At 69.4% G+C, this 57,671-nt stretch carries 46 protein-coding genes, 1 pseudogene and 2 riboswitches (2 of these 49 only partly in view); of the genes and pseudogenes, 34 read left to right on the top strand and 13 right to left on the bottom strand.

Annotation, left to right across the window (positions count from 1 at the left end; genetic code table 11):
- The 3 genes in view from ACIBGM_RS20000 to ACIBGM_RS20010 are tightly spaced (at most 4 nt apart) and all read left to right on the top strand, a layout consistent with a single transcriptional unit that may run on beyond the window.
- On the top strand, positions 1–1,667 hold the 3' portion of the coding sequence (locus ACIBGM_RS20000; RefSeq protein ID WP_396386390.1) for a hypothetical protein. 94 nt of this gene lie to the left of the window's left edge; only the last 1,667 of its 1,761 coding nucleotides appear in the window; its start codon lies off the left edge, out of view; its stop codon occupies positions 1,665–1,667.
- Positions 1,664–2,602: a carbohydrate ABC transporter permease gene (locus tag ACIBGM_RS20005; RefSeq protein ID WP_396386391.1), complete on the top strand. Its 939-nt coding sequence runs from the start codon at positions 1,664–1,666 to the stop codon at positions 2,600–2,602. The genes ACIBGM_RS20000 and ACIBGM_RS20005 overlap by 4 nt, the downstream gene beginning before the upstream one ends.
- Positions 2,603–2,606: 4 nt before the next feature.
- Positions 2,607–3,614: an ABC transporter permease subunit gene (locus ACIBGM_RS20010; protein WP_360535655.1), complete on the top strand. Its 1,008-nt coding sequence runs from the start codon at positions 2,607–2,609 to the stop codon at positions 3,612–3,614.
- Positions 3,615–3,632: 18 nt separating this feature from the next.
- On the opposite strand, the gene ACIBGM_RS20015 is transcribed toward ACIBGM_RS20010, so the two are convergent.
- Positions 3,633–4,898, bottom strand: a complete 1,266-nt coding sequence (locus ACIBGM_RS20015; protein WP_396386392.1) for a polysaccharide biosynthesis protein — start codon at positions 4,896–4,898, stop codon at positions 3,633–3,635.
- Between the two features lie 43 nt (positions 4,899–4,941).
- Between ACIBGM_RS20015 and ACIBGM_RS20020 the strand changes: the two genes are divergently transcribed.
- Both ACIBGM_RS20020 and ACIBGM_RS20025 read left to right on the top strand, forming a co-directional pair.
- The gene (locus ACIBGM_RS20020; RefSeq protein WP_396386393.1) at positions 4,942–6,612 is read left to right on the top strand and encodes a hypothetical protein; all 1,671 of its coding nucleotides are present in this window, start codon (positions 4,942–4,944) and stop codon (positions 6,610–6,612) included.
- Positions 6,613–6,658: 46 nt separating this feature from the next.
- Positions 6,659–6,757, top strand: a pseudogene (locus ACIBGM_RS20025) (DUF2613 family protein); the annotation flags it as partial.
- Here ACIBGM_RS20025 and ACIBGM_RS20030 read toward each other — a convergent pair.
- The gene (locus tag ACIBGM_RS20030; RefSeq protein WP_396386394.1) at positions 6,711–7,895 is read right to left on the bottom strand and encodes a glycosyltransferase family 4 protein; all 1,185 of its coding nucleotides are present in this window, start codon (positions 7,893–7,895) and stop codon (positions 6,711–6,713) included. The pseudogene ACIBGM_RS20025 and the gene ACIBGM_RS20030 overlap by 47 nt on opposite strands.
- A 132-nt stretch (positions 7,896–8,027) precedes the next feature.
- Here ACIBGM_RS20030 and ACIBGM_RS20035 point away from each other — a divergent pair, with 132 nt between their 5' ends.
- Both ACIBGM_RS20035 and ACIBGM_RS20040 read left to right on the top strand, forming a co-directional pair.
- Positions 8,028–8,774: a class I SAM-dependent methyltransferase gene (locus tag ACIBGM_RS20035; protein ID WP_396386506.1), complete on the top strand. Its 747-nt coding sequence runs from the start codon at positions 8,028–8,030 to the stop codon at positions 8,772–8,774.
- A complete protein-coding gene (locus ACIBGM_RS20040) occupies positions 8,771–12,844 on the top strand; it encodes an alpha-(1->3)-arabinofuranosyltransferase (RefSeq protein WP_396386395.1) in 4,074 nt (1,357 codons plus the stop codon). Before ACIBGM_RS20035 ends, ACIBGM_RS20040 begins: the two co-directional genes overlap by 4 nt.
- Here the strand turns inward: ACIBGM_RS20040 and ACIBGM_RS20045 are convergent.
- On the bottom strand, positions 12,733–13,953 hold the full coding sequence (locus tag ACIBGM_RS20045; protein WP_396386396.1) for an acyltransferase family protein: 1,221 nt from the start codon (positions 13,951–13,953) through the stop codon (positions 12,733–12,735). The genes ACIBGM_RS20040 and ACIBGM_RS20045 overlap by 112 nt on opposite strands.
- Positions 13,950–15,710 (bottom strand): hypothetical protein, encoded by a 1,761-nt coding sequence (locus tag ACIBGM_RS20050; RefSeq protein WP_396386397.1) that lies wholly within the window; start codon positions 15,708–15,710, stop codon positions 13,950–13,952. Before ACIBGM_RS20050 ends, ACIBGM_RS20045 begins: the two co-directional genes overlap by 4 nt.
- A gap of 124 nt (positions 15,711–15,834) precedes the next feature.
- On the opposite strand from ACIBGM_RS20050, the gene ACIBGM_RS20055 reads away from it, so the two are divergent.
- Positions 15,835–16,914, top strand: coding sequence for a DUF3068 domain-containing protein (locus tag ACIBGM_RS20055; RefSeq protein ID WP_396386398.1), 1,080 nt, complete (start codon positions 15,835–15,837; stop codon positions 16,912–16,914).
- Here ACIBGM_RS20055 and ACIBGM_RS20060 read toward each other — a convergent pair.
- The gene (locus ACIBGM_RS20060; protein ID WP_396386399.1) at positions 16,873–17,664 is read right to left on the bottom strand and encodes a class I SAM-dependent methyltransferase; all 792 of its coding nucleotides are present in this window, start codon (positions 17,662–17,664) and stop codon (positions 16,873–16,875) included. The genes ACIBGM_RS20055 and ACIBGM_RS20060 overlap by 42 nt on opposite strands.
- 47 nt (positions 17,665–17,711) lie before the next feature.
- On the opposite strand from ACIBGM_RS20060, the gene ACIBGM_RS20065 reads away from it, so the two are divergent.
- From ACIBGM_RS20065 to ACIBGM_RS20105, 9 genes are all read left to right on the top strand, one after another.
- Entirely contained in the window at positions 17,712–18,602 is an 891-nt protein-coding gene (locus tag ACIBGM_RS20065; protein ID WP_396386400.1) for a phosphotransferase family protein, read from the top strand.
- 250 nt (positions 18,603–18,852) lie between these two features.
- Positions 18,853–20,331, top strand: a complete 1,479-nt coding sequence (gene rpsA / locus ACIBGM_RS20070) for a 30S ribosomal protein S1 (protein ID WP_360535636.1) — start codon at positions 18,853–18,855, stop codon at positions 20,329–20,331.
- Between the two features lie 95 nt (positions 20,332–20,426).
- Positions 20,427–21,023, top strand: a complete 597-nt coding sequence (gene coaE, locus ACIBGM_RS20075) for a dephospho-CoA kinase (protein ID WP_396386401.1) — start codon at positions 20,427–20,429, stop codon at positions 21,021–21,023.
- A gap of 163 nt (positions 21,024–21,186) precedes the next feature.
- On the top strand, positions 21,187–22,392 hold the full coding sequence (locus ACIBGM_RS20080) for a PrsW family intramembrane metalloprotease (RefSeq protein WP_396386402.1): 1,206 nt from the start codon (positions 21,187–21,189) through the stop codon (positions 22,390–22,392).
- On the top strand, positions 22,389–23,432 hold the full coding sequence (locus ACIBGM_RS20085) for a hypothetical protein (RefSeq protein WP_396386403.1): 1,044 nt from the start codon (positions 22,389–22,391) through the stop codon (positions 23,430–23,432). The genes ACIBGM_RS20080 and ACIBGM_RS20085 overlap by 4 nt, the downstream gene beginning before the upstream one ends.
- Positions 23,429–24,307 (top strand): hypothetical protein, encoded by an 879-nt coding sequence (locus ACIBGM_RS20090; protein WP_396386404.1) that lies wholly within the window; start codon positions 23,429–23,431, stop codon positions 24,305–24,307. Before ACIBGM_RS20085 ends, ACIBGM_RS20090 begins: the two co-directional genes overlap by 4 nt.
- A gap of 34 nt (positions 24,308–24,341) precedes the next feature.
- Positions 24,342–25,142: a hypothetical protein gene (locus tag ACIBGM_RS20095; protein ID WP_360535626.1), complete on the top strand. Its 801-nt coding sequence runs from the start codon at positions 24,342–24,344 to the stop codon at positions 25,140–25,142.
- Positions 25,143–25,200: 58 nt separating this feature from the next.
- A complete protein-coding gene (uvrB, locus tag ACIBGM_RS20100) occupies positions 25,201–27,306 on the top strand; it encodes an excinuclease ABC subunit UvrB (RefSeq protein WP_360535623.1) in 2,106 nt (701 codons plus the stop codon).
- A 13-nt stretch (positions 27,307–27,319) separates the two neighbouring features.
- Positions 27,320–28,018: a hypothetical protein gene (locus ACIBGM_RS20105; protein ID WP_360535621.1), complete on the top strand. Its 699-nt coding sequence runs from the start codon at positions 27,320–27,322 to the stop codon at positions 28,016–28,018.
- Between the two features lie 361 nt (positions 28,019–28,379).
- Here ACIBGM_RS20105 and ACIBGM_RS20110 read toward each other — a convergent pair whose 3' ends face one another.
- Complete coding sequence (locus ACIBGM_RS20110) at positions 28,380–29,309, bottom strand: carbon-nitrogen hydrolase family protein (protein WP_396386405.1); 930 nt, start codon at positions 29,307–29,309, stop codon at positions 28,380–28,382.
- A 62-nt stretch (positions 29,310–29,371) separates the two neighbouring features.
- Here ACIBGM_RS20110 and ACIBGM_RS20115 point away from each other — a divergent pair, with 62 nt between their 5' ends.
- Entirely contained in the window at positions 29,372–29,716 is a 345-nt protein-coding gene (locus ACIBGM_RS20115) for an MmcQ/YjbR family DNA-binding protein (RefSeq protein ID WP_396386406.1), read from the top strand.
- 354 nt (positions 29,717–30,070) lie between these two features.
- The gene (locus ACIBGM_RS20120) at positions 30,071–31,198 is read left to right on the top strand and encodes a TerC family protein (RefSeq protein ID WP_360535615.1); all 1,128 of its coding nucleotides are present in this window, start codon (positions 30,071–30,073) and stop codon (positions 31,196–31,198) included.
- A gap of 102 nt (positions 31,199–31,300) precedes the next feature.
- On the opposite strand, the gene ACIBGM_RS20125 is transcribed toward ACIBGM_RS20120, so the two are convergent.
- Genes ACIBGM_RS20125 through ACIBGM_RS20135 form a run of 3 tightly spaced genes read right to left on the bottom strand, consistent with a single transcriptional unit; the run spans position 31,301 to position 34,046 of the window.
- Positions 31,301–32,167, bottom strand: a complete 867-nt coding sequence (locus ACIBGM_RS20125) for an NlpC/P60 family protein (RefSeq protein ID WP_360536091.1) — start codon at positions 32,165–32,167, stop codon at positions 31,301–31,303.
- Positions 32,164–33,246, bottom strand: coding sequence for a mandelate racemase/muconate lactonizing enzyme family protein (locus ACIBGM_RS20130; RefSeq protein WP_396386407.1), 1,083 nt, complete (start codon positions 33,244–33,246; stop codon positions 32,164–32,166). Before ACIBGM_RS20130 ends, ACIBGM_RS20125 begins: the two co-directional genes overlap by 4 nt.
- Positions 33,243–34,046: a serine hydrolase gene (locus ACIBGM_RS20135; protein WP_396386408.1), complete on the bottom strand. Its 804-nt coding sequence runs from the start codon at positions 34,044–34,046 to the stop codon at positions 33,243–33,245. The genes ACIBGM_RS20130 and ACIBGM_RS20135 overlap by 4 nt, the downstream gene beginning before the upstream one ends.
- Before the next feature lie 42 nt (positions 34,047–34,088).
- Here ACIBGM_RS20135 and ACIBGM_RS20140 point away from each other — a divergent pair, with 42 nt between their 5' ends.
- From ACIBGM_RS20140 to ACIBGM_RS20150, 3 genes are read left to right on the top strand one after another with little or no spacing between them, the layout of a single operon-like run.
- The gene (locus tag ACIBGM_RS20140; RefSeq protein ID WP_396386409.1) at positions 34,089–35,042 is read left to right on the top strand and encodes a cobalamin biosynthesis protein; all 954 of its coding nucleotides are present in this window, start codon (positions 34,089–34,091) and stop codon (positions 35,040–35,042) included.
- A complete protein-coding gene (locus ACIBGM_RS20145; RefSeq protein WP_360536083.1) occupies positions 35,027–35,713 on the top strand; it encodes a histidine phosphatase family protein in 687 nt (228 codons plus the stop codon). Before ACIBGM_RS20140 ends, ACIBGM_RS20145 begins: the two co-directional genes overlap by 16 nt.
- Positions 35,704–36,675, top strand: coding sequence for a DUF3500 domain-containing protein (locus ACIBGM_RS20150; protein WP_396386410.1), 972 nt, complete (start codon positions 35,704–35,706; stop codon positions 36,673–36,675). Before ACIBGM_RS20145 ends, ACIBGM_RS20150 begins: the two co-directional genes overlap by 10 nt.
- A gap of 307 nt (positions 36,676–36,982) precedes the next feature.
- On the opposite strand, the gene ACIBGM_RS20155 is transcribed toward ACIBGM_RS20150, so the two are convergent.
- The 3 genes from ACIBGM_RS20155 to ACIBGM_RS20165 form a co-directional block, all read right to left on the bottom strand.
- Positions 36,983–37,309 carry a hypothetical protein gene (locus ACIBGM_RS20155; RefSeq protein WP_360536079.1) on the bottom strand — a complete coding sequence of 109 codons (327 nt, stop codon included), beginning with the start codon at positions 37,307–37,309 and terminating at the stop codon, positions 36,983–36,985.
- A gap of 94 nt (positions 37,310–37,403) precedes the next feature.
- Positions 37,404–37,685 carry a nickel-binding protein gene (locus ACIBGM_RS20160; RefSeq protein ID WP_396386411.1) on the bottom strand — a complete coding sequence of 94 codons (282 nt, stop codon included), beginning with the start codon at positions 37,683–37,685 and terminating at the stop codon, positions 37,404–37,406.
- Positions 37,686–37,772: 87 nt separating this feature from the next.
- Positions 37,773–40,514 carry a LuxR C-terminal-related transcriptional regulator gene (locus ACIBGM_RS20165; protein ID WP_396386412.1) on the bottom strand — a complete coding sequence of 914 codons (2,742 nt, stop codon included), beginning with the start codon at positions 40,512–40,514 and terminating at the stop codon, positions 37,773–37,775.
- A gap of 76 nt (positions 40,515–40,590) precedes the next feature.
- Positions 40,591–40,723: riboswitch (cobalamin riboswitch) on the top strand.
- 33 nt (positions 40,724–40,756) lie between these two features.
- Between ACIBGM_RS20165 and cobN the strand changes: the two genes are divergently transcribed.
- Both cobN and surE read left to right on the top strand, forming a co-directional pair.
- Complete coding sequence (cobN, locus tag ACIBGM_RS20170; protein ID WP_396386413.1) at positions 40,757–44,476, top strand: cobaltochelatase subunit CobN; 3,720 nt, start codon at positions 40,757–40,759, stop codon at positions 44,474–44,476.
- A gap of 12 nt (positions 44,477–44,488) precedes the next feature.
- On the top strand, positions 44,489–45,262 hold the full coding sequence (gene surE, locus ACIBGM_RS20175) for a 5'/3'-nucleotidase SurE (RefSeq protein ID WP_396386414.1): 774 nt from the start codon (positions 44,489–44,491) through the stop codon (positions 45,260–45,262).
- Between the two features lie 2 nt (positions 45,263–45,264).
- Here the strand turns inward: surE and ACIBGM_RS20180 are convergent, their stop codons facing one another.
- Positions 45,265–45,435: a hypothetical protein gene (locus ACIBGM_RS20180; RefSeq protein ID WP_396386415.1), complete on the bottom strand. Its 171-nt coding sequence runs from the start codon at positions 45,433–45,435 to the stop codon at positions 45,265–45,267.
- On the opposite strand from ACIBGM_RS20180, the gene ACIBGM_RS20185 reads away from it, so the two are divergent.
- The 10 genes from ACIBGM_RS20185 to ACIBGM_RS20230 form a co-directional block, all read left to right on the top strand.
- Positions 45,367–45,741, top strand: a complete 375-nt coding sequence (locus ACIBGM_RS20185) for an alpha/beta fold hydrolase (RefSeq protein WP_396386507.1) — start codon at positions 45,367–45,369, stop codon at positions 45,739–45,741. The two genes, ACIBGM_RS20180 and ACIBGM_RS20185, sit on opposite strands and share 69 nt — an antisense overlap.
- A 679-nt stretch (positions 45,742–46,420) precedes the next feature.
- Entirely contained in the window at positions 46,421–48,010 is a 1,590-nt protein-coding gene (locus ACIBGM_RS20190; RefSeq protein WP_396386416.1) for a DUF222 domain-containing protein, read from the top strand.
- A gap of 1,032 nt (positions 48,011–49,042) precedes the next feature.
- A riboswitch (cobalamin riboswitch) is annotated at positions 49,043–49,119 on the top strand.
- Between the two features lie 94 nt (positions 49,120–49,213).
- Entirely contained in the window at positions 49,214–51,265 is a 2,052-nt protein-coding gene (locus tag ACIBGM_RS20195) for a putative cobaltochelatase (RefSeq protein ID WP_396386417.1), read from the top strand.
- Positions 51,265–51,879 carry a cob(I)yrinic acid a,c-diamide adenosyltransferase gene (gene cobO / locus ACIBGM_RS20200; protein WP_360536063.1) on the top strand — a complete coding sequence of 205 codons (615 nt, stop codon included), beginning with the start codon at positions 51,265–51,267 and terminating at the stop codon, positions 51,877–51,879. The genes ACIBGM_RS20195 and cobO overlap by 1 nt, the downstream gene beginning before the upstream one ends.
- The gene (locus tag ACIBGM_RS20205; protein WP_396386418.1) at positions 51,873–53,348 is read left to right on the top strand and encodes a cobyrinate a,c-diamide synthase; all 1,476 of its coding nucleotides are present in this window, start codon (positions 51,873–51,875) and stop codon (positions 53,346–53,348) included. Before cobO ends, ACIBGM_RS20205 begins: the two co-directional genes overlap by 7 nt.
- Entirely contained in the window at positions 53,345–54,709 is a 1,365-nt protein-coding gene (bluB, locus tag ACIBGM_RS20210) for a 5,6-dimethylbenzimidazole synthase (protein WP_396386419.1), read from the top strand. The genes ACIBGM_RS20205 and bluB overlap by 4 nt, the downstream gene beginning before the upstream one ends.
- Positions 54,706–55,320: a hypothetical protein gene (locus tag ACIBGM_RS20215; protein ID WP_396386420.1), complete on the top strand. Its 615-nt coding sequence runs from the start codon at positions 54,706–54,708 to the stop codon at positions 55,318–55,320. The genes bluB and ACIBGM_RS20215 overlap by 4 nt, the downstream gene beginning before the upstream one ends.
- 138 nt (positions 55,321–55,458) lie before the next feature.
- On the top strand, positions 55,459–56,538 hold the full coding sequence (locus tag ACIBGM_RS20220; RefSeq protein ID WP_360536055.1) for a hypothetical protein: 1,080 nt from the start codon (positions 55,459–55,461) through the stop codon (positions 56,536–56,538).
- Positions 56,539–56,540: 2 nt separating this feature from the next.
- Complete coding sequence (locus ACIBGM_RS20225; RefSeq protein ID WP_360536054.1) at positions 56,541–57,485, top strand: ABC transporter ATP-binding protein; 945 nt, start codon at positions 56,541–56,543, stop codon at positions 57,483–57,485.
- Positions 57,472–57,671, top strand: the start of a protein-coding gene (locus ACIBGM_RS20230) for an ABC transporter permease (RefSeq protein WP_360536052.1). It continues 667 nt past the right edge of the window; the window shows 200 of its 867 coding nt (coding positions 1–200); the start codon lies at positions 57,472–57,474; its stop codon lies off the right edge, out of view. Before ACIBGM_RS20225 ends, ACIBGM_RS20230 begins: the two co-directional genes overlap by 14 nt.

Below are 57,671 nucleotides of genomic sequence, written 5' to 3' on the forward strand. Positions count from 1 at the left end.
TGCTCAGTGGCTGCAGCAGTTCGGGGAACGCGAGTGGCGCCGCCGGCGCTGCCACCGGCCCGGCTGCCGCTCCCAGCGTCACGCTCGGCCCGAAACTGGCGGGGGTGCTGTACCCGGACGGGTACGTCGGCCCGGTGGCCCGTGAGCACAAGCCGATCACCACCGAGAAGGTCACGTTCAAGATCGTCGTCAAGCAGGACGTCACCATCGGCGACTGGAAGACCAACGCGTTCACCAAGTGGCTGGAGCAGAAGACAGGAATCCACATCGAGTGGAACCAGGTCGGCGGCACCGACGACGACGTGATGACCAAGGTGAACGCGATGATCGCGGCCGGCGACATCCCGGACGCCTTCATGGGCATCGACTTCAGCCGTTCGCAGCTGTTCCTGTACGGCTCGCAGGGCCTGTTCGCCGACGTCAACCAGTACATCGACGGGTACGCGCTGAACCTGCAGCAGGCGATGAAGGACTACCCGGACGCGCGCAAGCTGGTGCAGGCGCCGGACAAGAAGATCTACTCGTTCCCGAACTTCAACGACTGCTACCACTGCCGGGCCAGTGCCGGCCGGTCGTTCCTGAACACCCAGTGGATCAAGCAGGTCGGCCTGGCGATGCCGAAGACCACCGACGAGTTCCTCGAGGTGATGCGCGCGTTCAAGAAGGCGGACCTGGCCGGCAACGGCCGGACCATCCCGTTCGCCGGCTACAAGGACGCCAAGATCGATCCGTACTTCATGAACGCGTTCCTCTACAACCCGGGCGACCCGTGGCTGGTCCTGAACGACGGCAAGGTCGACGTGACCTTCAACAAGGACGAGTGGCGCGAGGGCCTGAAGTACATGAACACCCTGTACGGCGAGGGCCTGATCAACCGCGACGTGTTCACCGCCGACGAGGACCAGTTGCAGCGGTACGGCAACGCCCCGGGCAAGCCGCTGATCGGGGGCGCCCGGGTGAACTACTGGGGCAACTTCGTCGACATCGACCAGAAGGACCCGAACGCCCGGTGGCGCGAGTACGAGGCGTGCCCGCCGCTGGAGGGACCGAACAAGGTCCGGTACGCGGCCTGGGACTACCTGAACATCGGCGTCGAGGTGTCCCAGCTGGTGATCACCAAGAAGTGCGCCAAGCCGGAGCTCCTGGTCCAGTGGGCGGACGCGCAGATGGAGCTCGAGGCGATCCTGCGCGGGTACGCCGGCCCGCAGTTCGCCTGGGCGAAGAAGGGTGAGCTGGGCATCAACGGCAAGCAGGCGGTCTACGGCTACGCCGCTACCTGGAACACCTCGAAGAACATCAGCTGGAGCCAGGACAACCCGATGTACCGCTCCCAGGACTTCCGGCTGAGCGAGCGGGTGGACCCGAAGGACCTCACCTTCGAGAAGCCGCTCTACGAGCAGACCAAGCAGAGCTACTTCCCCTACAAGCAGCCGCAGGACCTGCAGTTCCCGCCGGTCACCCTGGACCAGGATCAGGCCGCGCAGGAGGCGGAGCTGAAGACCAACCTGAAGGGCGAGGTGGAGCAGTCGTTCGCCAAGTTCCTCACCGGGCAGCTCGACCCCAACGACGACGCCGCGTGGAACGACTACAAGGACCGGGTCGAGAAGATCGGCGTGAAGCCGTACCTCGAGCTGCAGCAGGCCGCCTACGAGGCCTACAACTCATGACCACCACCCCCACGCTGCCGCCGGACGAGACGCGGAGGGCGGTCGGGGCGCCGATCCAGGACACCCGGGGCGACAAGATCGCCCTGGCCTGCATCTACACCGCGCTCGGCCTGTTCTGCCTGGCCGTGCTGTACCCGATCGTCTACGTCCTCAGCGCCTCGGTCAGCAACACCAAGCGGGTGGCCGCCGGCGAGGTCTGGCTGTGGCCGGTCGGCTTCACCCTCGATGCCTACAAGGCGATCTTCGACTACGACGCGATCGTCAGCAGCTTCGGCAACTCCGTGTACTACGCGGTGGTCGGAGCCGTCGTGGCCACGGTCCTCACCCTGCTGGCGGCGTACCCGCTGTCCCGGAAGGGGCTGCCGGGCAAGGGTTTCGTCATGGCCGCCTTCGTGTTCACGATGATGTTCAGCGGCGGCATGATCCCGACGTATCTGGTGGTGGACCAGCTGGGCCTGCTGAACACCCGGTGGGCGATGATCCTGCCGACCGCGCTGGCGGTCTGGAACGTGATCATCACCAGGACCTATTTCATGGTGACGATTCCGGAGGAGCTGGTCGAGGCCGGCAAGGTGGACGGCTGCAGCGACTTCGGGTTCTTCTGGCGCGTCGTGCTGCCGCTGAGCAAGCCCATCATCGCGGTGAACCTGCTGTTCTACGCGGTCGGGCAGTGGAACTCGTTCTTCAACGCGCTGATCTACCTGACCAACGAGCACCTGTTCCCGTTGCAGGTGGTGCTGCGGCAGATCCTGATCCAGACCAAGGTCGACCCGGCCCAGATGCCCGACACCAGCAAGCTGGCGCAGCTGAAGGAGTTGCAGCAGCAGCTGAAGTACTCGCTGATCGTGATCGGCATGATTCCGCCGTTGCTGGTCTACCCCTTCGTGCAGAAGCACTTCGTCAAGGGGGCCATGATCGGCTCGCTGAAGGGGTGACGAGATGACGACGACCGAAACGCGTCCCGCCGCCAAGTCGCCGGCCCGGCGGCAGGTTGCCGGCGGCCGCCGGCACGGCCGGATCAAGGAGCCGAAACCCTCGGTCCGGCTCGGCATCCGGATGCGCCGGAACTGGCAGCTGTACGCGATGCTGGCGCTGCCGCTGATCTGGCTGGCGATCTTCGCCTACTGGCCGATGTACGGCGTGATCATCGCGTTCAAGGACTACAACGTGGTGTCCGGGATCTGGGGCAGCCCGTGGGCCGGGTTCAAGTACTTCGACCGGTTCATCGAGTCGTACCAGTTCTGGAAGCTGATCAAGAACACCGTGTTCCTGCACGTGTACGAGCTGGTCGCGACGTTCCCGTTGCCGATCATCCTCGCGCTCTGCCTGAACACGGTCCGGAAGAAGTGGTTCAGCCGGTCGGCGCAGCTGATCACCTACGCGCCGCACTTCATCTCGACGGTGGTGGTCGTCGGCCTGATCGTCGTACTGACGAACCCGAACACCGGCGTGAGCAACCAGCTGCTCGGCCTGTTCGGCATCGGGCCGGTCGACCTGATGGGTGACTCCGGGATGTTCCGGCACCTGTACGTGTGGTCGGGCGCCTGGCAGACGATGGGGTTCTCGGCGATCATCTACCTGGCCGCGCTGACCAGTGTGCCGCCGGAGCTGCACGAGGCGGCGATCGTGGACGGCGCCTCGCGGTTGCGGCGGGTGTGGCACATCGACCTGCCGGCGATCGTGCCGGTCGCGGTCATCCTGCTGATCCTGAACATCGGCTCGATCCTGTCGGTCGGGTTCGAGAAGGTGCTGCTGATGCAGAACAGCCTGAACCTCGACACCGCCGAAGTGATCGACACCTACGTGTACAAGATCGGCCTGGCCTCGGCGGTGCCGCAGTTCAGCTACGCGACGGCGATCGGGTTGTTCCGATCGGTGATCGGGCTGGTGCTGCTGGTGCTGGCGAACACCTTCGCCCGCCGCTTCGCCAAGTCGAGCCTTTGGTGATGGTGAGCCTTTGGTGAGCTATTTGCCGTCGGTGGTCTGGCGGTGCAGTCCGGCCGCCAGCACCACCGACAGCAGTACGGCGCAGGCGCTGGTCATCGCGACCAGCGCCTTCACCCCGGCCATGCCGGTGGCGAGGTCGGTGCCGAGGACGATCCCGGCGCCGATCGCGAGCACGACCAGGCCGATCCAGATCACCAGAGCGGCTCGCTTCTCCTGCTGTGCGATCGCGGCGTAGACGACCAGCTGCAGTACGGCGTACGCCGAGCCGGAGATCGCGAACAGCCAGGTGTACGGACCGAGTGACGCGTAGTCCTCCTTGCCGCCGATCACGGTCACGACCAGGTCCGGCAACAGCAGCGCGCCGAGCACCGTGCACACTCCCAGCCCGGCAACGGCTTGGATCGCCCGGCGCAGGCGGACCGTGTCGCCGGGGGAACTGGCGAGTGACGGGAACACGATGACGATCACGAACTGCGGCAGGAACAGGCACGCCTTCGCCACGATCACACCGGCCGCGTAGTACCCGCTGTGCCGGCCGTCCAGCAGTGCACGGGCAAACAGCACGTCCGCGTTGGCAATGGCGAAGAACGCGAGCAGCGTGTGCGTGCCGTGCACCGTCTCCCGCAGTACGTCCTTGACCAGCGCCGACGTACCGCCATGGGACCCACGCAGCAGGAAGCCTCCCAGCAGAGCCGGTACGGCGGCTCCCAGCGCAAGACCGATCATGGCTGCATCGAGGGACGGGTGGACGAGGAGCGCGCCGCCACCGAGCAGCAGCCGCCCGACGCCGACCGACGTATAGACGCCCGCGAGCTCGGTCCAACGTTGACTGCCTTGGAGTACGCCGAGCTGCGAACCCATCAGCGTTAGACAGCCGAGAGTGGGAGCGAGCAGCATGATCGCGACCACGGAGTCGATGTGAAGCAGCCAGACGAACAGCGGCGTGGCCAGCAGGCAGACGATCGTCAGTCCGAGCGCGGCCCGCCGGCCTGCCTTCAGCATCGCGTCGGCCAGTGCCTCGGCGCCCTCCCCGGTGTGTGTGGCCAGCTGGCGGGCGCCGGTGGCCTGCAGCCCGAGTGACGCGACGTTGCCGATCAGCAGCAGTCCGAGCAGTGCGGTGATGGCGCCGAACTGCTCCGGCACCAGCCGGTGGACGCAAATCAGGGTGAAACCGTAGGCGGCGACGTTCATGATGGCCATGCCGACGGCGACGACCGTCGCGCTGCGCAGGAAAGCGAGTCGCGGTGCCTTGGGCTCTTGCTCAGGGGTGGTCTCAGCGCTCATGCTCTACTGCCTTGTGAGAGAGCTACAGAGGGGAGAGGTGGTCATGTCAGAACGTGCCGTGCGCGTTCTGTCCTGGTTGTGGCCTGTCCTGCTCACCCTGTTGATCACTGCTCCGCTACTCGCTCCGGGCTACGTGGTCGGCTACGACATGGTGTTCGTACCGGACCTCACGGTACGACTTGACCTGTTCGGTGTCACAACGGCCATGCCCCGCGCGGTCCCGTCGGACGTGCTCGTCGCCGTACTGGACGAGGTGGTCGGTGGGCAGGTGCTGAACAAGATCGTGCTGGTCGCGATTCCCCTCCTGTCCGGGCTTGGCATGACCGCGCTGTGGCGGGAGCTCCGGCTCGGCGCCGCGTTGCCCGGTGCCGCGGCCGTGACCCTCTTCGTCTGGAACCCGTTCGTCGCCGAGCGCCTCCGCCTCGGCGCCTGGGCCCTCCTCCTCGGGTACGCCGCCTTGCCGTGGCTCGTGCGGTCCGCACTGCGACTGCGGAAGGGGAAGGGGTGGCCTGGCTTCATCCTCGCCTCGGCAGGCTGCGCGCTGACCGCGTCCGGGGGCATCGTCGGCCTGCTGGTCGCCGGGCTCATCCTGCTGTGGCCGGGGCGTCGCGTGGTCTGGCCGCTCGGCGCGGCGGTCTTGCTGAACGCTCCCTGGCTGGTGGCAGGTCTGGCGCACGGCGGTAGTGCCACAGCCGACCCTGCCTCGGTGACAGCCTTTGCGGCTCGCAACGAGGGCTACGGGGGAGCGCTGCCAACGCTGCTCACACTGGGCGGCGTCTGGAACGCAGACGTTGTCCCTGGCAACAGAGGCGACCTGCTGCCGGTCATCTTCGCGTTCATCATCCTGCTCCTGTCGATCGCAGGCGTCGTGCTCTGGTGGCGACAGGACCGCATCGTCGGCGCACTGGTCGTGGCTGCAGGCGTCTCCTTGCTGGTGGGCATGGCCGGCGTCGTCGCGCCGGGTGCCTTTGCAGACGTCGTTGCCAACGTCCCCGGAGCCGGTCTGTTCCGCGATGGTCAGCGCTACCTGGGTCCGCTGGTGTTGCTCGAGTCGATCGGCTTCGGTGTGGCGATCCATGCGTTGCTGCAGCGCGTCCCACTGCACCGGGTTGTCGGAGTGACCGCCGTACTGCTGCCGATCGCGGCGCTGCCCGCGCTGGCGGGCGGGGGCGGGCTCAAGGTGTCGCACTACCCGGCGGAGTGGGCGCGGGCGCAGCAGGCGCTGGACGGACCGTTCATCCCGTGGCCGTTCGAGTCCTACCGCGCACCGGTCTGGAACGACCGCCGTCCGGTGCTGGACCCGATGCCGCGGTACTTCGACCAACCTGCAGTCGTCCCCGACGAGCTCATCGTCTCCGGCCACCGCCTGGCCGGTGAGGACGCCCGCGCTGCCGCAGTGGCGACAGCAGTCCGTACGGCGATGCGCGACGGGACCGACCCGACACCGGCGCTCCTGCAGCAGGGCGTCGGCTGGCTCGTCTACGACCGGGACGCCGGCGGGGCGCCGCCGCGCGATTCGATCCCCGGACTGACCGAGGTCTACTCGGCGATGACCGTGAGCGTTTACCAGCTGGCCGGGACGCCCGTCCCACAACACGATCCGCCGTGGCGCACAGCCGTCGTACTGGCCGCCTGGGCGATCGCCGGAGCAACCCTGGCGGCTGCGCTGGCCGGTCTGGTGAACCGTCGATCCATGGTCTGGCGGAGTCGCTGAGCGGTTGTTACTCTTCGGTTCACTTATCGAGGAGGGGACACGCTTCATGGGATCACTGATCGGTGCGGCCATTGCCGTCTTCGCGGGCCTGGCAGTGGCTACGACCACGGTTGTCGGGGTCGTGCAGTCGGTGCAGGAAGACCCGCAGCCGCCGGCGGGACAGACGCAGGGGCAGGCTGACGTTCCGGTCGTGGGGTACGGCTCGAAGTAGTCAGCAGCCGATCGAAGGCCAGTGCGGTCGCACTCCAGGTGAAGTTGCCCGCACTGGCTGCCGCTCCCTCCGACAGCCGCTGCCGGAGCTGCGCGTTCTGCAGCAGCTCGATGATCGCCGCGGTGAACTCATTGGGCTCGTCCACCAGCACGCCCGACTCTCCGTCGTGCACCGACTCGGTCGGACCACCCGCACTCCGGTAGGCCACCGTCGGCACGCCGTGCCCGGCGGCCTCGCCGACCACCAGGCCCCAGCCCTCCTTGAGGCTTGGCAGCGCCTGGACCCACGCCTCGTCGTACGCCGCGTGTTTGTCGTCCTCGCTGACGTGACCGAGGAACTCGACGGCGTCCTGCAGTCCGCGCTCGGCGACGTACGCCTTCAGCGAGTCCTCCCACCAGCCCGAGCCAACCACGACCAGTCGTGCATCGGGCAGCACCTTACGGGCTTCCGCGATGGCGTCGACGGCGTGCTCGACCTGCTTGTGCGGCACCAGCCGGCCGACGCACACCACCGTCGGTACTGCGGCCTTGGGTCGCTGCCGTGGTGGCGCCGGATCGGTGCCGTTGTGGATCACGTCGATGCTCTGCACGCCAAGGCCCGCCAGCTCGTCGCGGGAGGCCGACGACACGGTGACGTAGCGGCAGTCGTCGTACAGGCGGGGTGCGGCGACCGACTCGAGCCACCAGCCCAGCCGGCCGCGCCAGCCCGGATACACGACCTGCCACTGCTCCTGGTGGACGTGGTGGACGAGGACGACGACGCCGGTACGACGTACGAGACGGGTAAAGAATGGGAGTCCGTTCTGCACGTCGATCACGTGGTCCGGGCGGCGGAGCCAGGCGTGCAGCATGCCCCGGAGGTACACCGTGACCTTGGTGCCGCGGTACAGGTACCGCACATCGTGGCGTCGCGACTCCCGTGGACTGCCCGGGTAGGCCGCGCACAGCACGGTCACTCGCCAGCCCAATGCCGCAAGGCCTCTCGCCACCTCCTCGACGTACCTCTCGGAACCCCCACCCTCCGGGTTGGTCGTGTCCCGCCAGTTCAGCAACAGCACGCTCTGCGCACGCACTCTGATAGCCCCACCCTCCGGCCTTTGCCCCCACCGTCAACCTCCCCCGAGCTAATGGGGCGGGACGTTACCAAGGAGTAACGATGTCCGCCAGACCTCGCGAGATCCGTTAATGTCCCGCCTGTGCCAGTGATGACGAACCCCACAGCGAGCAGCGCGTGGACAGCCGACCTCGGTCGCGCCGTCCGGCTGTTCCGGGCGTTCGGTGTCGAGCAGACGGATCCGGATCTCTTCTACGGAACGCTGGCCGCAGATTCCGTCGGGCAGCTCAGCCAGTACGTCGACCTGCGCGACTCGCTGATGCTGGACGTCGGTGGTGGTCCCGGGTACTTCGCCGACGCGTTCCGGAAGGCTGGAGCGACGTACTACGCGATCGACTCCGACCTGGGTGAGCTGAGCGGGCGCGGTGAGCCCGAGCCGGGCACTGTGCTCGGCAGCGGTATGGCATTGCCGGTCGCCGACGGGTCGGTCGACGTCTGCTTCTCGTCGAACGTGCTGGAGCACGTGCCCGACCCGTGGCTGATGGCCGACGAGATGGTCCGGGTCACCAAGCCGGGCGGCACGGTCTTCCTGTCGTACACCGGCTGGTGGGGACCGCACGGCGGCCACGAGACCGCGCCGTGGCACTTCCTCGGCGGACATCGAGCCGCCCGTCGCTACGAGCGGATCCAGGGCCACCCGCCGAAGAACCGCTTCGGTGAGTCGCTCTACCCGATCACCGTCGCCGGCGGCCTGCGCTGGGCCCGCGCCTGCAGGGAAGCGGACCTGGTCGCCGCAGTGCCGCGGTACCACCCGCGCTGGGCGTACGGCGTCCTGAAGCTGCCCGGAGTGCGTGAAGTAGTGACCTGGAACCTCGTCCTGGTGCTCCGGCGGCGATGAAGAGGCTGAAGGCAGGCAGCACTGAGCAGGTGGTCTGGCGGGCGCGACTCGTCCTGGGCTGCCTGGTTCTGATTGCCCTGTGCTTCCACCAGGCGCCCGGCAAGATCGTCCCGGACACCAAGCTCGACCTCACCGCCGGTCCTGGCGGCTTCCTGGCTCGCTCGCTGCACCTGTGGGACCCGCAGGGCGCCTTCGGACAGCTGCAGAACCAGGCGTACGGCTACCTGCTGCCGATGGGGCCGTTCCACTGGCTGCTGGACTCGCTGTCGGTGCCCGACTGGGTGACGCAGCGACTGTGGTGGTCCGTCGTTCTCTGCGTCGCGTTCCTCGGCGTGTGGAAGCTCTGCAACGCCTTCGATTACGGCGTGCCCTGGACTCGCTTCGCCGCCGCGCTGCTGTACGCACTGAGCCCGCGCATGCTCGGCGAAGTCTCGATCACCTCGATCGAGGTGTGGCCGATGGCGATGGCGCCATGGGTGCTGCTGCCGCTGGTGACACCGCGGGCGCGCTCGGGCTGGTGGCGGGTCGGCTGGTCCGCAGTGGCGTTCGCGCTGGTCGGCGGAGTGAACGCGGTCGCGACAGGTGCGACGCTCGTACTGCCTGCGCTCTGGTTGATCACCCGGCGCCTGGATCGGTCGACGTTGAAGGTCGCGGTCGGCTGGCTGGGCTGTGTGGCCGCCGTGTCGGTCTGGTGGCTCGTTCCGCTCGTGCTGCTCGGCCGGTACAGCCCGCCGTTCCTGGACTGGATCGAGGACGCCGCCGTGACGACCGGCACGGCGAGCGTCTTCGAGTCCTTCCGCGGTACGTCGCAGTGGCTCAACTTCCTGACCGGCTCGGGTGGACCGAGCTGGCCGGCCGGCTGGCTCTACGTCACCCAGCCGATGCTGATCCTCACGACCGCGATCATCGCGCTGCTGGGCCTCGTCGGCCTGGCGATGGGGTCGCTGAAGCACCGCGGCTTCCTGAAGCTCTCGTTCGTCGTCGGACTCGTGCTGGTGACACTCGGCCACGCCGGCGCCGCCGGCTCGCCACTGGCGCCGCAGCTGCACGATCTCCTCGACGGACCGCTCGCCGCACTCCGCAACACGCACAAGTTCGAGCTCGTCGTCCGGCTGCCGCTGGCCCTCGCAGCCGCACACGCGATGAGCAAGCTGGCGGTGTGGGCGACCGCTCGCGGACTGCACCGCCGGGTCGTGCCGGTGTTGGTCGGATGCGTGATCGTGTCGGTCGCAGCGCCGGCGATCTTCGGTCAGCTGCCCAGACGCGAGGGGTACGACGCGATCCCCGCACACTGGCGTCAAGCCGCGACCTGGCTCGACAGCCAGACGACGAGCGGCAGCGTCCTCGTCGTACCGGCGGCGTCGTTTGCCGACTTCACCTGGGGGTCGACCAAGGACGAGCCGTTCCAGGCGTTGCTGAAGCGACCGATGGCCGTGCGGGACGCCGTACCGCTGGGGTCTGCCGGTGCGACGCGGTGGCTGGACGAGGTGGAGCGGCGACTCGGCACGGGCGTCGGCGACCAGACCCTGCGGCAGGCACTGACCCGTGCCGGGGTTCGGTACGTCGTCGTACGCAACGATCTCCGGTACGACGCCCAGGTGACGCCGACTGTCGCCGTCCACGAGAGCCTGGACGAGTCCGGCCTCAAACGGGTGGCGCACTTCGGCCCGGCGACGGGCAGCACCATCGAGCAGCCCGGCGTGACGCTGGACGGACACACCCGACTGCCATATCCGGCTGTGGAGATCTACGACGTCGGCGACACGAGTGCAGCCCGGCTGATCCCGCAGTCGCAGCTCGTGGAGGTCCGTGGCGCCGCCGAAGACGTGCCCACCGCACTGACCGCGCTTGGTGGCGACCGCGACGCCGTGACCACGTCCGACGCGGCTGGGAAGCTGACTGGACTGCCGCTGATCCAGACCGACGGCATGCAGCGCCGCGAGGTGTCTGTCGGTCGTCCGGCGGAGAACTACTCGCCTGTCCTCACCGCGTCGGAGGCCGGTCGCCAAGGTCGCCGCACCCTCGGGTACGACGTCAGCCCGGCAGCACCGAGTACGACGCGCACGTGGGCCGGCGGCTTGGTCGACGTACGGGCATCGTCGTCGGCGGCAGACGCGACCGCCACGCTGCGCACCGGGCCCGGCAACGGACCTGCCGCGGCCGTCGACGGGGATCCGTCGAGTCGCTGGATCTCCGGCACCTTCGGGCGCAGCAGTGGGGAGTGGCTGGAGCTGACGTTCGCGTCGCCGCGGGAGGTGGACGGGCTGAAGGTCCAGTTCTCGCTGGCACCGCCGACCACCGAGCCGGTCCGGACACTCCAGGTGGAGACCGACGCGGGCTCGCTGACTTCGGTGGTGACCGGGTCGCGTGAACCGCAGAACATCCCGGTGCCGCAAGGCAAGACCCAGCGACTGCGGCTCAGTGTCGGCATCACAGACGGCAAGAACCCGAACGGGGTCTCCATCGCGGAGGTGAGCCTGCCCGGGATGCTCCCGGTCAGCCGGCTGGAGGTGCCGTCCGAGAGCCGTCAGCCGAGCGCTCTGGTGTTCAGGAACCAGCAGATCGGCCGGTCCGCCTGTCTGCACGTGGCCACGCGCCCGCTGTGCCGGCAGAGCGTCGCCAAGGACTCCGAGGAGCCGACAGGTATCCAGCGGAGCGTGGAGCTGCCGAAGGGCGCGTCGTACCAGCTGCGCGGGACCGCACTGCCCAAGGATGGTGCGGCGCTGGAAGGCCTGCTGGCCGTTCCAGGAGCCATCATGGCCTCTGCCTCGTCGCGTGCCGTCACGGCGCCGGAGGGGAGGCCAGGTGCCGCAGTGGACCGTGACCTCGGCACGGGTTGGGTCGCGGACGCTTCGGACGCTCGGCCGTCGCTGACCTTGAAGTTGCCGGTGGCACGGAAGCTGAGCGGTCTGCAGTTCCTCACCGATCCCTACCTGACCGCGTCGCAGCCTTCCGAGGTGATGATCCGGGTGGACGGCGGCCCGTCGGCCCTGGCCAAGGTCGACGGGGAGGGCTATCTGCGGTTCGCCGCTCGGACCGCTCGGACCATCCAGCTGACCTTCACCAGCACCAGACCGCTGGTCGACTTCGACTCCGCGACCGGCTTTGCGAACAACGCACCGGTGGGCGTGGCAGAGGTCCGGGTGCTCGGCGCCGACGACCTGCGGAAGGAGCTCGACCTCGACGCCCAGACCGGCGCGTTCTGCGGTTACGGGCCTGGTGTGCGAGTGGACGGCGTACCTGCGGACACGCAGGTGAAGGCGACCGTGCGGGACGTGCTGCAACAGCGACCGGTGACCTTTACGACGTGCGGCAAGGACAGCACGGTCGCACTGCCGGCCGGCCGGCACGACGTCGACGTGCTCGCCGGCGGTGGCTTCGTGCCGATCGAGACGACCTGGTCCCGGGCGGGCTTCGGCAACGTGTCGAAGTCGCCCGTGCAGGCCGTGGACGTGTGGCGAGCCGACCCGGCCGAGCTGACCGTCGAGGTGCCGGCTGCCGAGGAGCCGTCGGTGCTGACCATCGCGCAGAACTACAACGAGGGCTGGGTGGCGTACGACGGCAGTGGGCGCAAGCTCACGCCCATCCGGGTCGGCGGCTGGCAGCAGGGCTGGGTGTTGCCGGAAGGGCTCGAGCAGGTCGTCACTGCACGGTTCATGCCCGACCGCACCTACCGGGCCGGCCTGCTGGTCGGACTGCTCGCACTGCTGTCGGTGCTCGCGATGGCGGCGTTCTTCCGGCGCCGGTCTCGGCACTCCGGGCACCGGCTGCGTGAAGGTCGCTACATCGGGCCGTGGGCGGCTGGGGCGGTCGGGCTCGTCGCAGGCGCGTTCATCTCCGGCTGGATCGGCGTGGTGGCTGTCCTCGTCGCAGCAGCCTGCACATGGTTCCTGTCCGGCCGGCGAGTGATCGCTGTCGCTGCCGGTGTGGTCCTGGTCGGGACGCTGATCGCTGCGGTTCAGCCCTGGCCGGACGGGGGAGCGGGAGTCACTTCCGCAGTCGTCCAGGCGTCGGTCTTGGTCGGCTGTGCGCTGGTGCTGTTGTCCCGGCCGACCGGTGAGACGTCGTAGCCCTTGTCACGCCGGCCGAGTCGCATGATCGGGCGTTCCATCCCGTAGTAGCTCGCGGCCGCGACGGCAGCGGACACCACCAATGTCGGGAAGAACAGCAGCGCGAACTTCCCGCTGAACAAGGTGTAGTCGCTGACCTGCTCCACGACGCTCAGCACGATCACGTGGTACGCGAAGACGCCGTACGAGATGTCGCCGGCGATGTGACCGACCCGGCCGCCCAGGACCCGGGCAGTCCGCGCTGTCGGGTTCAGTGCCGGGAAAAGGACGCAGGCCGCGACCCCTGTGTAGAGGATGCTCTTCACGAAGGCCTGGCCGGGTGTTGGGGCCGACAGGTTGTACGGGCCGGCCATCGGGGACGCGGCGATCACCAGTAGCGCGACAGCGACGCCCCAGATCGTGCCGGGGATCTTGGTGAGGGTGTCCAACGCGGACGGCCCGAGCCGCCCGCTGCTGCGCGCGACCTGCCACAGCGCGAACCCCATGCCGACTGCGAACCAGCCGACGTACCCGGGCAGCCAGAGGCCCGCACGCGCGTGGTCGGTCGTGTTGACCCCGGCCATCCACACCGGACCGAGCAGGGTGAACGCACCCAGTACGGCGAGCCGCCAGCGGACACTGCGTCGAGTGGGACGCTCGTACCCGGTCAGGAACTTCGCCAGCACCGGCAGCAGCAGGTAGAACGCGACCTCGGTCGCCAGGCTCCACATCTGCGTGAGCCCGTCGGCCGCGATGCCGTCGAAGTAGATCTGGGTGAGCGTGGCGTGCTGGAGGTACGTCGTCCACGCCACGCCGTCCTTGTGCGGTACGACGAGTGCAGCGAGCAGCACGGCGACCCAGAGCGCCGGCAGGATCCGGAGTGCGCGGTTGCGCAGGTACGGCAAGGTCAGCGGCGGCAGCGTGCCCTCGAACCACGCCACCACGTGCGGCCGGTACAGCAGGAACCCGGAGATCGCGAAGAAGATCGCGACCCCGACATCGAGCCGCGCGAGCAGCCCGGCGAACGGGCCGTTCAGCGAGGCGCCGCTGTGAAACCCGACGTGCGTCGTCAGCACCGCGAGCGCCCCGATCGCACGCAGCCCGTCCAGCGCCGGGAATCTCTGTCTCATCTGGGCAGTCCGATCTCGAGGTTCTCCACGCACAGGTTCGTCGCGGGATCGGAGGAGCGTAGCCGAACCTTCGTGGCGGTGATCCGCCGCGACGGACCGAAGTACATGCTGCCGACCCCCGCGGTCCACTGCGCGGCCGGCAGCGCCGCTACGGTGCCCGTGGCGTCGATCAGCTCGACGGTCACGGCGTTCTCCCGGTTCGAGAAGTACGCCGCCTTGACGAACCAGCTCGCGGTCGCGATCTCGTTCTGCGTCGGCGTCAACGGGATGGTGAGCGGTTCGGTGCCGCGGACCAGCAGGTTGCAGAACGGGTTGCTGCGCGATGCCGGGTCGGCGCGCGACCACACCACGAACTGGGCAGGCCGAAGCTTCCCGGTGTCATCCACCAGCAATGGCTCGCTGCCCGGCTGCTGCAACCGGAACGGGATCCGCGCCATCCGCAGCACCTGCGACAACCGGTTGTCCTTCATGAGCGCGGTGCCGATCGGATGCGGCATGGGTGTGTCCCACAGGTTCACGTTCGGGCCGGCCCGGTCGAGGTCGGCGGTGACGTTCGCAAAGTACGGCTTCGCCGGATTCGCCGCCCATGTCCTGGCAAAGCCGGCATCGGACACCACGACTCCGACCAGCAACGCGCCCAACGCCAGGACCGGCACGAGACGGGGGAGTCGCAGTGCCTTGGCGCTCAGGACGACGGCCAGCGTCAACGGGATCGAGAGATCGGACCAGTAGTGGTAGTGCACCGTGAAGACAGTCCCGAAGACCGAGAACCGCCCGTAGGACACGAGCACCACAGTGACGAGCACATAGCCGAGAACGGCCGCCCACAGCAGCAGCGCTCGCCGGTCGTGCCGCCAGGCAGCCAGCAGGAGTACGGCGGCCATCAGCCCGCCAACCACGAGCGCCCCGACGCCCGGATCGGCGAAGCTGAACGGCTGCCCGCTCTCGGCCCACGTCCAGGGCCCACCGGCCAGTGCGGACAACGGCACCTTGAAGCCGCGTGCGGTGAGCTCCAGCAACTGCCCGGCGGGGATCCGGCCGCGGGACGGGCTGCCGTGGGTTAGGTAGAGGGTGCCGAAGGCAACCACGGCTGCGGTGAGCGCGGCTGCGAACGGCCAGGTACGGCGGAGCCAGCGACGGATCGGCTCCTCGCGGAGATAGAGCGCGAGGGCGACGACCGTGAGCAGGATCAGCGCGGATTTCTCCCAGCAGGCAAGGGAGATGAGCAGGGCCAGTGGGCCGTAGACGAGGGCCCGGCGGCGGCCGTCGTACCAGTCGATGGTTGCGTGTAGCAACAGCAAGCCGAAGACGTGCGCGGACAGGTTGTTCACACCGCTCGACAGCGACATGAACGACGGCATGCTCAGTGGCGTGATCGCGTAGATCAGGGTGCCGGCGACGACCCACCAGGTCGGGCCGAGGATCCGGAGCAGCAGGCGGCCGAGCAGGAAGATCGCGACGGCCTGCATCAGCACCCGCCAGGCGACGGTCAGGTCGTGGTTCAGCGGCGCGACCTCGGCGAAGACCGCGTAGACGAAGCGCAGGCCCGGCGCGATGTGGTCGTTGACCGGCGTGAGCAACTCGGCGGGCGCGAACCCGCGGCTGCCCTGGACCAGGAACTCGAGGTCGTCGCTCAGCCACGAACCCCGGCGCGCGAGCAGCCCGAGGACCGCCGCCTGGACGACGGCGATCGCGACGACGACGGCCTTGAGCACCGATGTCTCGGGCGCTGTCGGCAGGCCGGTGATCCCCCTCATGCGGCGCGACTATATGACAGTTCGAAATTCCCTCGCGCACCATCTGTTCAAGTTGGCTACCCGCTGGTAGCGTCCCGCGGACAGACCGGGAGGGGAAGCAGTGGGGACTCGTAGTCGAGCGACGATGATCGGGCTCGGGGTGTTCTTCGTGGGCGTGGCCGCGCTGGCCAGGTTCTACGCGTATCCGGCGCTCGCGGTGGCGCCGGCGGACCAGGTCGCGCACACGGTGTCGGCCGGGCCGGACGCGACCATCTTCAGCATCGCGGAGCTGAAGGAGAAGTCGGGCGTCGAGTTGGAGGCCCGCCGGACCGTCCGCGGTGACGTGGTCGCCGCCGACAAGATCAGCAAGGCGCTGGACCGCAAGGTCGTTGTGTTCGACACCGCCGTGGTGACGGACGACTCCAAGGACTACCAGTTCCCCGACGACGCCTCGAAGACCGCGGAGCTGCCGCTGAGCTTCGTGCAGGAGCGGGTCGTGCTGGACGCGCACACCGGTGAGGCGGTGCCCTGGAACCCGTCGGGTGACGACAACAGCGGCGAGTACATCGCCACCACGATCGAGAAGGCCGACCGGCTCCGGCCGGACCCGAACAGCCCGCTGTTCAAGGGGCACGAGGGCCTGGTGCTGAAGTTCCCGTTCGGCACCGAGAAGACGACCTACCAGTTCTGGGACAGCACGCTGCGCAAGGCGTTCCCGATCCACTACAAGAAGACCGACACGCTCAAGGGCCTGAAGGTGTACGTCTTCGAGCAGGACGTGCCCAAGCAGGAGGTCGCGCTGGCGAAGCCGCTGCTGGTGCCGGGCAACCTGGTCGATGAGCCGGGCCGCGACTCGGTCGAGGTGCAGCGCACGTACAAGAACACCCGGACGCTGTGGGTCGAGCCGATCACCGGCGCGATCATCAAGGGCCGCGAGCAGCAGCAGGCCACCATCGCCTACAACGGCGAGGACAAGCTGACCGCGACCCAGGTGTCGATCGAGTACGACGACGCGACCGTGACGAAGAACGTGGAGGGCGCGGTCGAGAACGGCGTCTCCGAGGGCGGCTACCAGTCGAAGGCGTTCCAGCTGAACCTGATCGGCTTCTGGGTGCCGCTGGTGTCGCTGATCCTCGGACTACTGCTGCTCGCGGCAGTCGCGTTCTTCCAGCTGCGGCCGCGCTCAGAGCCGGTGGGCGGACCAGATGGCGGTGCCGGGGACTAACGGGCCGCGGTCGGGCCCCCAGCCACCCCAGACCAGGTCGTGGCCGGCGGGCCACTCCGGCTCCAGCAGGTCGTCGACGACGAAGCCGGCGGTCGTCAGCGCGCGGATCCAGTCGCCGGTCGTCCGGTGGTGCTCGGCGTAGATCGGCGTCCCGGCGTCGTCGACCTCGACGTACGGCGTGCGGTCGAAGTAGGAGTGAGTGATGCGCAGGCCGGACGGCGACGGGTCGTCCGGCATGGTCCAGCGGAACGGGTGGGTCACCGAGAACACCAGCAGCCCACCCGGCTTGAGCGTCCTGGCGATCTCGCGCAGCGCGGTGGTCGCGTCGGCCACGAACGGCAGGGCTCCGAAGGCCGAGCAGACGATGTCGAAGGTGGCGTCCCGGTAGGGCAGGGCCGTCGCGTCCGCGGCGACGGTCCGTACGGCGGTGCCGGTCCGGGCATCGAGTTGCCGGGCGATCCGGAGTTGCTCGAGCGAGATGTCGAAGGCGACCACGTCGGCGCCCTGCCCGACGAGCCAGCGCGAGCACTGGGCGCCGCCGCAGCCGACTTCGAGGATCCGCTTGTTCCGCACCGGGCCGAGCAGCCGGGCGTGCTCCTCGTCGACACCCTCCGGGCACCAGACGAAGCGGTCGTCGCCGAGGAACTCGCCATGCTCCGCGAGGTACTCCTTCGCCGCGGAGTCCCAGTAGGTGCGGCTGGCTCGTGAGGTCTGGGACTCGGTCAGCTCAACTCTGCGCGGCTCGGCCACCCGGTCAGATTACGCGTCCAGCCGAGAGTATTGGCAGGATCTTCGGCATGAGTGACTTCGTGGCCAGTGCGGTGCCGTTGACGGGTGGGTACGGCGGCCAGACGTATGCGGTCAGCGCGGCGGGGGAGGACGCCGTACTGAAGCTGTACGTGAAGGACCCGGAGCGGGCGACCGTCGACGCGGCGCTGCTTCAGCTCGTGCGGGGGCTGCTGCCGGTGCCGCGGATTCTGGACGCGAAGCGGGAGGGGTCGCCGGAGGATCCGCCGTACGTGCTGACCGAGCGGCTGCCGGGGGTCAACCTGCAGCTCTTCCTCGAGACGGCGGACGCCGAGGACCGGGCGCGGGTGGGCGAGCAACTGGGCGAGCTGCTGGTCCGGCTGAGCGGGATGCCGTTTGTGACCTTCGGGATGTTCCGCGGCGGCCAGCTGGCCGTGGAGCCGTTCGGGTCCGGCGACCTGGAGGCGTACTTCGAGAGCTTCGATCTCGGGTTCAGCCAGCAGCAGGTCGCCGGCTTCCGGAAGGTCCTCGAGTACGCCGGTGACGTGCTGGCCGACGGGGTCGACCGGGTGTGCCTGGTGCACAGCGACTTCAACCCGAAGAACCTGCTGGTGGACCCGGCAACCGTGCGGATCACCGGGCTGATCGACTGGGAGTTCGCGCACGCCGGGTCGCCGTACACGGATCTGGGAAACCTTTTCCGGTTCTGTCAGGACCCGGTGCTCGCCGGGGCCGTGCTGAGCGTGGTCCGAGGGAGCGAGCTGGACCTCGGTGAGCCGCTGGTGGACCTCGGCCGGGCGGCAGATCTGTGGGCGCTGCTGGAGCTCGCCGGGCGGTCGATGGAGCACGAGATCGCAGCGGCTGCGCACGAGCTGGTTGCTCGGATGGCGGACACGGGTACGCTCGCCGGAGGACGACCCGCCCTGGACGACGTACATTGAGATGAGTGGCACGTCGGGACACCTCGGCGGGCGGCCGGTAGGACCGGGTGCCCCAGGTTGTGCTGCCTTCGTCAAGACCGGTATTCTGTGATGTGCGCTATGGGCCCGCGCGACCTCGGACGGAGCAGGCTCGTGCTCGCAGCAGCTCGGTGGTGAATCTGTGCTCTTCAGGCAATCCAGCGGTTTGGTGCGATCCAACGGTTCATGACGCAACCGCACGACACCACCAGTCCACGGAGCAACCCACCACATGACGGCCAGCATCGAGGCACCTCTCGACCCCGCAGTGCGCAACACCCCGCAGGTAGCGGTCAATGACATCGGGTCGGAGGAAGACTTCCTCGCGGCGATCGATCAGACCATCAAGTACTTCAACGACGGCGACATCGTCGAGGGCACCATCGTCAAGGTCGACCGGGACGAGGTCCTGCTCGACATCGGTTACAAGACCGAAGGCGTCATCCCCTCCCGCGAGCTGTCGATCAAGCACGACGTCGACCCGAACGAGGTCGTCAACGTCGGCGACCACGTCGAGGCCCTCGTTCTCCAGAAGGAGGACAAGGAAGGCCGTCTGATCCTCTCCAAGAAGCGCGCCCAGTACGAGAAGGCCTGGGGCACGATCGAGAAGATCAAGGAAGAGGACGGCGTCGTCACCGGAACCGTCATCGAGGTCGTCAAGGGTGGTCTCATCCTGGACATCGGCCTGCGCGGCTTCCTGCCGGCGTCGCTCGTCGAGATGCGCCGGGTCCGCGACCTCCAGCCGTACGTCGGCCAGGAGATCGAGGCCAAGATCATCGAGCTGGACAAGAACCGCAACAACGTGGTCCTGTCCCGCCGGGCGTGGCTGGAGCAGACGCAGTCCGAGGTGCGGATGAACTTCCTCACCCAGCTGCAGAAGGGCCAGATCCGCAAGGGTGTCGTGTCCTCGATCGTCAACTTCGGCGCGTTCGTGGACCTCGGCGGCGTCGACGGCCTGGTGCACGTGTCGGAGCTGTCCTGGAAGCACATCGACCACCCGACCGAGGTCGTCGAGGTCGGCCAGGAGGTCACCGTCGAGGTGCTGGACGTCGACATGGACCGCGAGCGCGTCTCGCTGTCGCTGAAGGCGACCCAGGAAGACCCGTGGCAGCAGTTCGCCCGGACCCACCAGATGGGCCAGATCGTGCCCGGCAAGGTCACCAAGCTGGTTCCGTTCGGTGCGTTCGTCCGCGTGGAGGAGGGCATCGAGGGTCTGGTGCACATCTCCGAGCTGGCCGAGCGGCACGTCGAGATCCCGGAGCAGGTCGTCCAGGTCAACGACGACGTCATGGTCAAGATCATCGACATCGACCTGGAGCGGCGCCGGATCTCGCTGTCGCTCAAGCAGGCCAACGAGGGTGTCGACCCGGTCTCGGACGACTTCGACCCGACGCTGTACGGCATGACCGCGACGTACGACGAGCAGGGCAACTACGTCTACCCCGAGGGCTTCGACCCGGAGACCGGCGAGTGGCTCGAGGGCTTCGACAAGCAGCGTGAGGAGTGGGAGCGGCAGTACGCCGAGGCCCACGCGCGCTGGGAGGCCCACAAGAAGCAGATCGAGGAGGCCAAGACGGCCGACGTCGAGGCCGGCGAGGCGTCGACGTACTCCTCCGCCGCGGCTCCGAAGGACGACGCTCCCGTCGAGGGTGCGCTCGCTTCCGACGAGGCGCTGCAGGCGCTCCGCGAGAAGCTGACCGGCCAGGGCTGAGCCTGACGACAGGCTGACCAGGTCAAAGCAAGGCCCGAGACCCCCGCACCCCCGTACTGGGTGCGGGGGTCTCGCACGTCGATAGGGTGTTGCCTGTGCTGAGAGTGGGACTGACCGGTGGGATCGGGTCCGGGAAGAGTGCGGTGTCGGCGCGGTTGGCGGCGCGTGGGGCGGTGGTGATCGACTCCGACATACTGGCGCGCGAGGTGGTCGCCAAGGGCACCGACGGGCTGACCGAGGTGGTCGAGGTGTTCGGCGACGGCGTACTCACTCCGGAAGGTGAGCTGGACCGGCCGGCGGTGGGGCGGATCGTGTTCGGCGACGAGGCGGCCCGGCGGAAGCTGGAGGCGATCATCCACCCGCGGGTCCGATCCCGGGCGGCCGAGATCGAGGCGGCCGCGCCGGCTGGTGCCGTGGTGGTGCACGACATCCCGCTGCTGGTCGAGACCGGTCAGGCCGGCAAGTTCGACGTACTGCTGATCGTCGACGTGCCGGTCGAGGTGCAGGTCGAGCGGCTCACCGCGCAGCGCGGGATGACTGAAGCGGAAGCGAAGCAGCGGATCGCCAGCCAGGCTTCGCGGGAGCAGCGGCTGGCCGTGGCCGACGTCGTCGTTGACAACTCAGGCACTCTCGAGGACCTGGACCGGCGGGTCGGCGAGGTGTGGGAAGAGTTACAGAGCCGCGCGAACTGATTCAGGGCACGGTCCGGACACGAAACCGTGACCCCTGCGCGGTAAATGATGAATCCTGGCCGGCCTGTACGAGAATCTGTCCCGGTCCGGCCCAGGTGACTGGGCCGCGAGCACCGCCGGCGCGCCCCGCGCCGGTGCGGACGTCCGAGGTTGGGAGGATGGCGTGGTCTGTCCGCGCTGCAACTCAGACGTCCCCGAGGTGTCGCACTTCTGCCACCACTGTGGCAACGACGTGCGCTCCGGGGACGCCGAGCGGAAGAAGGCGTACGCCGCCAGGCCGGATGAGCCGGTGGCGTCGTTCCGGCTGGTCTCCACGATCATGCCGCAGGGCTCGGGCAAACAGCCCTACACCTACAAGGTCGCGCTGGGCATCGCGCTGCTGCTGACCGTGATCACGGCCGCGCTCGGTGCGCTGCCGGTCGCGATCATGGTGGCCGCCTTCTCCATCCCGATCGTCTACATCCTCTACCTGTACGACGTGAACCTCTGGGAGGACGAGCCGATCCCGGTCGTCGCGGCCGCGTTCGTGTTGACCGGTGTGCTGGCCGCGGTCTTCACGTGGCTGTGGTCGGACAAGCTCGCGCTGTCGATCGACACCATCGGCGGCACCGAGGCCGGCCCGGCCGCGCGGGACCTGCTGATCCTGCTCCTGCTGGTGCCGGTCGTGTCGGAGCTCATCCGGCAGGTCGGCCCGCTCTACCTGGCCTCGCGGCCGCGGTACGACGACCTGATGGACGGCTTCACGTTCGGCGTGGTGGCCGGTGTCGGGTTCGCCTGCTTCGAGACCCTGGTGCTGCACTGGGGCTGGATCAGCGGCGGGTTCGCCGGGCCGGGCAGCAGCGCCGGCACCTGGATCTCGATCGTGGTGCTGCACGGGTTCATCAAGCCGCTGATCTACGGGTCCGCGACCGGCCTCGCCGCCGCCGAGTTCTCCGGCCTGGGCGAGGGGTACGACGGGTTCACGCCGCGCTGGGTGGCCGGAGTCATCCAGGCGATCCTGGTCAACGCGCTGTTCCAGGGCGGGGTCTACCTGCTCGGGTTCGTCGGCGGCCACGGCTCGACGGTCGGCTCGATCCTCGGCGTGCTCTGGGGCCTGCTGCTGCTCGGCGCGCTGATCATCCGGGTTCGCTCGGTGCTGCACAAGGGCCTGCTCGAGGCGGCGCTGGAGGCGGCCGCGCGCGGTGGTTCCAACCACGCGTCGGGCGACCTGGCGTTCTGCTCGCGCTGTGAGATGCCGCTGCTGCCGCACTCCGACTTCTGCTCCGCCTGTGGCAACTCGGTGCGATCCGTGCCGAAGTCCGCCCGCGGAGTGGCAGCGCCGGCTGCAGCAGGTGGGTACGAGGCGACGACCGGGGAGACGCAGGCATGAGCAACCAGCAACCGCCCTACGGGCAGGGCGGCCAGGGGCAGCAGCCGTACGGCGGGCAGCCGGGCTACGGACAGCCCGGGCAGCCGCAGCCTGGTTACGGTCAGCCGGGTCAGCAGCCTGGTTACGGTCAGCCGGGTCAGCAGCCCGGTCAGCAGCAGCCTGGGTACGGGCGGCCGCAGCAGGCTCCGCCGGGCTACGGTCAGCCGGGTCAGCCGCCGTACCAGGGCCAGCAGCCGGGGCAGCAGCCCGGTGGGCAGCCTGGTGGTCCGCAGTACCCCGGCCAGCAGCAGTACCCGGGTCAGCAACAGCAGTACCCGGGCCAGCAGGGCTACCCGCAGCAGCAGGGGTACGGCCAGCAACAGCAGCAATGGGGTCAGTACGGCGGTCAGCCTCCGCGTGGCAAGGGTGGTGGCAACAAGATCCTGTACCTGGCCGGCGGCGCACTCGCCGTCGTCGCGGTGATCGGTGTCGTCCTGGCGCTGATCTTCGGCGGCGGCGACAAGGAGGAGGCGGCCCCGAACCCGGAGCCGACCACCACCAACACCGGGAACCCGTCGCCATCGCCCGAGCCGACCAACACCGACGAGGGCCTCGAGGTCGGCGAGGGCGTCTACGTGAAGCCGCAGCCGGGCTACATCCGCAAAAGCCTGGACAACTTCAAGGGCGTCTACCTGCTCAAGCAGGGCGAGGCGTACTTCATGGTGAACGTGATCAAGGCCGAGGGTGAGACCACGGCGACGGTGCTGCCGCAGCTGCTGAAGGCCGAGACCAAGGGCCTGTCGAACGTCAAGACGAACTCGCCGCGGGAGACCAAGCCGGGCGAGAACGACAAGACCCCGGTCAAGGTCGTCACCACGCAGAGCTACTCGGCGGTGTCGACCACCCAGAACGGCAGCCTGCAGGTGGTCGGGTTCGTCGGCGTCGTCGAGCGCGAGGACGGCGTGATCACCCTGATCCGGGTGTACGCGCGCAAGGACAAGGTCGCGACCGCCGAGGCCGACACCACCAAGATGCTGCAGTCGGTGGTCAAGAGCCAGTGAACGGCAAGCGCGACAGGGGTTCCGGCGGGGGCAACCCCTGGGTCAACCAGCCGGGACCCGACACGGACGAGGCGGCAGCTGCGAAGGAGCCGGAGCTGCCGCCGTCGCCGTGGGACCTCGAAGTACCTCCGCCACCCAGTCCGTGGACGGACACGCCGGGGCCCGGGCCCGGCCCGGCCACGGAGACCAGCTCCGCGTGGGGCGAGAAGGTCGGACCGCCCTCGCTGCGCCGGCCGCCGCCAGAGAAGAAGGGCACGCGGATCCCGCCGCTGCTGCTCCCGATCGGCGCTGGACTGATCGTCGTCGTGCTGGTCGCGGTTGCGCTGGTGCTGCTGTCCGGTGGTGGTGACGACACCGCCGAGCAGCCGCCGACGCCGGCTCCGACGGTCAGCACGCCGGTGACGTCGTACGCGCCGCCGGCCAATGCGCTCCAGGTCGGCTTCGGCGTGTCCGTCGTACCGGTGGAGGGCTGGAGCCTGCTGGCGAAGGAGACGCAGGGCAAGGAGCTCGTCACGTACGCGCCGAACGGCGAGCCGCGGGCGTTCTTCTGGGTCCGGCAGAAGCAGAACGTGACGGCGCAGGCGTACCTGCTGGCGATCGTCGAGGGCGAGACCGAGAACGAGATCGCCCAGCTCGGGAACACCCGGAACCTGCCGTGCCCGAAGGACGTCTTGGAGGAGTGCGTCGCGATGAGCTACACCTCCACCGCCAAGGACAAGACCGGCGCGGACGTCAAGGTGCAGGGCTACGTCGAGGTGTACCGGCGCAAGGACAACGTGGCCACCGCCCTGGACTTCCGCACCAGGGTCGACTTCGCCCAGAAGGCCGAGGCAGACGCCGAAACCATGAAGAAGTCGGTGCTCGACAGCCTCTGATGACCACATCGATGACACACCGCGAGGACGATCTATGAGTCAGCAGTACGGGCCGCCCCCGGGACCGCCACCCGCCCCCTCGGCCGGCGGCTGGGGCCAGGCCCCCAACGCCGGCGGTCCCGGTGGACCTCCGGCCGGCGGGTGGGGGACCGGGCCGCAGCGGCCGCAGCAGCGGAAGTCGAACCGGTCGCAGCTGATCATCATCGGCGGCGCGGTGCTGGCCGTCGTCCTGGTCGCGGTCGGCGTGGTCCTGCTGGTGACCGGCGGGGACGACGAGACGCCGGTCGCGGAGCAGACGCCGAACCCGGTCGGCACCATGTACACGCCCCCGACGCCGACCAAGCCGGTCGACACGCCCGGTCCGAACGACAAGGGCGTGCAGGTCGGTTGGGGCGTGTGGTTCACCCCGGCCAAGGGCTGGCTGCCGGACTGGGACAAGTCGAAGAGTGGAAAGAACTACATCCTGCAGCAGTTCAACCGGCGCGGCCTGATCGACGGGTACTACTGGGTCCGGCAGACAGAGCTGTACGACGCCAAGGGGTTCGCCGAGCACCTGGTCGACATCGAGTCGAACAACATGAAGAACGTCCGGATCGGCGCGGGGGTCGTCTGCAAGCCCGCCAACGAGGCGATCAAGGCGTGCTACGCGCTGTCGTACTCCGCCTACGTGCCGACGTCGAGCGGCAAACTGATCCCCTTCAAGGGCTTCGTCACCGCCTACCAGGACAAGTTCGACCGCGTCACCGCCACCGACGCCGGCCTCGAGGCCACCGTCTACAAGCGCCGGGTCAACGAACTCATCTACATGAACAACACCCTGGTCAAGAGCTTCTGACCGGCGCCTGACCTGGGGTTCTTAGAAACTGTCGGCGGCGCGCCGTACGGTGGGGGGCATGAGACAGGTCTCGGATCTCCAGCGGATGGTCGCGCCGCTCAAGGTCGTGTCGGATTTCGAGCCGGCGGGCGACCAGCCGACCGCGATCGCGGACCTCGAGCGCCGGATCAACTCCGGCGAGCAGGACGTCGTCCTGCTGGGCGCCACCGGCACCGGCAAGACGGCCACCATCGCCTGGCTGGCCGAGCGGATCCAGCGGCCGATGCTGATCCTGCAGCCGAACAAGACCCTCGCCGCCCAGTTCGCGAACGAGCTTCGGCACTTCTTCCCGGCCAACGCCGTCGAGTACTTCGTCTCCTACTACGACTACTACCAGCCGGAGGCGTACGTCCCGCAGACGGACACCTACATCGAGAAGGACTCCTCGATCAACGAGGAGGTCGAGCGACTGCGGCACTCGGCGACCTGGTCGCTGCTCACCCGCCGCGACGTGGTCGTGGTCGCGACCGTCTCCTGTATCTACGGCCTGGGCTCCGCCGACGAGTACCTGAACCGGATGATCCACGTGAAGGTCGGCACCGAGATGGACCGCGACGGGCTCCTGCGCAAGCTCGTCGGGGTGCAGTACGCGCGCAACGACCTGGCCGGCACCCGCGGCACGTTCCGGGTCCGCGGCGACACGCTCGAGGTGTTCCCGGTGTACCAGGAGCTCGCCGTCCGGGTGGAGTTCTTCGGTGACGAGATCGAGCGCGTGATGACGCTGCACCCGCTGACCGGCGAGGTGCTGAGCGAAGAGGACGAGGTCTACATCGGCGCCGCGACGCACTACGTGACCGCGCCGGAGCGGATGGAGCGCGCGATCACCTCGATCGAGGCGGAGCTGGCCGACCGGCTGGCGGAGCTCGAGCGCGGCGGACAGTTGCTGGAGGCTCAGCGGCTGCGGATGCGGACGACGTACGACATCGAGATGATGCGCCAGATCGGCACCTGCTCGGGCATCGAGAACTACTCCCGCCACACCGACGGCCGCGAGCCGGGTACGGCGCCGCACTGCCTGCTGGACTACTTCCCGGAGGACTTCCTGCTCGTCATCGACGAGTCGCACGTGACCGTCCCTCAGATCGGCGGGATGTACGAGGGCGACATGTCCCGGAAGCGGACGCTGGTCGAGCACGGGTTCCGGCTGCCGTCGGCGATGGACAACCGGCCGCTGCGCTGGGAGGAGTTCCTGGAGCGGATCGGCCAGACCGTCTACCTGTCCGCCACCCCTGGGCAGTACGAGCAGGACAAGTCCGACGGGTTCGTCGAGCAGATCATCCGGCCGACCGGCCTGGTCGACCCCGAGGTGATCGTGAAGCCGACCAAGGGCCAGATCGACGACCTGATCCACGAGATCCGGATCCGGGTCGAGCGGAACGAGCGGGTCCTGGTCACCACGCTGACCAAGAAGATGTCCGAGGACCTGACCGACTACCTGCTCGAGATGGGCATCCGGACCAGGTACCTGCACTCCGAGGTCGACACGCTCCGCCGCGTCGAGCTGCTCCGCGAGCTCCGCATGGGGGAGTACGACGTACTCGTCGGCATCAACCTGCTCCGGGAGGGCCTCGACCTGCCGGAGGTGTCGCTGGTCGCGATCCTGGACGCCGACAAGGAGGGCTTCCTGCGATCCGGCCGGTCGCTGATCCAGACCATCGGCCGTGCGGCGCGTAACGTGTCCGGCCAGGTGTTCATGTACGCCGACAAGATCACCCCGTCGATGGAGCAGGCGATCGACGAGACGAACCGGCGCCGCGCCAAGCAGATGGCCTACAACAAGGAAGCCGGGATCGACCCGCAGCCGCTGCGGAAGAAGATCGCCGACATCACCGACATGCTGGCCCGCGAGGACGCGGACACCGCCGAGCTGCTTGGCTCCGGCCGGACGCAGTCGCGCGGCAAGGCGCCGGTCCCGGGTGGCGGCAAGGCAAAGGCGGGCGAGAAGGCGAAGGAACTGGCCGGCGGCCTCCCGTCGTCGGACCTGGCCGACCTGATCCAGCAGCTGACCGACCAGATGCACAACGCCGCCGCCGAGCTCCAGTTCGAGGTAGCAGCCCGCTACCGCGACGAGATCTCCGAACTGAAGAAAGAACTCCGCCAAATGACCGCCGCCGGCGCCAAGTAGCCGGGCCAGTCGGGTGTCGTGGTCACGGGAGACCGACGAGTTCCTGGCGAACCTCGACTATGGTCCGCAGTGGGAGGCGGCCGAGTCCTATGTGGTGACGGAACTTCACCTCGAGCTCGAGGAGCGTGAGCACCTTGGACATGACTGGGTGCTCGCGCCTGACGAGACGATCCTCGCCGGGTGTCAGCGGATCATCGACTCCTCGCCTGGCCCGGCTGTTCTCGAAGTTCTGGTGGACGCGCTGCGGGCGTCGTACCACCTGCGGCGAGTGCACGGGATGCTGACGCAGATCGCCACAGCGGCGGCCGCCGACTGGCGAAATGGCGATCGCGGGTATGCACAGCGCGACCTCGTGCGTCGCGTGAGTCAGGCGTACCGCTACGGCGTGCAGCCGGCGGACCTCGACTTCGTGCTGGAGATGTGTAGCGACCCAGCCTTCGGTCCACAGGACCCGGACGATGGCGAAGACCTCCGTGCCTACTGGTTCGACTCGCTGGCCAAGCTCAAAGATCCGAGGGTCGGCGCCTTCAGCCGCAAGCTCGTTCAGGACGACCTCGTATCGTGGTCCGACTTCAGGTTGATTGGCGCGATGCGGGTCGCTGCGAAGTCGTGGGCGTCAGCCGACGCGGAGGTCTTCGATCGGATCGCCGCGGAGCACCCCGACAGCTGGATCAGGCAGAACGCAAAACGCATTCTTCAACGACACGCCTGACGTCGAGCACCGATTCAGGTGAGGCGTACGACGTTGGGGTCCGGGCGGTCGTACGGGCGGTCGGGGCGTGGGGTGGTCGTACGGCGGTGGGCTGTGGGGTGGCGTGCGGCGGTGGGTGCTGGGTGGTCCTGCGGTGGTGGCTCTGGGGTGGTCGTACGGCGGTCGGCCTGGAGCGCCGTACGGCGGTCGGGTCTGGGGTGCCGTATGACGCCGGCTCGGGGGCGTACGGCGGTGGGCTGTGGGGTTCTGTGTGGCGGTGGGTTCTCATGTGTTGGGCGGCGGTGGGGTCTGGGGTGGCGTACGGCGGTGGGTTGTGGTGTCGCGTGCGACCGGGAGCTTGGGGTGTTGTGTGGGGGTGGGGTTAGGGGTGGCGGATGACGGTGGGTTGGGGGGATTCGTTGACGGCTAGGGTGAAGAGGTCGGGGCGGGCGTAGTGGCCGTTGGGGTCGAAGTCGAAGTTGGCGCGGTCCAGGTCGCTGAGGTCGAGCTCAGCGAGCAGGACGCCGGGGCGGCCGCGGAGGGGGCCGGCGAGGAGCTCGCCGAGGGGGGACACGATCACGCTGCCGCCGTCGATGAGTACGGTCTCCGGTGCATCGCCCTGGATCGGATGTACGTCGTCCGGCAGGTCTGCCCGGGTGAGGTACTGGTTCGCGCTGATCACGAAGCACCGGCCCTCGAGCGCGATGTGCCGCATGGTCGCCTGCCACTGGTCGCGGTCGTCGACCGTCGGCGCACACCACAGCTGCACGCCCTTCGAGTACATCGACTGCCGGAACAGCGGCATGTAGTTCTCCCAGCAGATGGCCGCGCCCAGTACGCCGACCTCGGTGTGCACGGCTGGCATGGTCGACCCATCGCCCTGTCCCCAGAGGTATCGCTCCGCCGCGGTCGGCATCAGCTTGCGATGCGTCGCGACGAGCCCGCGCCGCGGATCGAGGAAGACCGCCGTGCAGTACAGCGTTCCACCGGCCCGCTCGATCACCCCGGCGACCAGGTGGACGTCCAGCTCGGCCGCGAGTTCCGCCAGCCGCGCGATCTCCGGTCCCGGCACCTCAACCGCAGCCTCGCGATACCGCCGAAAGACGTCCCGCCCCTCCCGCGACCGCGCACCAACCGTGATCCCGAAGTCGAGCCCCTTCGGATACCCGCCCAGAAACGCCTCCGGCAGCACGATCACCCGCGCGCCACCCGCCGCGGCCTCCCGCACGTATCGCTCCGCCGTCACCAGTGTCGCGGGCGTGTCGAACAGCGTCGAGCCGGCCTGTACGGCGGCAACCACAACAGAAGTCATGTCCCGCAGCGTACGGTTCGTCGTGGTACGAGAGGGGAGTAGCGGGACGAGAGGGGAGTGGGATGTCGAGACTCACCGGTGACGACGTACTGGAGCACTGCCTGGGGAAGGCGGGGGCGTGGCAGGACGAGCCGTGGGAGGGGGACGTGGTGGCGAAGGTCGGCGACAAGATCTTCGCGTTCCTCGGCGGTGACGGGGTCGGGATCAAGTGCGGGAGCAACCGGGAGGAGGCCGACGAGCTGGTCGACACCTATCCGGCGGACGTCGCGAAGATGGCGTACATCGGCCGCTCGGGCTGGAACACGGTCCGGCTCGGCGGCGCCGTGCCCGACGACGAGATCCTCGAGCTGATCGACATGTCGTACGAGACGATCGTGGCCAAACTTCCGAAGTCGAAGCGGCCGTGACGCCCGTCACACCGGGTCATCGCTGACTCGGTACGCAGGGTATACAGTACGCCGTACACAATCTGACCGAGTGTGATGAGGGCGACAGTTGCTCACAACCGGTGACCGAACCGGGATATTCCCACTGCGGGCCGTGATCATTCCGACAACTGGATACGGCGCTCCGGATTTGGTGACTTGGACATCGACCGGTCAGAATAGGGGTGGAGAAGGGGAGTATTCCTTCGCGGCGGTATCGTCATCACGGTCAAGGGACTCGCTTCCCGCGCCCGGTGCCGCCGGCCAGGCTCGTCCAGCGAGTCAGGCGGAAGAGACCTTCGGAGTCCTGTTCCGTCTGCGCTCCGGAGGTTTCCTGTGCACGTTGCTGACTACGTTTGGTACATCACCGTCGGTGTGCTGCTCGCGCTGCTCGCGTTCGATGTGTTCATCATCGGGCGGCGCCCGCACGAACCGACCACCCGGGAGTCGGCGACCGCGATCGCGTTCTACGTCGGTCTGGCGATCGTCTTCGGCCTCGGGGTCTGGGTGTTCTCGGGTGGTCAGTACGCGGGAGAGTTCTTCGCCGGCTGGCTGACCGAGTACAGCCTCAGCGTCGACAACCTCTTCATCTTCCTGATCATCATGTCCAGGTTCGGCGTGCCCAGGAAGTACCAGCAGACCGCGCTGCTGATCGGCATCATCCTGGCGCTGGTGTTCCGCGGCATCTTCATCGCCGTCGGCGCGGCCGCGATCAACCAGTTCTCCTGGGTCTTCTACCTGTTCGGCGCGTTCCTGGTCTACACCGCGATCCACCTGGCCCGGCAGGGTGAGAACGACGATGACGACTACAAGGAGAACGCGGTCATCCGGTTCGCCAAGAAGCGGCTGAACGCGACCCACGAGTACAACGGCGTCAAGCTGACCGTCGTGCAGAACGGCAAGCGGCTCGTCACCCCGATGGCGATCGTGATCATCGCGCTCGGCACCACCGACCTGCTGTTCGCGCTGGACTCGATCCCGGCGATCTACGGCCTCACCCAGGAGCCGTTCCTGGTCTTCACCGCGAACGTGTTCGCCCTGATGGGTCTGCGGCAGCTGTACTTCCTGCTCGGCGACCTGCTGAAGCGGCTGGTGTACCTGTCGATCGGGCTGTCCGTGGTGCTCGCCTTCATCGGCGTGAAGCTGGTGCTGCACGCGATGCACGTGAACGAGCTGCCGTTCATCAACGGTGGTCACCACATCGAGTGGGCTCCGGAGATCCCGATCTGGTTCTCGCTGGGCTTCATCATCATCACGCTCGCCATCACCACGGTCGCCAGCCTGCGCCATTCCGCCAAGACCCCGCCGCACTGGCACAGCGACTCAGCCGGCGGCGGCGAGCTCGACGAGTCCACCCCGGTCGAGACCCCCAACGGCAAGACCGAGCCCGAGCTCGACGACAAGACCAAGTCGGAGCTCGAGTCCCTGCGCGAGCCGGAACAGTCGGACGCCAAGAAGCGCTAGCAAGGACAAACAAGTCGCCCCGGACCTGCGGTCCGGGGCGACTCGTCGTACGGGGGGCCGTGCACCCACCGGGCCAGGTGATCCGCCGGCGGGGCAGCCGGGTCACAAACGGGCGGCGGCTACCAGGGTGGCGCGGCGAGGGGCTGAGAGGGGTTCGTTTTCCAGGCGTTTGCCGGTTTCGGAGGCGTGCAGCATGCCTTCGGGGGAGACGAAGCCTACGTGGTGGACCGGCTGGCCGGGGCGGGCGAAGAAGTAGAGGTCGCCGGGTTGGGCTTCGTCGATGGGGATGTTCTCCAGGGTGTCCGCCTGGTCGTGGGCGTCGCGCGGGGTGCGAAGACCGAGCACCCGGCTCACGGTGTGGATCAGGCCGGAGCAGTCCAGCCCGTACGCCGACGTACCGCCCCACAGGTACTCGAGCCCCAGGAACTGCGACCCCAGCGCCAGCCGGTCCTCGGCCGACCCCGACCCGGTCCGCAGTGCGCTGTCGGCCAGCCACCCCGACCCACCATCGGGCGTCGCCACCCGCGTGTACCCGTCCGCGTGCTCAACCGACGCGAGCACCGTGGCGAACGACAACTCGCCCAGGATCCGCGCGTCACCAGCCGGCTCGGCCAGCAGAGCAGCAGTCGGTACGGCGACAGCGACCGGAGCCGACGCGGCCGACGGCAACTCACCCAGGTGGCTGGACGGCACCCAGCCCGGATACCCCAGCTCGTCCTGCGACGACGGCTGCCACGGCGCGACGATCTCCGACCAGCCGTCCCGTTCCGACCGCACCAGCACGGGTTCGGCGAACAGCAACTGGGTCAGCGTCCGGTCGTGCAGACCCAGGCGCGTCTCGGTGTCCATCGACTTCGCCCAGGCGGCCACGTCGGGCTGGGCGGCGATCGCAGGGGCGTCGATGTCGCGGGGCGCGTCCGGCGCGGTCCACACCGTGCTGACCGGGAATTTGGCGGCGACTAGCTTCATGCGGTCAAGCCTGTCACGCCGAGTCCGGGCGCCGACGGCAGGTGGATCAGCGCGCCGTCGTACCGGATCCCGCCCGTCACCGGCGCCTCCCGGAGCCACCACGCCGCGTCCAGGTCGTTGACCGCCGACGTCGGATACGCCGACACGAGCGCAGCCGCTGCGCCGACGCCGACCGGGCCCTCCATCATCGATCCGACGATGGTCTGGATCCCGTGCTCCCGGGCCAGCTCGAGCAGCGTCCGGGCCGGTCCGAGCCCGCCGCACTTGGCCAGCTTCACGTTCACCATGTCCGCGGCGCCGTGCCGGATCACGGCCACCAGGTCGCGCACGCCGAACACGGACTCGTCGGCCAGGATCGGCGTGCTGACCCGGTCCGTCACCCACGCCATCCCTTCGAGGTCGGCCGCGGGCACCGGCTGCTCGACGAGCTCGAGGTCGCAGCCGGCGTCCTCCATAGCGCGGATCGCGGTCACGGCGTCGCGCCGCGACCACCCCTGGTTGGCGTCGAGCCGCAGCGACGGGCCGGGACCGATCGCCGCCCGGACCTGGCGGACCCGCTCGAAGTCGGCGCGCGCGTCACCGGTGCCGACCTTGATCTTGAGCACGTCGAAGCCGTCGGCGACGCGAGCTCGTGCTGCGGTTGCGAGCGCGTCGGCATCGCCGACCGACAGCGTGACGTCGGTAGCGACCGTGTCCACCGTCGATCCAAGGAAGTTGTGCAGGGACTGCCCGCGACGACGGGCGGCCAGGTCGTGCAGCGCGACGTCGACCGCGCCCTTGGCGCCGAAGTTGCCGACGGCAGCATTCTGCACCCGGCGGAGCGCCTCGGTCAGGTCGTCCGGCTCGAGTCCGTCCAGCGCGGCCGCGATCGGTCCCTCGACGCACGCCTGGGCTCCGGCGAGCGACTCGCCGGTGACCTTCCAGACCTGCGGGGCCTCACCCCAACCGCTGACTGAGCCGTCGCTGACTGAGCCGTCGCTGATCTCGACCAGGAGCGAGTCGGCGTGCGTCGCCGTACGCAGAGCAGTGACGAACGGGGTGTGCAGCGGCGCCGACACCAGGTGCGTGGAGATCTTCATCGCACCGCGTCCAGGTCGTGGCGGTGGTTCCAGGCCTCCAACGCGATCGACGCGATGAGCTTCTGCGCGTCCGCGTCGGGCAGGTCGGACGTCGTACACACGACGAGCACGAAGGGATCCGCGTCGGCCGGGCGGACGATGCCGCCGTCGTGCCGGATCCGGGTGTCCCAGCCGTTCTTGTGCTCGACCCGGATCCCGGTCGGAAGCAGGGCGGGGATCTCGCCGTTCCACTGGTTGCCGGCCAGCAGGTCGCGCAGATACGTGCCCGACGCGCCCTTCTGATTGCCCACCGCAACCAGTACGGCGGCCAGCCCGGCCGGGCTCATCTCGTTGCTGATCCCGGCCCGCCGCGCCGGGATGTCGTCGATCCCACGCCGGATCGCGCTCGGCCCGGACCCCAGCTCGGCGTTGGCTGCCTTGACGCCGGCCAGCTCCAGCACCAGGTTCGTCGCGAGGTTGCTGGACACCGTGATCATCTCGGTCGCGAGCCAGCCGAGCGGCACCTGCGTACCCAGCTTGGTCCAGGTCGCCGGCGCGTCGTCCTCGTCCTGGCGCACGCCGAACCGGCCGCCGGCCGCGGACTCGAAGTCGTTGTGCACGGTCACCAGCTGCTCGAGCGCGAGCTCACCCGTCTCGACCTTGCGCATCATCGCCATCGCCACCGGCAACTTCATCGTGCTGGCGGAGTAGTGCGTCCGCTCCGCCTGGTGCTCGAACACCGGCGTACCGTCCAGTCGGCCGAGCCACACCCCGAAGTCGCCGCTCCCGTCGACCTCCCGGAGCAGTTCCGCGATTCCCATGCCGCTCACCCTTCCACACACCCGCCTGGCAGACTTCCGAGGGTGTCCAGAGCATTGGGTCTCGTTCTCGGCTTCGCCGCCGACCGTGTGCTCGGCGATCCGCGCCGCTACCACCCCGTGGCCGGCTTCGGCCAGGTCGCCACCCGCCTGGAGAAGCGCTGGTACGGCAACTCGCGCGCAGCCGGCGCGGCCTACACCGGCGCCCTCGTCGGTACGGCGGTCGCCGGCGGAGCGCTCGTGGAGCGGCTGACCCGGAACCGCCCGATCGTCCACACCCTGGTCACCGCCGCCGCGACCTGGACCGTGCTCGGCGCCCGCAGCCTGGACCGCGAGGCCGAGCACATGGCCGCCCTGCTCGAGGAGAAGGACATCCCGGCGGCACGATCCCGGCTGAGCCATCTGTGCGCGCGGGACGCGACCGACCTGGAGGCCGATGAGCTGGCTCGGGCGACGGTGGAGTCGCTCGCCGAGAACACCTCCGACGCCTGCGTCGCGCCACTGCTGTGGGGCGGTGCGCTCGGCGTCCCCGGACTACTCGGCTACCGCGCCGCGAACACGCTCGACGCGATGGTCGGCTACAAGTCGGCGAAGTACCTGAACTTCGGGTGGGCGGCGGCCCGGCTGGACGACGTACTCAATCTGCTGCCCGCTCGGGCCTGCGCCGTGCTGACCGGGTTCGCTGCTGGGCGGCCGCGGGAGGCGGTCGGGGTGTGGCGGCGGGACGCGTCGAAGCATCCGAGTCCGAACGCCGGGCCGGTCGAGGCTGCGTTCGCCGGTGCGCTGGACCTGCAGCTCGGCGGGCGGAACAGCTACGGGGACTATCAGGAGGACCGTGGCACGCTGGGAGACGGACCCACGCCGACGGTCGCGGACGTCCGCCGTACCGCTGCCCTCGCGCGGCGCGTCGGCGTCGCGGCGGCGGGAGTGGCAGTGGGAGTTGCGGGGATCCTGGCGGTAGCGAGCCGGCGGAAGGGGAGACGGTGGGTAAGGACCTGAGCCGGCGGCCGCTGCGGATCGCCCTGATCCGGCACGCCGAGTCCGAGGCGAACCTGGACAAGACGATCTTCGAGCGCGTCCCCGACCACTCCATCCCGCTCACCCAGCACGGCCACGAGCAGGCCGCCCAGGCGGGCAAGCGGCTGCGGGAGCTGTTCGAGAACGAACCGGTCCGGGTCTACGTCTCGCCGTACCTGCGGGCCTGCCAAACGCTGGAGTCGCTCGGCATCGATGACCTGCTGGACGTCGTCCGCGAGGAGCCGCGGCTGCGGGAGCAGGACTGGGCCAATTTCCAGGACACCGAGGACATCGAGCGGCAGCAGCAGCTGCGGGACTCGTTCGGGCACTTCTTCTACCGGTTCACCGACGGCGAGTCCGGCGCCGACGTGTACGACCGCGTGTCGACGTTCCTGGAGACGATGCACCGCGACTTCGAGACACCGGACGCGCCACGGAACATGCTGCTGGTGTCGCACGGGCTGACCATGCGGCTGTTCTGCATGCGCTGGTTCCACTGGTCGGTCCGGTTCTTCGAGACGCTGTGCAACCCGGACAACGCCGAAACACGCGTTCTGCTGCGGCAGCCGGATTTCCGGTACAAGCTGGACCGGCCGTTCGAGCAGTGGACACCTTACGAACCGACGGAACGGGAGCGATCGGCATGGTTGTAGAGCAGACCCGGGAAGCGGTCCTCGAGCTGCTGGCGAGCCTGTCGCCGGCTCAGCTGGACAAGGTCAGGGCCGCGTTCGACACGCCCGACCACAAGGACTGGACCTACCTGCCCGGCAACCGGCCCGGGCTGCCGCTGGCCGAGCTGACCCCGGCCCAGCAGCGGCTCGCGGAGCGGCTGATCGAGATCGGTTGCAGTGAGCGCGGCGTGGCCGACTCGAAGGCCGTGCTGGAGGCCGAGGTGATCCTGCGCGGGATCCCCGACCTGCCGCCGACCGGCGAGTGGGAAGGGTCCGTGCTGGGCGGGCGGTACTTCCTCCGGGTGCTCGGCGACCCGGCCGGCACGGAGCCGTGGGCCTGGCGGCTGAACGGTCACCACCTGGCCCTGCACGTGACCCTGGTCGACGGCGCGATCGCGTTCACCCCGCAGTTCATCGGATCGAACCCGGCCGAGGTGCGGTCTGGACCGCAGGCGGGCCGGCGGTTCCTGGCCGCCGAGCAGGACCTGGGCTTCCAGCTCCTGCACGCCCTCGAGCCCGGCCAGCGCGCGGTCGCCGTCGTCTCGGACGAGGCGCCCGACGACATCCTCACCCGGCACGACCCGGTCGCCGACGCATCCCTGCTGCACCGGGGCCTGGCGTACGGCGACATGACCGGCGAGCAACGCCAGGTGTTCAGCCTCCTGGTCGGCCAGTACGTCGGCCGCGCCGCCGGGCCGATCGGGTTGCAGACCTGGCAGGACATCACCGACCACGGCATCGAGCGCCTGACCTTCGCCTGGGCCGGCGAGACCGAGCCAGGCGTCGGCCACCGCCACTACTACTCGATCGTCGGCCCTACCTTCCTCGCCGAGTACGACAACACCCAGGACAACGCCAACCACATCCACTCCGTCTGGCGCGACCTCCGCAACGACTGGGGCACCGACCTGCTCGCTGCCCACTACTCCCAGAGCGCGCACTGATGGTTGGTGGACATGTCGTCGACGACCTGCGTGACCTACCGGCGGAGCGGCGTACGGGATGCCGTCGAAGACGCGGTAGTTGCTCTTGGCAACTCCCTGGACGGTGCCGGCGGTGGTCTGGACAAAACGCTCCGAGGCGCCGCGGGCGGTCGATGGCGCGAGGCCGACCGCGACCACAGCCAGAGGAGCTGAGACAGGAACCGGTGGGCTGGGACATGAAATACCATGTCCCAGCCCACCAGATGGTGTCTCGGGCCCCGACTTGAGTCGTAGGACCCGGGGCGGCCGCGCCGAGTCGATGTGCTCGTCAGTGCGTGACGAGTGAGGCGCAGAAGGCTGCGAGTTGCTGCTCGGTGAAGCCGTGGCTCATCAGGAACTCGGCCTCCGCGACGGTGCCGAGGTGGCCGCCTGGGTTGAAGGATCCGCCGAAGCCGCCGGGTAGGACGGTGCCGTCGGGCAGGGTCGCCCCATCCAGGGCACCACTGGCGATGGCGCTGCGCAGCGGGCCGAGGCAACCGGAGTAGTTGGTGGCGAAGTCGTTCGCGGGCGTGTCGGCCGACGCGATGGCCGGGGCTGCGATGCCGAAGCTCAGCGCGGCCGCGACGGTGAGGACTGTGCGGGTGAGGACGTGCATGGTGGTCTTCCTTGTCGGTGTCGGTGTCGGTGTCGGTGTCGGTGTCGGTGTCGGTGTCGGTGTCGGTGTCGGTGGAATGGCGGTCGGCAGGTGCTCAGTTGGCGGGGAGTGCCGACGCCGTCAGTTGGGTGGCCGGCGCGATGCGCTCGAGCGGGATGGCGGCGATCTCGTTGACCTGCCGTACGGCGGTCTCGGACGATGCCTCGAACAAGCAGTGACACGAGCCGTCGGAAGGCACGTAGACCGAGCCGATGTAGCGGACCGGCGTACCTTCTCGGGTGAGCTGATCGGCGGCGTCACGAGCCCTGACAGCGGCGGCCGTGACGTCGCCGGTCGCAACGCCCGGCAGTTGTCGCTCGACGATGTAGGTGATCATGGGGACTCCCTGTGCTGGCCGGCCCCGATGGCCGGCGACACCGACGACGCTACGAATGCGGCGACCGGACTCGCGTCGGGGAAACCCCTACGCTTCTCCCTGCACCGGAGCCGCAAATGCGTGGGCCAACTGCGCGGCGAGCTGCGTGCGGGACGTGACACCGAGCTTGCGATAGACGCGAGTCAGGTGCGCCTCAACGGTCTTGGGACTCAGGAACAAGCTCGTGGCGATGTCGCGATTGCGTGCCCCCTCGGCGACGAGCAGGGCGATCTGCAACTCCTGCGCCGTCAGCTGGCGCCGGGGGTCGTCGCTGTGCGGCTGAAGGGTCTCGCCGGAGACCCGCAGCTCGCTGCGCGCCTGGTCGGCCCACAGCGCGGCGCCGTACTCCTCGCAGATCGCCAGCGCCGATCGCAATTGGTCTCGTGCGGCCGAGCGTCGGCCTTGACGGCGGAGACGCTCGCCGAAGCACAACCTAGTGCGCGCCTCCGCGAGTGGCGCGCCGACATCGCGGGCGAGCTCGAGGGACTCGGTGAACCAGGTCTCGTACTCCTCGTCCGGCGCGAACAGTCCGCGACACCGGGCGACGGCGGCGAGGACACTTGCGGCGCCTCGCGGCCTGGCGTAGGCCTCGAGCCTTTCGATGAGCTCCACCGCCAGGTCGACCTGACCACACCGCACGTAAGCCTCCGCGAGATCGCCCTCGATGCCGAAGGTTCGCGGCTCGCTCACACCGCCGGCGGCCAGGAGTTCCGCGGCGGGTGCCAGCTCGTCGACGGCAGCCTGGTGCCTTCTGGACGCCAACCCCAAGGTGCCCAATGCCGCGGCGCACGTCACTCGTAGCTCTTCGGCCGGACGGGTGATTCGATCGACCTGTACGGCGTGCGCCTTGCACTCGATGCTTCGACCGAGGTCGGCCTCCACCCGGGCGAGTCCAGCCAGTGCCGTCGCCAGTTGGACCGGCTCGTCGAGTGACTCGGCAAGGGCACGTGCCTCGTCGGCCCGGACCAGGGCGTGATCGAGGCGAGCACCGCGACGCGCCACTTCCGCGGCATTGGTCAGGGCGTTCGTGAGCATCCAGAGGTCGCCGCTCGCGCGGCACAGCTCGATCGCACGGGTGAGCACGCGCTCGGCATCCGCCGACCGGTCCAGCCAGCTGAGCACCGGCCCGAGCATCGCCAGCGCGCTGACGTCATCTCCTTGCTCGGCCACGCGGGCTGCCTGTTCGGTCAGTCGCGCTCCGTCGTCGGTCTTGCCGGCCATGACGAGGGTGTACGCGACCTTGAACGTCACCACCAGTGGATGGTCCCGGCAGCCGATCAGGTCCCACGCCTTCAACGCATACGGCAACGCATCGGCTGCCCGGCACTGCGCACCGAGGTCGACGACGGCGTACGCGAGGAGCTTGGCCGCCCGTTCGGCGTCGTACGGCGCGACCCGGTCGGCGGCCGCCTGGAGGCGCTGGGGTGGGTCGGCGTGGCCGCGCCACAGCGCAACCCGGGCGCGCTCGTGCTCTGCGTCCGCCCGGAGCAACGGATTCCCGCTCGCCGCGAGCACAGCCTCCAGGTGTTGTTGCGCGACCGAGTGATGCCCGGAGAGAAAGGCGGCCACCGCGGCGGAGTAGGTCCGCTCGGCTCGTCGCTCAGGATCGGGACTGAGCCGCGCGGCGAGCTCGTAGGCACGGCACTCCGCCCAGCGCCCGCCGCGGTTCCGGGCGAGGTCCGCTGTCCGTGCCAGATCGGCCGCGATCGCCTCGTCCGGGGCCACGGCCGACAGCGCAGCGTGCCAGGCGCGCAGTTCCGCCCGCCCGGCCGGAAGTGTCTCTGCAACGGATCGATGTGCGGCCTGCCGCTCAGCGATCGTCGCGGTCTGATGGACCACCGAGCGGAGCACCGGATGCCGGAACACCAGTCCCGACGAGGTCCAGCGCACCAGACCGGCTCGCTCAGCGTGATCGAGCGCCGCGGGATCGCCGGTGAGAGCTCTGACCGCCGGCAGTAGTTGTTCCGCTCCCGTGTCCTCACTCACCGCCAGCACCAACAGGGCGGCCCGGGACGGCGCGGGTAGCGCCTCGAGCTCCCTGCGATAGACATCGGCGATCTCGCTGCCCACTGGCAGCGGTTCGGGCAGTGGCACCTGTCCGCTCAGCTCGGTGGGTTCAAGCGCAGCGACCAGCTCACGCAACGCCAGGGGGTTTCCGGTGGCCGCTCGCAACAGCATCGATCGGACGGACTCGGGCAGCTCGTGTCGTGCCGCGGCTCTGAGCACCTCACCGGCCGCGTCGTCGCCGAGACCTTGAAGCCGGAGCACCGGTATCCCGCGCGGCAGGTCCGCGTCGGGCCGTGGGTCGCGCGCTGCGAAGACCATGGCGATCCGCTCGGACTCGATTCGCCGTACTGCGAAGGCGAGCGCGGACGCCGAGGCGGCGTCCAGCCATTGAAAGTCGTCGACGAGGCACAGCATCGGCAGAGCCGCGGACGCGTCGGACAGCAGCGTCAGCGTGGCCGCCGCGACGGCGAATCCGTCGACCTCCTGCGCCGCGGTCTCGGCGAAGGCGGCATGCAGCGCGTTGGCTTGGCGGACGGGCAGTGCCGCGATGCTGTCTGCCGCCGGCCGAAGCAGCTCGAACAGCCCCGAGTAGGGCAGTTCCGTCTCGGTCTCGATCCCGGTAGCTCGCAGGATTCGGAAGTCGGCCGCACCCGCGGCGGTGTCGTCGAGCAGCGAGGTCTTTCCGATACCGGGCTCGCCCAGCACCAGCAACCCACCCCCGGAACCGGCCTGAGCCCCCGCGAGCAGGCGACCGACCCGAGCCCGATCCGCGTCGCGCCCCACCAGCACACTTCACCGTACCCCTGACACCGCCGGCGCACCCAGGCGCAGCACTCTGCGCAGCTGCTCGCGAGAACCACGGCGAGGGTTCGGCTAGAGTCGCTCTGTCAATCGACGGCATCAGCAGGAACCCGGTGTGAGTCCGGGACGGTCCCGCCACTGTGACCACCTCGTGTGGGAGTCAGGAACTGCCGCCGTCGAACCTCCGGACGGGGCGTGGACACCCCGAGGAAGGATCGTGGCCCGTGAACGAGCGAAGCGAGTTCATCGTCAGACACCGTCCCGCGAACCTGCTGCTGCTCTCCACCGCCGACACCGACCTGCTGGCCGCCTCCGAGGCAGATGCAGGTTGGAAGGTTGCGAATCCCGCCCGGCTGGACCTTGCCGAGCTGACCCCGCTGCTGGACTCCGCCGAAGTCGTGGTGGTCCGCCTGCTCGGCGGCCGCCGGGCCTGGGAGGAAGGGCTCGACGCGGTGGTCGCGTCCGGCAAGCCGGCCGTGGTGGTCAGCGGCGAGGCGGCGCCCGACGCCGAGCTCATGTCGCTGTCGACGGTCCCCGCCGGTGCGGTTACCGAAGCGCTCGCCTACCTGCGCGAGGGCGGCGCCGGGAACCTCCGCAACCTGGCCGGGTTCCTCCGGGACACGATCCTGCTGACCGGCGACGAGTTCGATCCGCCGCAGGCACTTCCGGCGTACGGCGTCCGTGGCACCTTCGTCGAGGACGAGCGCCCGGTCGTCGGCATCGTCTACTACCGCGCGCACGAGATCTCCGGAAACACCGCGTTCGTGGATGCACTGGCCGCCGCGGTGACGAACGCAGGCGCACAACCGTTGCCGGTGTACTGCGGCACCCTCCGCGGACTGGATCCGACCAGCCCCGACAACGCCGGCCTCTTCGAGCTGCTGCGGAAGTGCGACGTACTGGTCACGACTCTGCTCGCCGCCGGTGGATCCGTCGCGGCGGACGCGAGTGCGGGCGGTGCGGACGATGCGTGGGACGCGGGTGCGCTCGCGTCGCTCGACATCCCGCTGATCCAGGGCCTCGCGCTGACCTCGACGCGCGAGCAGTGGGAGGCCAGCGACGCCGCGGTCAGTCCGCTCGACGCGGCGACCCAGGTGGCGATCCCGGAGTTCGACGGGCGGCTGATCACGATCCCGTTCTCGTTCAAGTCGTACGACGAGGACGGCCTGGCTCGTTACGCGCCCGACCCGGAGCGCTGCGACCGGCTCGCCGGGATCGCGGTAGCGCATGCCCGGCTGCGGCACGTCCCGGTCGCCGAGAAGCGGCTCGCTCTGGTGCTGTCGTCGTACCCGACGAAGCATGCGCGGATCGGGAACGCGGTCGGTCTGGACACTCCGGCGTCCGCGGTCGTGCTGCTCGGCCGGCTCCAGGAGGCCGGGTACGACCTCGGTGATCTCGACGTGAACGAGCTGGAGGGTGACGGGCTTATCCACCGGCTGATCGCGGCCGGTGGTCACGATGTCGACTGGCTGACCGACGAGCAGTTGGCGAACGCGGTCGCGACGATCCCGCCGGCGACGTACGAGCAGTGGTTCGGCCGCGCCCCGGAGTCGTTGCGGGAGGCAATGACCGAGGCGTGGGGAGCGCCGCCGGGGGAGTTGTACGTCAACACGGCCGGTGAGATTGCGCTGGCGGCCTTGCGGTTCGGGAACGTCGTCCTGATGATCCAGCCGCCGCGTGGGTTCGGCGAGAACCCGGTGGCGATCTACCACGACCCGGACATGGCCCCGTCGCACCACTACCTGGCGGCGTACCGCTGGCTGGAGGCCTCGACGGACGAGGGCGGCTTCGGTGCGCATGCCGTCGTACACCTGGGCAAGCACGGGACGCTGGAATGGCTGCCGGGCAAGGGCATCGGGATGGCGGCCGACTGCGCGCCGGACGCCGTACTCGGGAACCTGCCGATGGTCTACCCGTTCATCGTCAACGACCCCGGCGAGGGGACGCAGGCGAAGCGGCGGGCGCACGCCACGGTCGTCGACCACCTGGTGCCGCCGATGGCCCGGGCCGAGACGTACGGCGACATGGCGAAGCTGGAGTACCTGCTCGACGAGTACGCGACCGTGCAGGCGCTGGACCCGGAGAAGGTGCCGACGCTGCGGGCCCAGATCTGGACGCTGATCCAGGCGGCGCAGTTGCACCACGACCTGCACACCTCGGAGAAGCCCGAGGACGACGACTTCGACGAGTTCGTGCTGCACCTGGACGGCTACCTGTGCGAGATCAAGGACGTGCAGATCCGTGACGGGCTGCACGTGCTCGGCGGCGCGCCGGTCGGCGAAGCGCGGATCAACCTGGTGCTCGCCGTACTGCGGGCCCGGCAGCTGTGGGGTGGGTCGTACTCGATCCCGGGTCTGCGTACGGCGCTCGGCGACAGCTTCGGCGTGTCCGAGGCCGACCTGCTTGCGGACCCGGGGAAGAGCGTCGATCTCGCAGACCTGGCGACGCTGGCCGATCTGCCCGCGGTGACCGGCGCGGACGGCGTCGACCTGCTCGAGGCTGTCGCCCGGAAGCTCGTCGTCGGGATGGAGACGCTGAGCTGGGACGCCGCGAAGGTCCCGGTGGTCGTCGCCGAGGTCATCGGGCGCTCGTCCGCCGGGGTCGAGGCCTCGCTGAGCTTCGCCGCGACTGAAGTGGTTCCGCGGCTCGCCCGGACCGGTGATGAGCTGGTCAACGTCCTCCGGGCGCTGGACGGCCGCTTCGTCGAGGCAGGTCCGTCGGGGTCGCCGACCCGCGGGCTGGTCAACGTGCTGCCGACCGGCCGCAACTTCTACGCGGTCGACCCGAAGGCGATCCCGAGCCGCAATGCCTGGGACGTGGGCGTCGCGCTCGCCGACTCGCTCCTCAACCGGCACAAGGCCGAGACAGGGGAGTGGCCGCGGTCGGTCGGTCTGACGGTGTGGGGTACGTCGGCCATGCGCACCCAGGGCGACGACCTCGCCGAGGTGTTGTGGCTGCTCGGATGCCGCCCGGTCTGGGACGAGGCGTCCCGCCGGGTCACCGGCTTCGAGGTGGTCCCGCTCGACGAGCTCGGCCGCCCGCGGGTCGACGTCACGGTCCGGATCTCCGGGTTCTTCCGGGACGCCTTCCCGCACGTCGTCGCGCTGCTGGACGAGGCGGTCCGCGCGGTCGCCGCGCTGGACGAGCCGGCGTCGGACAACTACCTGCGCGCGCACGTGGACGTCGATGTTGCCGAGGGCAATGATCTGCGGTCGGCCACCGCCCGGGTGTTCGGCTCCAGGCCGGGCTCGTACGGCGCCGGCCTGCTGCCGCTCGTGGACGCGCGGAGCTGGCGCACCGACGCCGAGCTCGCCGAGGTGTACGCGGTCTGGGGCGGGTACGCCTACGGCAAGGACCTCGACGGCGCCGAGGCCCGCGGGTCGATGGAGCGCGCCTACGCCCGGATCCAGGTCGCGGCGAAGAACGCGGACACCCGCGAGCACGACATCATGGACTCCGACGACTACTTCCAGTACCACGGCGGCATGATCGCGATGGTCCGCCACCTCACCGGCTCGAACCCGAAGGCATACGTCGGCGACTCCGCCGTACCGGCGCAGGTCAAGACGCGGACGCTCGAGGAGGAGACCAAGCGGGTCTTCCGCGCCCGCGTGGTGAACCCGCGCTGGATGGCGGCGATGCAGCGGCACGGGTACAAGGGCGCGTTCGAGATGGCCGCGACGGTCGACTACCTCTTCGGGTACGACGCGACCGCCGGGGTGGTCGACGACTGGATGTACGAGACGCTGACCTCGGAGTACGTCGCCAACCCGGAGATGGCGGAGTTCTTCCGCAAGTCGAATCCATGGGCGCGGCACGGCATCGCGGAGCGCTTGCTGGAGGCGGCGCAGCGCGGTCTGTGGTCGGAACCGACCGCCGAAGCGCTCGAGACGCTACGCAGCGCAGTCCTTGAGACGGAGGGTGACATCGAGGACCGCGGCTGATTGGCTAGAGGTATGGCGCCTGAGAACCTGAGAGTCCTGATCACCAACGACGACGGCTACCAGGCGCCAGGCATCCGGGCACTCGCACCCGCGATCGCCGAGCTCGGGTACGACGTACTGGTCGTGGCGCCGCTGGACGACCAGAGCGGCGTCGGCTCGGCCCGCGCCGGGATGGTCGACCGGCCGATCCGGACTGCCTCGGAATCCGAAAGCGGCATCACGTACCACGGCATCGACGGGACGCCGGCGCTCGCCGTGACGCTGGCGACCGTCGGGGCGTTCGGCGTTGCGCCGGACCTGGTCGTGTCGGGGATCAACCGCGGCCACAACATCGGCGTACCGATCTTCCACTCCGGGACCGTGGCCGCGGCCCTGACCGCAGCGGGCCAGGGCCTGTCGGCGGTTGCCGTCAGCATCGACTCCGAGGACCCCGGGCACTGGGGCACGGCGGCCGCGGTGGCTGCCGAGGCATTGACCTGGATCGCGCCGGAGCCGGCCGGGACGGTGCTGACCATCAACGTGCCGGACCGCCCGCTCGACCAGCTCGCCGGGGTTCAGCACGCTTCGCTGGCGCCGATCAAGCGGTCCCGGATCAGCGGTGCGACCGCGCCGACCGGGGAGCCGATGATCCACCTCTCACCACCCGCTGCGAACCCGGTCGCCGGCTCGGACGAGGCCCTGCTCGCCGCCGGGTACGTCGCGGTCACCCCGATCATCGGCATCCGCGAGGTCAAGGACGACGCGGCGGCCACCGCCTTGGCGAAGCGACTCTCCAGCTACCGCTGAAGCTATACGTCGCGGAGTACGGTCCGCCGGACGCACCCATTCCCGACGAGCCGATCAACCTCGTACTGATCGCGGACTTCGAGGAACTGCGCGACGACCTCGGCATCGAGCGGTGGGCGATCCTCGGGCACTCGGCGGGCGGCAACTACGCGGTCGAGTACGCGATCCGGCATCCGTCCGCGGTCAGCGCGGTGATCTTCGACTGCCCATGCTGGGACTTCGACGACCGCCACCGGCTGCCGATCTTCGCCCGCCTGTACGACGACCTCGGCGACCCCGAGCGCGCGGCCCGATGCCGGGAGCTGGCGATCGTCGACCGCCGGCTGACGGCAAGATGTACGAGCTCGCATGGGGTCTCGGCGACCGCTTCCAGGACCTGTGGTTCCACGATCCGTCCCGGTGGACCGAGTTCCACCGGATCGGGGAGGCGGCCGGCTTCACCGACGAGATGTGGGAACGCGGCAACAGCCACCTGGTGACGCTGCCCGAGCTCTACACCTCCAAGCTCGACCGGCTGCCCCTCATCACCCAGCCGACCCTCCTGATCGAGGGCGCCGACGACCTCGCCACCGACCCCGTCTCGATCCAGGCCTACCGCGACAACGTCCCCACCGGCCAAGTGCTCACCTTCGCCCGCTCCGGCCACTACCCCACTTCGAAGAACCAGAACGCTACGCCAACCTGGTCCGCTCCTTCGTCCTGGACGCAACGCAGTAACTCTGCATCCCTTCCAGATGCCGTCGGGTCCGCTCCGCACGCTCCCACCCGCCCGGTCCACGCGCTTCATTCGACCGAAGCGTGGTCCCAGCGAACGTGGTTCGTGAGCTGACCGCACTCGGTCAGCTGCGGCGTGGTTCGGGGGCTGTGTGATCCGACGGCGCCCTCTGCCGTCCGTGAGGTGCGCGCTCCCGCCCAGACGACGCCACCAGCCCTCCCTGGACAGCCCACGAGCCCCAGCCACCACCGTCACCACAGCGGTCCTCGACACTGCCGCATCCCACCCAGATGCCATCGGCCCACCCGCCTCGCACACCCAGCACGGACACCGTCGTTGTCCACAGGGCGCGTCCGGCTGTGGATGACCTGGTTGCTGGAATCCCTTGAAAATAACGGGATTCTGGTTTGAATTCTGTCGGTGATGGTCCCTAGGGTTGGGGTATGGAACTCCTGGGCGAGCGGCCGGTCTGGTCGATGAGTGGCGGCGAGATGCTGTCGACTCTCGACACACTCGAGGCCGAGCTCGCCCGGCTCCAGACCTACCGCCTGCACCTCATCAGCGGCCTGGACAGCGTTGGGTACGCCGAGGAGCTCGGCGCCCACGACACGGCCAGATTGCTGGCCTTCCGGTATCGCCTCAACAGCATCGACGCCCGGCGCGACGTACGGCTCGCCCTTGCCCTCCCCAAGTACGCCGACGTGTCGGCGGCACTCCCCGATGTGACAGCCCAGTACTCCACTGTCGACGCCGAGGGCGCTGATGACGCCGAGGGCGCTGATGACGCGGCGAGCTCTGATGATCGTGCTGCTGACGGTGAGGACCGTTGGTTGCTCCGTCCGGCGCAAGCCGAGGCAGTCGTGTCAGCGCTCGAGCGCGTCCCGTCGACGGTCCCCGCAGCGGACCTCGCGGTCGCAGAGCAGCAACTGGTTGCCTTGGCACGCCACCTTTCGCCGGCCGAACTTCGCCAAGCAGGCAAGGAGATCCGAGACCTCCTGGACGCCGACGGCCCGGAGCCCGATGAACGCAAGGCCACCGCCCGCGAGTCACTGACCATGAGTACCACCGACCATGGCGTCACGTTCCGCGGCTACCTCGCCAACGAGAACGCCGAACTGTTCCGGACACTGATCCACGCCGGGGCAAGACCACACAAAACCGTCGACGGCGAAGCAGATCCACGATCTCGTGACAAGCGTCAGGCCGACGCCTTGACCAGCGTCCTGACCGCCGCCGCCGTTGCAAGCGACGCAGGCCTCACGCCCGATACCACCAACAGTTCCAACCGCGCGGGCGGTGCTGCTGATGATGTGCGTGGAGCTGCGGGTGGAGGGGTGCCCGGCTTCGGAGCCAAGGCGAACATCACTGTCACCATCGACCTGGCGGATCTGAAGGCGGCCACCGCTCACGCAACCGGCAAGCTCGTGTACGGCGACGACCTGTCCGTGGCCGCGATTCGCCGACTGGCGTGCGACGCGAAGATCATCCCGCTGATACTCGGCACGCACTCGGAACCACTCGACGTCGGCCGTGCCGAGCGACTAGTCAACCGATCGATGCGCCGTGCCCTGAACGCGCGTGACCGAGGCTGCGTCGTGTGCGGCGCTCCACCGATTCACTGCGACGCCCACCATGTACGCAGCTGGATCGACGGCGGCCCCACGTCCATCACCAACCTCGTCCTGCTGTGCCGCCGTCACCATCTCGACCTGCACGCCGGGCACTGGACCATCGCCATCACCAACGGCACGGTCCACGTGTCCCGCCCATCCTGGGCCGACCCACCACCACCCCGCGCAACCTACCCCGACAAGTCGAGCAGACAAGGCCAGGACGAGCCCACCACCCGAGTCCGTCCCATGCCCACACAGTCCCACCCACCCGCCCCCCACGGCAAACCCGACATGACCCCCGGCGCTCCCGACCCGCCGCCAACGCACCCCGCGACCAGCGAACGCCCGCCTCAGCCCAGCCGCTGGACGTCCGACGAGACGACCCTCCAGGACGCGGCCCGCTTCGCAATCCTGGGCTGAACCCTCAGCCGTGCCACGAGGGTTCGGGCCTCGGCGTGCCCGAGTTCCCGCCCCCGGCAGCTGAACAGCCTGAACCCGGCGCAACGCGTCAACTCAGGCCAGCGTGGTCCAGGTTCGGGTCGACCCGGGCGCGCTCGGCCTGCTTGGGAGTCGCGTCCACTGACCAAATGCGGGTTGAGCCCATGAACCGCCGCCGCCGGGATCCCGCTGCAGTCGATGAAGCGCGATCCAGCACCCAACCGGGTGGGTGCGAGCGTGCGTGGGCAACCCCCTTCCACCCCACCCCCACACCACTCCCACCGCACCCCGCGCCCACACCCCGCGCCCACACCACTCCCACCGGGCCAGCTCGGCGGATCACGGCTGGCTGGGATCCCGCTGTACTCGATGAAGCACGACAAGCGCCCAACCGGGTGGGCGGGAGCGTGCGTGGGCAACCCCACTCCCACCCACCCCCTCCCGCCCCACACCACTCCCACCCGCACCCCGCGCCCACACCACTCCCACCGGGCCAGCTCGGCGGATGACGGCTGGCCGGGATCCCGCTGTACTCGATGAAGCGCGATAGCGCGCATGCCGGCACGTGGGAGCGCGCGGACCGGTGGCGACGAAGGAGCCGGTTGCGGGAGCGTGTAGGACGAACCACTCGACTCGGGTCGGCTGCGAGCGCGCGTGGGACATCAGACCACTCCATCCCGCCTGGGGTCGGCTCGGCGGATCACGGCCGGCGGGATCACGCTGCAGTCGATGAAGCGCAAGCGCGCAACGCCGGGCGGTGGGAGCGTGAGTGGGGCTGACAACTCCACGCCGGCTCGGCTCGGCGGATCACGGCCGGCGGGATCACGCTGCAGTCGATGAAGCGCGATAGCGCGCAATGCCGGGCGGGTGGGAGCGCGCGGAGCGGCGGCGACGGGGGAGCCGGTGCGGGAGCGTGTGTGGGGCTGACCACTCCACCGTGCGTGGGGAAGATCTCTTGTCTTGTCGGTGATGGGGGCGGTGGGGTGTGCCATGATCGGGCGGACGGGTGTGGAGGAACACCGGTGACCGGCTTGGCCGGGAGTCCGGGGCGGTCCCGCCACTGTGACCGGGGTGACCCGGGAGCCAGGACATCTGCGCTCCGTCCGCCGCTTCGCGATCTCCGCGGTACGGCGTACCAGCTGCCGTAGCGGGCGTGGACACCCGCTCGACGAAGGGACCCCGCCGATGCGGCCTGCAGTTCAGAGCTTCCCGTTCACAGCGGTCGTGGGGATGGAGGAACTGCAGCTCGCGCTGGTGCTGTCCGCGGTCTCGCCGGCGATCGGCGGTGTGCTGATCCGCGGCGAGAAGGGTACGGCGAAGTCGACCGCCGTCCGCGCGCTGACGGAGATCCTGCCACCGGTGGACGTCGTCCCAGGCTGCCGCTTCTCCTGCGACCCCGACCACCCCGAGCCCACCTGTCCCGACGGCCCCCACCACGACGAGCGGGGCGTTCGGGGGGCTCGGTTGGTTGAGTTGCCGGTGGGGGCTACTGAGGATCGGGTCTTGGGGTCGTTGCATCTCGAGCGGGCGTTGGCTGAGGGGGTCACGGCGTACGAGCCTGGTCTGCTTGCCGCCGCGCACCGCGGGTTGTTGTACGTCGACGAGGTCAATCTGCTGCACGACCATCTGGTCGACGTCTTGCTCGACGCCGCCGCGATGGGTCGTGCGACCGTCGAGCGCGACGGTGTGTCGGTCACGCACTCCGCGCGGTTCGTGCTGGTCGGCACGATGAACCCGGAGGAGGGTGAGCTCCGCCCGCAGCTCCTCGACCGCTTCGGCCTGACAGTCGACGTGGTCGCCAGCCGCGATCCCGCCGTACGGGTGGAGGTGATGCGCGCCCGGCTCGCGTACGAGGCCGATCCGGCGACCTTCATCGCGAAGTACGACGGCGCGCAGCGGGAGCTCGCGGAGCGCATCGTGAAGGCGCGCGCCCTGCTGCCCGAGGTGATCCTGACGGACTCGGCGCTGCGCCAGATCGCCGAGATCTGCGCGTCGTTCGATGTCGACGGGATGCGCGCCGACCTCGTCACTGCGCGTACGGCGGTCGCCCACGCCGCCTGGTCCGGCCGGACGGTCGTCGAGGTGGACGACGTACGTGCCGCCGCCAGGCTCGCGCTGCCGCACCGCAAGCGGCGGAACCCGTTCGACGCGCCCGGCCTCGACGAGGAACAACTCGAAGAGGCGATCAACAACAGCACGCCCCCACCGGACCCCGACGACGACCCGGACGGCGACCCGGACGGCGACCCGGACGACAACGGCGGCCCGGGTGACGAGCGTGGCCCGGACGCCGGCGGCTCGGATCGCGAGGGCGGCCCGGACCGAGAGCGCGGCCCGGACGGGCCGGACGCTTCGAGCGGCCCCGACTCGGACCACGAGTCGAGGGGAGACCAGGGACTGGCTCCCGTAGGTGAGGTCGTCGGCAGCTCGGAGCCGTACAAGGCCCGCCTGCTCAGCGTGCAGTCGCCCGGCGCCGGAGTCGCGGGCCGGCGGTCGCGCGCGATCACCGAGGTGGGCCGCGTGGTGGGCGATCGCCCGCGCATCGGCCGCGAGTCCGGCAGACCGCACCTGCTGGCGACCATCCGGTCCGCGGCACCCCATCAGCAGACCCGCGGACGCACCGGCGCAGGCCTGACCGTACGGGCATCCGACGTGCGGCTGGCGGTGCGGGAAGGGCGTGAGGGCAACCTCGTCCTGTTCTGCGTCGACGCGTCCGGCTCGATGGGCACGAAGAAGCGCATGAGCGAGGTGAAGACCGCGATCGTCTCGCTCCTGCTCGACGCCTACCAGCGCCGCGACACCGTCGGCCTCGTCACCTTCGCCGGCGCCACCGCCACAGTCGCGCTGCCGCCGACGGGCAGCGTCGAGACCGCCGTACGACGTCTTGAGAGCCTGCCGACCGGTGGACGCACCCCACTCGCCGAGGGCTTGCTGCAAACAGCAGAAGTACTGCGGATCGCAGCCATCCGCGACCCACGTCGTCGACCCCTGCTGGTGCTCGTCACCGACGGCCGAGCCACCCACGGCGACAACGCCTTCGCGCGCGCCAAGCAGGCCGCCGGATGGCTCGCCCAGCAAGGAATCGCCGCCGTCGTGGTCGACTGCGAACCCCGCCGCGGCGTACGACTCGGCCTGGCCGCCGAGCTGGCCGTCGACCTGTCCGCGGAGTACCTCGACCTCGGGGAAGTTGCTGCCGGCAACCTCATCCGCATGGTCACGGATCGGAGGGCGGCCTGATGCCGAAGGGGCAGCCCACCGCCGTGCCACAGGACGGCCTGACCACCCGGCAGCGCCGGAACCGGCCGCTGCTGATGGTGCACACCGGTGAGATGAAGGGGAAGTCCACCGCCGCGTTCGGGATGGCGCTGCGCGGCTGGAACCAGGGCTGGAACATCGGCGTGTTCCAGTTCGTGAAGAGCGCGAAGTGGAAGGTCGGCGAGGAGAGCGCCTTCAAGGCTCTCGGCCAGGTGCACGAGACGACGGGCCAGGGCGGTCCGGTCGAGTGGCACAAGATGGGGGAGGGCTGGAGCTGGTCGCGCAAGGCCGGTACCGAGGAGGACCACGCCGCCGACGCGCTCGAGGGCTGGCGGGAGATCCAGCGCCGGATCCAGGCCGAGACGCACGACCTGTACGTGCTGGACGAGTTCACCTACCCGATGAAGTGGGGCTGGGTCGACGTCGACGAGGTGGTCGACACCCTCGTCAACCGCCCCGGCCACCAGTACGTCGTCATCACCGGACGGAATGCCGACCAGCGGCTGCTCGACGCCGCCGACCTGGTCACCGAGATGACCAAGGTCAAGCACCCGATGGACGCCGGCCAGAAGGGTCAGAAGGGCATCGAGTGGTGATCCCACGGCTGGTGGTCGCCGCGCCTGCGTCGGGTGCCGGGAAGACGACGGTCGCGGTCGGTCTGATGGCGGCGCTGCGGCAGGCCGGGCACACGGTCGCGGGGTTCAAGGTCGGTCCCGACTACATCGACCCGGGTTTCCACGCGGTCGCGACCGGACGCCCGGGCCGCAACCTCGACCCGATGCTGCAAGGTGAGGAGCGGGTCGCACCGCTGTTCGCGCACGGCGCCGCGGGCGCCGACCTGGCCGTCGTCGAAGGCGTGATGGGCCTGTACGACGGCGCACTCGGGACCGAGGGCTACGCGTCCACGGCACACGTCTCGAAGTTGCTGAAGGCACCCGTCGTCCTCGTCGTCGATGCCTCCGCCGCCGGTCGCAGCGTCGGTGCCGTCGTCAACGGTTTTGTTGCCTTCGACACCGAGGTGCGGATCGTCGGCGTGATCCTCAACAAGGTCGGGTCGGACCGTCACGAGGCCGAGGTCCGGGCCGGTGTCGCGCCGACCGGCGTACCGGTTCTCGGCGTACTGCGACGGGACACGCGGCTCACCGTGCCGAGTCGCCACCTCGGCCTGGTCCCGGCCGACGAGCAGCGTGAGCAGGCGGCCGCCGCGGTCGAAGCCGCTGCCGAGCTGGTCCGACAAGGCGTCGACCTCGAAGCTTTTGTCGCTGCCGCACGCGCCGCCGCCACCGAATTCACAGAGCCATGGGATCCGGCCAACGAAGTCGCACTGGCGGAGGCCCGAGCGGGGGCGGGGGCGGCAGCGCGAGCCGGATCGGGAGCGGGGGCGGCGCGAGCCGGGGAGGCAGCGCGAGCCGGGGCGGAGGCGGCGGGAGCCGGGGCGGAGGCGGCGGCGGGAGCGAGGCGGCCGGTGGTGGCGGTGGCTGGTGGGGCGGTGTTCTCGTTCCGGTACACCGAGACGGCCGAGCTGCTCGTCGCCGCCGGGGCCGAGGTGGTCACGTTCGACCCGCTGTCCGACCCATTGCCTGAAGCAACAGCCGCGCTGTACCTCGGCGGCGGCTTCCCCGAGCTGCACGCCGAGGCCCTGTCCGCCAACGACAAGCTCCGCAGCCAGGTCGCGTCCGAGGTCGCGGCCGGCCTACCGGTGATCGCCGAGTGCGCCGGCCTGCTGTACCTGTGCCGGGAGCTCGACGGCCACCCGATGACCGGCGTCCTGCCCGCGACCGGCCGGATGACAAGCAGCTTGACCCTCGGCTACCGTACGGCGATCGCCGCGACCACGACCGCCTTCTTCGACGAGGGCCGCCGTGTCCGCGGCCACGAGTTCCACCGCACCACGATCGACCTGGACGCCGAAGTGAATCCCGCGTGGCACCTCCCCAGCGGCACCGAGGGAATCGTCCAGCCTCGACTCCACGCGACGTACCTCCACCTGCACTGGACCGCGACACCCGATGTCCCCACCCGTCTGGTCGCGGCCGCCCGCATCCACGCCGGGATGACGAAGTGAACCTCGTCGTAGGCATCGGCCTGCGGTCCGGTACGTCGTACCGCGAACTGCGGGACCTGGTCGACGCGGCACTGGCTGGAGCGGGCGGGGGAGTCGTGCGGATGGTGGTCACCATCGACGGCCGGGAGACCGAGCCGGGCCTGCAGCGACTGGCGGCGTCCCTCAACGCAGTCCTGCACACAGCGTCGCCCGACGAGTTGTCGCGTCAGTCGGTGCCGACACCGAGCCAGCAAGTCGCCAGACTGAAAGGTACGCCGAGCGTCGCCGAGGCAGCCGTCGTCCTGACCGGCGCAGAGCTGCTAGTGACCAAGCGCCGCTCGATCAACGCCACCGCCGCGGTTGGCCGCCTCCATGCCGCACCTGGCTACCCGCCGACCGAGCGGGATGTGGTCCACCGCGTGCTGGCCGAGCGTCGCGACGTACGGCGAGGCTTCGTCGACAAGCCGATTGCGGACGACGTCCTGATGCGGGTGCTGGAGTCTGCACACCGCGCGCCGAGTGTGGGACTCAGCCAGCCGTGGGACTTCCTGCTGATCCGCGACATCGCCACCCGCCGCAAGGTGCACGACCTCGCCGTTGCACAGCGGGACGCGTTCGCAGCCTCCCTGCCGGCCGACCGGCGGCAGGCGTTCGACGGCCTGAAGATCGAGGCCATCCTCGACACCCCGCTGAACATCGCGGTCACCTGCGACCCCGGCCGCGGCGGCAGGCACGTGCTCGGCCGGCACGCGGATCCGCGCACGACCTGGTTCTCCGCGGCCATCGCGATCCAGAACCTCTGGCTCGCCGCGCGTGCGGAGGGCCTCGGCGTCGGCTGGGTGTCCTTCTTCGAGCCCGGTGAGGTCGCGGCGGTGCTGGACCTGCCTGCTCACATCGAGCTCGTCGGCTACCTCTGTGTAGGACATGTGGAGGAGTTCGCGCCTGCACCCGAGCTGGTGCGGACCGGCTGGGCGGCCCGACGTCCGCTCGCCTGGGCGGTGCACCACGAGGAGTGGGGACGGCGGAGCTCGTCGCCGGAGGACGACGCTGCGCAGGCCGCTGCGGACACAGTGGCCGTCGGCACCCAGCGGGTGCGCGTGGTCATCGACGGTGATCCTGCGGAGCATCTGGGTGCGCCTGACGTGCTCGTCGTACTGCTGGGATCCGACCGGCCCGCGGCGGACTTCGGAGTGCTGTGGCGGCCGGCTCGCACGCCGGTTGAAGCGGTGGAGCTCGGTGTCGAGGTTGCTCGTGACCTGGCGCTGCAGGGGGTCGGGCAGCTCGCCGTACAGGTAGTAGAAGAGTCAGAGCGTGCTTATGGCTTCGTCCGCGGGCTCCGGGCGGGTGCAAGAGCCTGCGGGGTGAAAGACTTCCAGGCATGACAGTTCCGCCACAGGGTCAAGCCGCCATGTACGTGCCCGCGTTCTCGATGAAGCAGCGGGTCACGATGATGGCGAACAAGTACGAGCTCATCTCCACCAACCCGGACGGCTCGGACGGGCAGCTGCTGGCGTTCGCGCAGCAGAAGCGGATGGCCTTCAAGGAGCAGGTCACCTTCTACAGCGACGACACCAAGACGCAGCCGGTGTTCTCGTTCAAGGCGCGCAAGGCGATCGACCTCGGCTCCGGGTACGACGTCCTCGACGCGAACGGCCAGCCGATCGGCTGGTTCAAGAAGGAGTTCGGCAAGAGCCTGCTGCGATCGAGCTGGCAGCTGGCCACGGCCGGCCTGGAGGCGGACGGCACCGAGCGCAACCACACCGTCGCGATCGTGCGCCGGGTCTGGGAGTTCGTCCCGTTCGTCGGCGAGATCCCGCTGCCGTTCATCTTCCACTTCGACTACGCCGACCGCGCCACCGGGCAGCCGGTGCTCTCGGTCGAGCGGAAGGTCTCGGTGCGTGACCGCTACCGGATCAGCGTTCCGGACCCGCGCCTGGACTTCCGGGTGGCCGCCGCGATGACGGTGGCGCTGGACGCGCTCCAGAGCCGCTGACTCGACCCAGCACATCGACCCAGCGCGGTACGTCGTACCCCCGGCGTACTGCGCTCGTCGTACCCGGCCCTCACTCTTTTGGGTGAACTGCCCCTGAGACCACTTGGTTCCACGTTGTCACGGTGCGAGTCTTGAGACATGGGGATAGCGCAGCGCAGTCGACGGTGGTTCGTACCGGTCACGGCAGTCGCAGTGGTCGCGGGGGTGGGCACGCTCGGTCCGGTGGTTGCGGACGCGTCACCCAACCTGCCCGACATCACCGCGCAGGAGCTGCTGACCAAGGTCCAGACCGCCAAGGTCGACGGCCTGAGCGGGACCGTCCGGTCCGCCGCGGACCTCGGCCTGCCGGCGCTGCCCGGCGTCGAGGGCGGCAACCAGGTCCCCGACCTGCTGAGCGGTGAGCACACCGCCCGGGTCGCCTTCGCGAGCCCGAACAAGGCACGCGTCTCCGTGCTCGACCACATGGCCGAGCGGGTCTTGACGACCGACGGCAAGACGGCCTGGGCCTACGACTCCGCCGAGCGCGAGGCGGTCAAGCTGACGCTGCCGGAGCGCGCCCAGCGGCCGCACAAACCCGAGCTCAAGCCGGAGTCGTACAACCCGGCGGAGGTGGCCAAGCAGTTCCTGGCCGCGATCGACCCGACCACCAAGGTCGAGGTCAGCGGGACCCAGGAGGTCGCCGGCCGGGACGCCTACAAGCTGCGCCTGCTGCCGAAGACCGACAAGTCCACGGTCGGCTCGGTCACGCTGGCGATCGACGCCAAGAACTGGGTGCCGCTCGAGGTGACCGTGATGCCGAAGACCGGGGACGACCCGGCGGTGCAGCTCGGCTTCTCCTCGGTGTCGTTCGACGTGCCGGCGGCGAGCACCTTCACCTTCACCCCGCCGAAGGGCGTCGAGGTGAAGGAGAAGAAGGTGCCGGCGAACGCCCCGAAGGCGATCCAGCCCAAGCGGCCGGCCCCGAGTGCTGACGACAAGCCGACCGTGATCGGCGAAGGCTGGGAGAGCGTGGTCGCCGTCCGCGACGTCGACATCGACCGCTCCGGCCCGGTCGGCCAGCTGCTCGCGAACGCCCGAACGGTCGAAGGCTCCTGGGGCAAGGGCAAGATCCTGACCAGCAAGATGGTCAACGCGCTGATCACCGACGACGGCCGCGTCCTGGTCGGCCTGGTCAGCCCGGACACGCTGGTCGCCGCCGCACCGAAGGCTCCACGCTAACCGTGACAGGTCCCGCCTCGTCACCGGTGGTGACCAAGGGGCTGACCAAGCGGTTCCGGGGCGGGCAGGTCGCGGTCGACGCGGTCGACCTCGAGGTGCCCGCCGGGAGCGTGTTCGGGTTCCTCGGGCCGAACGGGTCCGGCAAGACGACGACCATCCGGATGCTGCTCGGGCTGATCGCGCCGACGGCGGGCTCGGTCGAGCTGCTGGGGGAGTCGATGCCGAAAGCCCAGTTGCGAGTGCTGCCCCGGGTCGGAGCGCTGGTCGAAGGACCGGCGTTCTACCCGTTCTGGAGCGGCCAGGCGAACCTGCTCCGCTTCGACGCGGCCGACCGGACCGCCGACCCCAAGACGCGCAAGGCGCGGGCAGGCCTCGCGCTGGAGCGCGTCGGGCTGTCCAACGCGGCGAACAAGAAGGTGCGCGCCTACTCGCTCGGCATGCGGCAGCGGCTGGCGATCGCGGTCGCGCTGATGCAACGCCGCGAGCTGCTGGTCCTCGACGAGCCGACCAACGGGCTGGATCCGCAGGGTACCCGCGAGGTCCGGCACCTGATCCAGGAGCTCGCGAGGGACGGCACCACGATCTTCACCTCGACCCACCTGCTGGCCGAGGTCGAGCAGGTCTGCACCCACGCAGCCGTGATGAGCCGCGGCCGGATCGTCCGCCAATCCACCGTCGCCGACCTGCGCGCCGAGCTTCGCCCCCGCCTGGTGGTTCGTACGCCGGACCTCGGCCAGGCCGCCGAGACGCTGAAGAGCCTCGGCGTCACCGACCTGAAGACCACGGCCGAGACCGTCGAGGGTGACGCCGGTGAGCTGCCGATCGAGAAGTTCGCCGCTGCGCTGGTCGCCGCCGACGTCCGCATCCACGGCTTCGGACTGGAACGCCCCAGCCTCGAGGACGCCTTCGTGGCCCTGACCGGGGAGGGCTTCGATGTCGCCGAGTGAAGCCAGTGTGGAGTCAGTGGACGTCGGCCGTCCGAGTGCAGGCAGGCACACGTTCGCGCTGTTCCGGTCCGAGCTGCACCTCGTCTTCGGGCGGGCCCGGACGTGGGTGCTGCTCGCCGTGCTGGCCGCGGTCCCGGTGATGATCGGGGTCGCGATCAAGCTGTCCGGCTCGGAAGGCGACGCCGA

Source organism: Kribbella sp. NPDC050470, assembly GCF_044458365.1.
Classification (GTDB): domain Bacteria; phylum Actinomycetota; class Actinomycetes; order Propionibacteriales; family Kribbellaceae; genus Kribbella.

Coding starts and splice junctions, on each gene's coding strand:
- ACIBGM_RS20005 (WP_396386391.1), top strand. CDS start 1,664: ATGACCACCACCCCCACGCTGCCGCCGGACGAGACGCGGAGGGCGGTC.
- ACIBGM_RS20010 (WP_360535655.1), top strand. CDS start 2,607: ATGACGACGACCGAAACGCGTCCCGCCGCCAAGTCGCCGGCCCGGCGG.
- ACIBGM_RS20015 (WP_396386392.1), bottom strand. CDS start 4,898: ATGAGCGCTGAGACCACCCCTGAGCAAGAGCCCAAGGCACCGCGACTC.
- ACIBGM_RS20020 (WP_396386393.1), top strand. CDS start 4,942: ATGTCAGAACGTGCCGTGCGCGTTCTGTCCTGGTTGTGGCCTGTCCTG.
- ACIBGM_RS20035 (WP_396386506.1), top strand. CDS start 8,028: ATGACGAACCCCACAGCGAGCAGCGCGTGGACAGCCGACCTCGGTCGC.
- ACIBGM_RS20040 (WP_396386395.1), top strand. CDS start 8,771: ATGAAGAGGCTGAAGGCAGGCAGCACTGAGCAGGTGGTCTGGCGGGCG.
- ACIBGM_RS20045 (WP_396386396.1), bottom strand. CDS start 13,953: ATGAGACAGAGATTCCCGGCGCTGGACGGGCTGCGTGCGATCGGGGCG.
- ACIBGM_RS20050 (WP_396386397.1), bottom strand. CDS start 15,710: ATGAGGGGGATCACCGGCCTGCCGACAGCGCCCGAGACATCGGTGCTC.
- ACIBGM_RS20055 (WP_396386398.1), top strand. CDS start 15,835: ATGATCGGGCTCGGGGTGTTCTTCGTGGGCGTGGCCGCGCTGGCCAGG.
- ACIBGM_RS20065 (WP_396386400.1), top strand. CDS start 17,712: ATGAGTGACTTCGTGGCCAGTGCGGTGCCGTTGACGGGTGGGTACGGC.
- rpsA (WP_360535636.1), top strand. CDS start 18,853: ATGACGGCCAGCATCGAGGCACCTCTCGACCCCGCAGTGCGCAACACC.
- ACIBGM_RS20085 (WP_396386403.1), top strand. CDS start 22,389: ATGAGCAACCAGCAACCGCCCTACGGGCAGGGCGGCCAGGGGCAGCAG.
- ACIBGM_RS20095 (WP_360535626.1), top strand. CDS start 24,342: ATGAGTCAGCAGTACGGGCCGCCCCCGGGACCGCCACCCGCCCCCTCG.
- uvrB (WP_360535623.1), top strand. CDS start 25,201: ATGAGACAGGTCTCGGATCTCCAGCGGATGGTCGCGCCGCTCAAGGTC.
- ACIBGM_RS20110 (WP_396386405.1), bottom strand. CDS start 29,309: ATGACTTCTGTTGTGGTTGCCGCCGTACAGGCCGGCTCGACGCTGTTC.
- ACIBGM_RS20115 (WP_396386406.1), top strand. CDS start 29,372: ATGTCGAGACTCACCGGTGACGACGTACTGGAGCACTGCCTGGGGAAG.
- ACIBGM_RS20125 (WP_360536091.1), bottom strand. CDS start 32,167: ATGAAGCTAGTCGCCGCCAAATTCCCGGTCAGCACGGTGTGGACCGCG.
- ACIBGM_RS20130 (WP_396386407.1), bottom strand. CDS start 33,246: ATGAAGATCTCCACGCACCTGGTGTCGGCGCCGCTGCACACCCCGTTC.
- ACIBGM_RS20135 (WP_396386408.1), bottom strand. CDS start 34,046: ATGGGAATCGCGGAACTGCTCCGGGAGGTCGACGGGAGCGGCGACTTC.
- ACIBGM_RS20150 (WP_396386410.1), top strand. CDS start 35,704: ATGGTTGTAGAGCAGACCCGGGAAGCGGTCCTCGAGCTGCTGGCGAGC.
- ACIBGM_RS20155 (WP_360536079.1), bottom strand. CDS start 37,309: ATGCACGTCCTCACCCGCACAGTCCTCACCGTCGCGGCCGCGCTGAGC.
- ACIBGM_RS20160 (WP_396386411.1), bottom strand. CDS start 37,685: ATGATCACCTACATCGTCGAGCGACAACTGCCGGGCGTTGCGACCGGC.
- surE (WP_396386414.1), top strand. CDS start 44,489: ATGGCGCCTGAGAACCTGAGAGTCCTGATCACCAACGACGACGGCTAC.
- ACIBGM_RS20180 (WP_396386415.1), bottom strand. CDS start 45,435: ATGCCGGATCGCGTACTCGACCGCGTAGTTGCCGCCCGCCGAGTGCCC.
- ACIBGM_RS20190 (WP_396386416.1), top strand. CDS start 46,421: ATGGAACTCCTGGGCGAGCGGCCGGTCTGGTCGATGAGTGGCGGCGAG.
- ACIBGM_RS20195 (WP_396386417.1), top strand. CDS start 49,214: ATGCGGCCTGCAGTTCAGAGCTTCCCGTTCACAGCGGTCGTGGGGATG.
- cobO (WP_360536063.1), top strand. CDS start 51,265: ATGCCGAAGGGGCAGCCCACCGCCGTGCCACAGGACGGCCTGACCACC.
- ACIBGM_RS20215 (WP_396386420.1), top strand. CDS start 54,706: ATGACAGTTCCGCCACAGGGTCAAGCCGCCATGTACGTGCCCGCGTTC.
- ACIBGM_RS20220 (WP_360536055.1), top strand. CDS start 55,459: ATGGGGATAGCGCAGCGCAGTCGACGGTGGTTCGTACCGGTCACGGCA.